The organism is Massilia sp. YIM B02443, assembly GCF_030411955.1.
GTDB lineage: Bacteria > Pseudomonadota > Gammaproteobacteria > Burkholderiales > Burkholderiaceae_D > Telluria.
Genome location: NZ_JASNRA010000005.1, coordinates 1 through 55,181, shown reverse-complemented (window position 1 = coordinate 55,181; position 55,181 = coordinate 1). Strand labels below are relative to the sequence as shown.

Below are 55,181 nucleotides of genomic sequence, written 5' to 3'. Positions count from 1 at the left end.
GCATTACGTTCTTTCTCGAGCAGCTGTGCACGCGTCATGGTCAGCTGGTCAATCTGGTCCTGCAGACTGCGCTGCTCATCGGCCACCTCTTGCATCGACTTGCTGGTTTCTTCCGCAGCTGGGTACACCTGGGCGAATGCTTCGGCGAGGCTCATCAACACGGTGAACTGCTTCGCGCCGGCCTCGGTGGTCCGGTCCATTCCCAGCACGACGTCCCTGAACTCATCGCGCGTGTCGACCGAGGCCAAGCCCATCGCAGCCAGCTGGCTGGTCACGTACTGCTGCACCGGCGCCAGGCGCTGAGCCTCGGTAAGAAAGTCCTTCGAGAAGGCGGAAGTCTGCTGTGCGAGCTCGCTGATACCGCCGGCCATGCCGATCAAGCGCTCGCGTGCTGCGAGGCTTTCCATGCCGGTGGCGCCAAAGGTAGTGCCGATTGACGCCATGATGGCGTCCAGGGTGGTGTAGTTGGTCGCCACGCGGGCCAGCGTCTCAAGGTAGCCCTCCCCCACTTTCTGGAACTGGTCCAGGCCGGCGACGCCGAACTTAGCCAGGTCGTCACCCACCTTGGAGAACACGCCCTCCAGCTCTTCCTGGATCTCGTCGTCGGACAGACCTTTCAGGCTGACCTTGCCGATATCGACCACGAAGCTGCTCAGCTGCGCGTTGAACGTGTCGGCGCCAAAGCCGAGCATCTGGCCGGCCTCGTACACCGTGTCGTACAGCGACGTTAGGACGCTGGAGATCTGGCGGTTGCCCTCCTCGCCCAGGCCCTGCGTGGCCGTGCTCTTCTTATCGCTGCTGAACCAGCCGCCGTCCTTCTTGATGTCGGCGTACTGCATGGCGTTCAGGCCGCCGGCGAAGATGCTGCGGAAGTCCGTCTTGTCGACGGAGAAGCCGGTGTCCTCGACGGTTTGCTTGCCGCCGAAGATGCTGCCCAGCGCTTTGCCGACGAAGGTCTTGCCGATGATCGCGCCCAGCGCGGCACCAAGTGCCATGCCGACCGGGCCGCCCAACATGGCGCCGATGTAGCTGGTGCCCATGCCGACGTACGCGCCGGCAGCTGCGCCAGCGATACCGCCGGCTGCAGCGCCGCCGATACCGATCGCCTTCGAGTCGAAGACGCTCTTCTCCATGTCCTTGCCGAAGTCGCCCGTCACGCCGGTGGTGCGCACCAGAAGCGAGGCGAACTGGCCGATCTCGGATTCGATGTTGCGCAGCGAGATCAGCATATCGTTGCTGACACCCAGGTTGTCCAGGGTCGACTGCTCAATCTGCTCCAGTGCGCGCGCGATCGAGCCGGACTTGGCATCCGAACCGAGGACCGTGCCGGTGCCCTGCTGCTTCTGGCGGGACTCGGACAGGCTCGGGCCGCTGCCGGACGTGCCGCCGATGGCGACACCCAGGCCGGCCACGAGCGCGCCCATCGCGGCCATGCGGCCGAACGCGGTGTATGGGTCGCCGTTGCCCTGGTTCAGGACGGCGGCGATACCCTTCGGCACCAGCTCGGCCATCGTCATCGCGAGCTCGGCCGCGTGGAATACCTTCGACACCGTCATCAGCGTCTGGTAGCCGCGGCTCTGCTCACCGAAGAAGCCCGCCGCTGCACCGGCCATGTCGCCATAGCCGGACAGCCGGCTCTTGGTTTCCATCTCGCTCAGGCGTGCGAGGTCCTGCATGTTCTGCATTTCCGTACGCTGCCCAGTGCTGTATGCAAGGGCGGCATTCGCACGCTGTTTGTCGATCTCCGCCTGGCGTTTTCCAAAGCCGTCGAGCGTCGCGGTCAGTGCAGAGAGCGCTGTGCCTGCGCCACCCAGCGATTCACGCAAGGCTTCACCAAACGACTGTGCCTTGGCCGGATCAAGAAACTCGGTCAAGCTTTCCGCAGCCTTCTTACCAGCGTCGAACTTGTCGACCGTGGCCAGTGCGGTTGCGCTACGCTTCTTGACGGCGATCAGCTTTTCCAGATTGGTGATCTCATCGAGCGTCAGTCCCTTGGACGAGCGCTGCGCGAGCTGCTCCTCCAGCCGGGCCAACTCGAACGCTTCGACAGCGCCCTTCGTTTTACCGTAGGTCAGTGCGAGCTGTTCGTTCTGGATCGCCTCGTTGGTTGCATCCTGGATGACCTTGGCGGCGTTGGTATCGTATTGTTCGCGGAGCTTGTTATACGATTCCAGCCCTTCTGCGGCACGCTTTTGGGACTCGATCACTTCGAGTAGCGTGACACTTTCCTGGATCATGTTTTCGACGTTCGCACGCTGGATCGGCGTCAGCTTGTCCTTGAGACCAGCCAGCTGTTCGGTCAGTCTGAGTTGCTCCTGCTGACTTGGCTCCAAAGCCACACCGCTACTCAGTTCGAGTTTAGAAGCGGTGATCTTTGCCTGGATAGCGGCGGTTAGATTCGCGTAGGCGTCAGCTGCTTTTTTTGTATCGTTAGCCTCGCCCCCAGACGGATAACGCAGCGTCCCCTTGCTGTCGCTAGCAGCTTCCTGAGGTGCGACATCCGCGATCCGATTGGAGATTCGCTTTAATACAGCCTGCTCAAATTGATTGGCAGGCTTATTCCACAGGTCATCATATTTTTGATTGGCCGCATCGAGAATGCGATTCCTCTCAGCTATCGCCTGCTGCAGCTCTTTTGTTGGGCTTCTACCCTGGCTCAGCATGCGGGCTGCATTAATTGGGTTTGCAACCTCAAGCATTTTCTGCATGACGCTGACGTCAGCGCCTACCGCTTCAAAGCTGCCCCCTATTGCCGAGAAGGCCCGTGGAACAAGCGCTGCTACATCGGCGACACGTGCGAATCCCACGGCAAGGCTGTCAGCCCACCCTCCAACCTTCTTGCTATCGACAAGCTTATCCTGTTCTTTAATCACATCGGAGAAGCCGTCTACAAGAGATGTGCAGGCTGGAAGCGCTGCGCTCACAATAGCGGTGAACACCTCTTCCGTCTGAACACCAAGTTTGCCGAACTTATCCTGAAGCGCAGACGCAGCCGCGACTGCATCGCCCGATGTTTCGGAAAAATCGTCGACTGTATCTGCAAGATCGTTAAAGAATGGTAAGAGGTCGGCGCCGGACTTACCGAAGAGATCGGTAACCACGGCCGCCTTACCAGCACCATCCTGATATTTCTGGAGGCTCTTCGCTACTTCAACCATGACTTTGCCAGGATCGCGCAAGTTCCCAGCACTATCTTTCGCAGAGACCCCGATTGCTGCAAGAGCTTTGGCAGTTTTACTGGACTTATCATCGACCGTTGTAAGGCCGCGCGCAAATTTGACCAACGCCGGATCCACGCTCCCAGCAAAATCGACGCCAAATGCTTTCGCAACTTTTTGGATTTTGGAAAGGCTTTCCACGCTGGTGCCCGTTTTTTGCGACAGATCATCCAACTCGCCCATCGAACCAAGGACGTCGCCTATCTTTGAGCCAAGCGTCGCGAGCGAGACGCCGGCAACCGCGAAGCCTGCGACGTTGCCGATAGTCGATTGGAGGTTGGAATAGCGATCAGTCAGATCGCTCATCTGGCCTGAGATACGCTGGAGCGACTCGTTGTTCATCCGACGCAAAGCGTCGCCGACCGTCTCGATCCGGCGGCGGCTTTCCGCAGCACCGTCAACCACCATTTCAATGAGCGCGCGTGGCGATGCCATGATCTCGGTTCCTTACTGTTTTCGTTTTTTTGCCCACTCTTCCAAGCAGGCGCGTTCCATCATCTGGATGAGTAAAAACATGTGCTGGCGGCGCTTCCTCTTCAAGCCGCGCATCCGCAAGCAAGTTTCGACTCCCGGGTAGTTCAGACCGGTCGCGCCGGCCATGCTCGCGTTCCACTGCGTCTGGAGCGCAAGCCACATTCCAAACGCCTCTTCGTTCTCCGGCCAGAGCCAGTATTCGTCGTGATCAATTACCAGCCCACCAGCGACATGCAGCCCGAAGGCGGCAAGCCCCTCGTCGAGGCTTTCAACTTCTTCGGGCTCGTCGTCGCCAAACTCGATATGGCCGCGCGCCAGCAGGCGCACGACCTCGGTCAGTTTTTTGCGGTGGCCGACACCTGTTCAAGGTACGCCTGCATGATCAACACCGGCATGCCCGCTTCGTTGAGTTGCTCGTCCAGGATCTCGGCAGAGAACGGCACCGGCGCTCCGACTTCATCGAGCACACCTTCCCAGCCTTGGGCCACTTCGCGGATGAAGCCCTTGACTTCGCTCTTGCGATCCTTCATAGCGCTGTCGATTTCATCCTGGGTCAGGCGCTTGCAGTGCAGTTTGAAATCGAATTTAACTGGCTTGCCGTCCTCATCGGACAGAGTGCCCTTTACAGTGACAGCGATCTTGTTACGTTTGACGAGCTTGAGTGCCATAGCAGATTGTCTTTCAGATATAGGAGGGTTTTATTACAGGCAGACGATGCGCCACTCGTCGTTTCCGTTGACCGGCACCAGGCGCAGGTCGAAGCCGATCAGGCGGTTGCCGTTGAGTTCCGACTTCCGCGGGTTGGTCAGCTGGACTGCCGGTGCGAAGATCAGGACCTTGTTGCCCGACGCGGTGCCAATGGTGAAACCGAGGCTTTGGGTTTCGTTCGCCTTGACCTTCATCATCAGCGCAGCTTCCTGCGCTGCGGTCAGTTCCACTTCCATGGTCGCCGTCGACTGGCGGTCGGCGATGTCGACCACCTCGGTACTGAGCATCGGCGTGAAGTTGACCGTATTGCCGAAGTTCAGCTCCAGGCCGGTGCTGTTGTAGATGGTGCCGTCGGTCAGGACGCCGGCGGCATACGTCGCGCCGAAGGTGATGTCGATCACGTTGGCCTTGGTCATCGCGACCGGTTTCTTCCAGGCGGTGAACGTGCCCGTCGGGTTCGGCGTCGCGACGATACCGCCGTCCAGGCCAGTCCATTCGAAGCGCAGCATCGGACGCTCGCCGACCTTGGCCGACAGCGTGCAGTTGCCCATCGAGGCCAGGAGCTTGTGCACCAGGCCGTCGTCGTAGTAATACTGGGTGAGGGTCTTCAGGCCGGACGAGATCGGGGTGTACTCGACACGCGCCGGCGTGGTCAGCAGGCCTTCGGCCACGGCGCAGCCCTGCAGCAGCGCGCCCCAGGCCGGGGGAGTGGCGGCCGCGCCCGAGCCGGCGAGCTCGACCGAGTAGGACAGCTTGACGCTGGCAGGGCCGACCAGCTGTTCGCTGCCGCCAAAGGAACCGCGAATCAGCGCGCGGTCGATCGACTGGGCGTCCAGCGGCGTGACCGTGGCGTCCGACACCAGTACGGCATTGGCCGCGCCAGTTGGTGCCGCGTCGGTGCCGACGGTCGTTTCGACCTTGGCGGTCACGATGGTGTTCTTGATACGACGGGGCATCGCTTACTCCTGGGGTTGTTTGTCAGCCGCTTCCGGCTTCGGGTTGTTGTCGATCCAGTCCCAGATGTCTTCGTCGAAGATCCAGGAGCCGCCGCCTGGCGGCGGGGGAATGTCGCGAGCTTCGGTCAGCTCGTCAGTTGTCTTTTCCATGTTCATGATCGTTCAGGTTATTGCCGTACGTGCGGTGGGAGGCGTCGTAGACGATTCGAACCCAGCCGGTCCGACCGCCGTCCACTGCGGTCTCGACCTGGATGCCGGCGACATTCAGGTCAAAGACAATGCCGCCAAGCGTTGCTTGCTCTGCCAGCCGCTCGTAGACACTGGCGAGCAGCGGATCCACCGCTTGGTCGCCGTTGTCGTTCGGGTCAGTACTGCGTGCATAGCACTCGACCGACAGCCGCGTCGACCAGTCGATCGGCGCGCCCTGCAGCGTCCCAGCGGCTGGCAGTGCTTGCTCCCACTGGACCACGATCGCTTGTTCGTCCTGGGCCGGGATCGCCGCCTGGCGCGCACGGTAGATCGCTTTGCAAACCGGCGGCTCGGCCGCCAATGCGGCGATGACCGCGCTGACCACTTTCGAAAACGAGGTTTTCATCACACCTTCTCCAGTGTCAGCACAGTCAGGCCGGTACCATCAGGATCGGCATCACCGATCACATACGTCGTAGTACCGATCTCGATCCGCTTACCGACCGGTTCGGCCATCACTGCGTTCGATGCAACGCTGACCGTTGGGCTCGTAGATGCTGCGCCGATACCCAGTGGCGTCTCCGCAGCAGGCTTGCGGAAGATCCCGGGCACAACTGCGCCGGCGATCACCACCTGGACATTGGCCAGGTGGTTCAGCACGTGGCTGTTGACCACCGCTTCGAGATTAGCAAAAGGCAGCACGGCGATCGCTTAGCGGATGACGCCGTCGAGCAGCACGGTAGCCGCGCTGTCGGTACCGCTCTTCGCCGCGGTCAGCGCGCCGACCAACGTGTTGTTGGTGGCGGTCTTGGTGATACGGCGGGCGGTGTTGTCCCAGTACGCCTTGTCGCCGATCGCGCCGGTGTCGGCAGCAACCGCGGACAGCGCGAAGACACCGGTACGGCAGATCTCGACCGGCGCGCCCTGCAGCGCATCGTTCGTGGCAACGCCGAACAGCGCGCCGACCAGTACGCCCTGGCCGCTGATCAGGTTCGCCGGGGCGATGACGGTCACGGTCTGACCGGGCTGGATGAAGTTCTTCATGCTCTTGTTCCCTGTGATGGATGGGGTGAGGGCGCGCGGCTTACTTGCCAACGCCCTGGTACAGGCCGCGGTGGTCGACCGCTTTGGCGGCGAAGTCCAGGCGGCATTTCCAGGTGACGCCGTCGGTTTCGAAGCCGGTCTCGCTTTCGATGACCGGACCTTCCGCGCCGTCCAGGTAGCAGTACTCGACGGTGTCGACCTGGCTGTTGTTGCTTGCCAGGTACCAGCTGGTGTCGCTCGCGCCGTCCAGGATTGGCTCGACGATCGGCTCGACCGCGGTGCGACCGCCTGCACGGAATTCGTTCACATCGCCCTGCTTGGCAGGCACGTAATTCGCGCTGGTCAGCTGGTAGGCGTCCTGTTCCAGCGATGCCGGCACGATCAGGAAGTTCGGCGCCAGGTTCAGCTCTTCGCCCTGCAGGCCTTTCTGCAGGCGCATCGCAGTGCGGCCGGCTTTCAAGGTGCCCAGCTGCAGCGCGGAAGCAGTGCCGGTAGCCATGTTCTTGTGGTCCGCGTGGAACAGCTCCTTGCCATCGCCCATCATCGGATTGCCGGTCAGCTGGCTGTACACCAGACGGTTTTCCAGGCGGCTGGAACTGGCGCCAAACGCGGTCACCAGGCGCTCGAAAGCGCGCAGGTCGTCGTTGATAATGGCTGCACGGGTCAGCGAGACCATGCGGCCGTAGGTGACCAAGGCATACGAGACACCCGCGTCGGTCATCTTGCCGTACTGGAATTCACCAGCTTCATTGGTCTTCAGCAGGTCTGGTGCGCCCGACAGCTGCACGATGCTGATGTTCTTGAAGTCCGGCGCGTTCGGCGCGCGGCGTGCCCACTGGGTATAGGTGCCGAGGTTTTCCTGGTACGCATCGCGCATGCGCTTGTTCGCGACGTTTGCGAACAGCGTCGCGAAGTCGCTGGTGCCGTGAGCGGCCGAGCGGAAGTGCAGGATCCGGGTGGCGAGCGTCATACGATCCATGCCGCGGGTCGACACGCCATGCGATTCCAGGAAGTCGCGGCCGAGTTCCATGATGCTCAGGCCGCGATACTGGCGGCCGTTGTCGGTCAGCTTGGTGCCGGCATGGACGCGGTGCATGATCGCCTCTTCGAGACCGGCCATGCGCACTGCGTGCTCGCTGCCGACCACTTGGATGCGGACGTTGTTATGGCCGCCCTGAGCGGCATCGTTGCGCGCCAGCTCGTCCAGCACGGCGCTGCGCGCCTGGTCGAGCGAGTTACCGCTGCGAATCAGGCCAGCTGCCAGGCCGCTGACATTGTGGCGCGCGCACATCTCGGTGATGTCGGCGGCGCGGATTGCCGCTTCCTGCGCAGCGCGCGTGGCGGCATCGTCAGCAGCGGGCGGCGTCGCTGGTGCTGCGGCCGGTGCAGGAGCTGGATCAGCTGCGCGAGTGGTGGCAACAGGCGCGGGGTTCTGGGCGCCCGTCTGGGTAGCGATGGTCATGTTGTCTTCCTGGTTGGATGGAGCGGATTGGGCGGGCGCCCGGGTGATGAAATCGCACGGCACGCCGTTGGCCGGCGCGCTGCGCGTGCTGGCGTCGGCATCGGCCGGCACGGTGACGAAACTGATTTCGAACGGCTGCCACCGCACAGCGCGGTAGAGGTCCATGTTCACGCCGTCGGTACGGTCGATAGCGCGGGTGATCTCGAAGGTCATGACGTTGTAGCCGAACGAGATCGAGCGGATGATGCCTGCCTTGATGTCGGCGACGATGCCCGCCATTTCCGGACGAGTCGAAAGCCGCAAGGTCGCGCGGCCTTCGCCGTTGGCGATGCTGCCACGGAGTGCGATGCCGATGATCGACTGGACGCCGCCATGAATTCGGTGGCTGTCGATGACCTGGACGGTGCCGGCCTCGAAGCGCGCCATGTCGACGGCTTCCGGCGTGACAGCCAGCTCTTCTTCGTATGGCTTATCGGTCCACCAGTCATAACGGCGGACGCGCGAGCCGGTAGTCCACACCACCTCGACGGTGTTGTCGGCTTCGTTGTAAGTGGTCGGCACCAGCTGCGCCTCACGCGAGAGCGAGGGCATGTTGCGCGGGTCACCGGCTGAACGGGTTTGCGGAATGGTGGGGGTCGTCATGCACCCCACTCTACGTATTGCACTGTCTCAATTCTCGGAAAACTGAGACAGATTTTGCTCAACCTATTTTTCTTTGGTTACCGCGTAGTAGCGGCCTGCTTTCAGCTCCATCTTCTTTACCTGCTCTTGCGGAGCCTGGTCTACTGCCACCGGGGTGACAGGCTCACTTTCATCAGCCACTGTCTTTTTTGGCAGGCGCGGCAATTGAGTTGCGTCGATCATTAGTTATCTACTTGAGTGAAGTGAATAGTCCGGTGGAAGACTTCACCGTTTGCACAGTCAAAGCGCAACCTGCAGTAATTCAAGGGATCGGCTGACGTGTCCATCCCTCCCAGTTTGATCAACGCCAGGCTTCCCTGCATCTGTGGCTTGATCAACTCCACGACCCCAACTGGCGACGCAGTTACGTCGGTGACGGTGGTCATGCTATCCGCCAGGTCGTTACCGACGTCAGCCACGTAAAAGCGCTTATCCTCGGGGTCTTTCTCCAGCACCCACTGCAGGTCGACCTTGCCGAACCAGACCGTGCGGTCAATCTGTTCGCCATTCGCGAGGGTCACCCGGAACGTGCAGAAGTTCAGCGCACCGCGCAGCTCGTCGAAGCCGCCCAGCTTCACCGGTATCCGCGATCCCTGGATGACCGGTTGCTCGAGCACCTTGACGCCGGCCACGAACGCTTCCACTTCCCTGGCCGTCGTGCCCATCTCAGCAAGATCAATGCTGATATCGGCGACATAGTAGCGCTCGTCCTCGGGGACCTTATCGACCCACCACTTCCCGTCGCGGTAGTAGGGGGCGTCCGGCACTATCGCGTTCGGCTTCGTGCCGAACGGGATGACCCGCGTGCCGCCAGGGAACACGACCTTGCGGCTGGCCGGGATCTTGCTGGCGTCTATGACTATTTCCACCGGCGGCTGGATGTCCAGCGTTTTGAAGCTGTCCGACAGCGGTGCCGAGCGGTTGCCGGCGGCGTCGTAAGCGCGCACACGCACCTGGTACGTCGTGCCGGCGGTCAGGCTCGAAACAGCGAACGACCGCGACAGCCCAGCATTCACGTAGCTCGCGCCAGCGTTGATGCTGTACTCGTAGCCCGCCACCCCGACGTCGTCCGTCGCCGCCTGGAAGGCCAGCGTCGCACCGCTCGTGGTGATGTTGGTGATGCTGATTGCACCGTTCATCACCGGCGCCGTAGTGTCTGGCGCGGCGGCGGCCTGCGTCACGACCATTTCGGTTTCCACCGTCATCGGCAGCGGCAGCGCGCCGTTGCTGTAAACAGCGTTGGTCACGCTCGGCGCCGACCCGGACAGATACTTCACGATCGGCTCGACCAGCGTCACGCCGCACTCGATCTCGATCAGGCTGGCGTTGACTCGGTGCGCGGAAATTCCGCTCAGGGTCACGTAGCTGTCGTCCGGTTGCTTGTTCTGGACGGTGAAGCCGCCAGGCGCAGCAGGATTGAAGCTTGTCCCGTCCCGCGTGGTAACCACGCAGCGCACCTTGGTGCCGGTGTACGTCATCGCCGCCAGCGCCGGGCCGCGCACCATCCTCGGATCTTCCCCGAGGTAGAAGGCGCGACCAGCCTGATGCATCGCCATCGTGCCGCAAGCGGCATAGCCGTCGAGGCTCGGCGCCAGATGCACATTGTCCGACGCCGGCGCGAACTGCAGAACCTGCACCTGCACCACGCCCGGATAGTTGCCGATCCTGCTTTCAGCCTGGCGCAGCCGATCGGCTTGCACAGGATTGAGCGAAGGCCGAGGCGGCGAGCCGACCCACACGACTTTGAGGTCTGGGTTACCGGTCTCCGTCCGCAGGTCTTCGATCAGCTTCTGCATGTCGGCTTCGTGCGCCTTGCTCGACGCGATCCAGCCTTGGTAGGCGTCGTTCGCCCCTACCGTGATGTACGCGCCGAAAATCTTCCCTTTAACGGCCGCGATGGCTCGCGCCAGATTCTTGCGGTGCGTGCTGTTCGGGTCCAGCCAAGTGCGCAGCGTGGTTCCGGCCACGCCGTAGTTGAGCCATGCGATTGGCTTGCCGGCCACGGCCGCCAGCTCGTCCGCCATGCGGGTTGCCGCACCGGTGCTGCTCATTGCCGACCAGGCAGGCGCGGTGCCGCTCATCACCGCGGTATCGGGCGCCACCGTGAAGCCGGTGCCGCTTTTGTCTGTGAACAGGTAATCCGAGCTCGACGATCCGCAGTTGATCCAGGCGTCGCCGACGAGGATCTTGGCAGTCGAATACTGGCTTTCCGCCAGCACCACGCTGCCACTCTTCGTACGAGCCTGGAAGCGGTACGGCCCACCGTCTGGCACTGCACGGGCGCCGCTGTATGCAGTCGCGCCGATAGTCGCCGACTGCAGCGCCACCCAGCTGCCAAGCGCGCCGTCTGGAGCGATCATGCGCACCTCGACCGAGGTGGCCTGCGTGCCGCTTAGCGCGCCGGTGAATGTCACCGTCGCGCCAGTGCCGGTAGACGGCACCACCTGCAGCGGCTCGGCATTGCTGACGGTAACCGCGTCGGTTACTGCCGGCGGCTCGCTGACGCCTGCCCTATAGGCAAACGTGGGCTCCGCGCTCGTAGTGGGGGTGCCGGCCAGCGTGAACGGGAGCGAATTCGGACCGCGGTCCGCGATGTCGTCGACGTCACTTGCGCGCACGTACACGACCGGCGTGTAGCCGAGGTCGAAGATTTCCTTGCCGGCCGCGAGCTGGGCGATCTCGAACTTCGTGATCGCCAGATTAGCGCGAAGCATCCTCGACACCGATTGATCGCTCTTGCGGTCGGTCGTATTGTCCACACGCGAGCCGAACATGAAGCCGCTGCCGTTCAGCTCTTTCAGAATCGCGGCGTTGGTCGTCGTCGCTTCCGTGATCACGGCGCTGTCGTCGATCGGCGTGGAGGCCAGGGTCGGGCAGGTGTACAGGGTCGCCTGGGGCGACTGAGCGCCGCCGCTACGTTGAATGACGACCAGATGGCGCCCGCCAGAGAACTGCGTCGTGCTCAGGAGCGCCGGCGCGTTGGCGTTGGACAGCGTGTCGGCATAGACGGCGATGCGACCGCGCAGCGTAGTGCCGGAAACGCCATCAGCGTAGAACACGACATTCAGCGAACCAGCCGCTGCAAAAGCACCAGACGAGAAAAGGTACTGCGTAATGTTCCCAGTAACAACACCGTCGAAACCGACGATGAAGGCCAGGATCCAGTCGCCATTCGGAAACACGAGCAGCACGTGGTCAGGCGTGCTGATGGACTGGTTGCCCGCCGAGCGGTCGAACTTTTGCATCAGGATTCCTTGCTTGAACCGGAACCCTCGGCGCTGCTGCCCGTAGGCATATTGCCGCGCTGCATGAACAACATCACGTCAAGTATGCCAAGCTCACGATACAGCTTGATGTCCTTAGCGAGTTCCTCGGCCACGACCTTCGGGTCATAGCCGCGTTGCCGCAGCTTTTCGCTGAAACTGGACAGGCCGCCGCTGATCTCGGCCAAGTCGGCTTTCACATCCTGCTCGGGATTCACGTAGTCCCATTTCGGCACACTGAACTCCACCTCCATGTCCAGAGTCTTGATCAGTCCCGCCAACCAGGCATGCTGGACAAATGCCTGGTAGAGCGGAATGAGCAGTTTCGGAATCAGCGTGACCCACTGCATCTGGCCGACCGCGCGGCGGAAGTCGAGGATCCGCACGCGCGCGCTGCTGTAGTTGACCGCGCTCATGTCACCGGTCAGCAAGTGGTATGGCACACCCATGCCTGCCGCTATCAGGTGCAAAGCGAATTTGACGTACTCGACGTAGCCAGGCGCCGCCTTCGGCTCGACGACGGTGAAGTTCATACCGTTCGGCATGCCGAAGATGTTGCCGCCCCCGAGTTCTCCCAGGTCGCGGACGCCGCCGCCCGGTGCTTCTCCGCCGCCGCCCATAGCCGCGGGATTTTCCATGGCATTCATGTCGCCGCTCGCCAGCACCGACAGGCGGCTTTCCAGGTTCTTGCGCGCGATCTCGGCATCTTCGTACAGCTGCAGGTCGCGCACGCGCGCGATCACCGGTGCCAAACGCGAGAAGCCCCGGCCCTGACCAGGGCGAGCGGGATTGAACAGGTGGATGATCTGATTGGCCGGCACGCGCTGGCTCTGCGACCGCCCCCGCGCAACGGCGATGTCGCCCGGGTGTTGATCCCACAGGTAGTAAGCGGCAACCGCACCGAGCATGTCGTACTCGATGCCGTTGACAATCTGGTTGCCGTTGAGCGTGCCCGAACGAGCACTGTCAAGCCAGTCGATCTCCAACAGCTGCAGCTGCAGCGGAACCGGCAGTCCGTCGGTAGCACGGCGGGTGCGCAAGCGTACCAGCACTTCGCCGTCTTGCTCCATCGCCCAGTACGCAGCTTTGGTCAACCCGAAGAAATCGTACCTGCCGTCGGCATCGCAGACTTTCATCCAGCGCTTAAGCAGCTTGCTGAGCTTGTCCTTTTCCGGCCCGGTCGGACGTGGGAGGATACCTTCGCCTACCGTAGCCGCGACCAGTCCATCCAGGCCCGCCCAGATATAGGGAACGTTCTGTACCAGTGCGCGCGCTTTGTTGCGCAGGGTCTTCGCGTCGGCCTGGTGGTCAGCGTTGGCACTTGCGCCGGCACGTCGAGGGCGCCATGGGTCACGTGGGCTTGCGGCCTCGTAGGCGCGCTGCAGCTGCTGACGTGCGAAATGCCGGGCGATGCCGGCATGCGGGTTGACGAATCCGATGATGCGGTCGATGAAGTTGCGCATCAATCGCCCCGGCTGGTGGTGAAGCCGAACCTGAAGAGACGCGGCCCGCGATTCTGCAGACTGCCGTTGAGCACTTGGAAAGTATGCTGTCGCGCCTCCATGAGGGCCGCTGTGCTCTGGTAGTTCACGGTGCGACCATCAAAGGTCACCGATGTCACGCCGGAAGCGATTGCCTGGTCGAGAGCGTCGAGGTCTGATTGGGAGATAGCCATCCGCTCACGGTAGCGGGCTGGCTGTCTCATTTCTCGGAAAACTGAGATTACTTCTTTCCGCCCGGGGTCTTGATGATTCGGTAGACCGATGCCCTGCTGATATTCAGTCGGCGCGCGACTTCCGTCGCGTTGCGCCCGTCGAACAGACGCATGACTTCCTGTACGATCCGATCGCGCTCGGCTCTTGGTCGGCGCGGGATGTAGGTCTCGATCCCAGCAAACTCTCGCCTCGCCATCTGCTTGAGTTCGCCCGCTCGCTCTTTTAGCTCTGGAAACTCGATTGCGATGAACGCGAAGATCGAATCGATCAGGTCGGGATCGTCTAGCAGCACCGTGGTCACCACGGTCTCCCGGCTGGCCGGCGCTGTTGGGGTGCTGGGTTCGATTGCGGTTTCGGTTTCCATGGTTCTTGTGGTTGTAGTGGTGCGATAGGTGTTACAGGTGCAATCGGATTGCTGGAGACGGCCGTGTCGTCGCCAGGCTGTTCTGCTGCAGGTGACTCGCTGAACAAGTCGGGAGTTACGGGGGCAACGATCTCGCGCACCAGCTGCCACTGGCTGGCGGTCTTCTTATGCAGACCCAGGTAGTGAGCAGCGGCCAAGTTGTAGACCATCAAGTCACCGGCCTCGTTGCGGTCGTTCTTCTTCTTCTCCCACACACGCACCTTGCGGCCCCGCTTCCAGACCGTGATGCTGTACTCGGCGGTCAACTGGTCGAAGTACTCGTCGGGAAGCCCTTCCGGGAAGTGGGTCGCACCGGGGCCGTCGACCAGGTGGTAGCGGCCAGCCAGGTAGTCCTTCGCCGTGTCGGTACCGATCAACCACATCTTGGCGCCGTTCGGCATGACCTTGCCCATCCAGTTCACGTCGACCAGCGTGGGCTTGACAGCAAGGATCGGCTTGTTCGAGGTCGATGCGCCCTTGATCGCATAAATGTGTCGGTGCTGGCGGGTGCGGGTAAAGTTGTACACCTCGTTGGTATGAGCACCACCGGAGTCGATGAAGGTTGCTGCGATGCCGATCTCACGACCACCCGCATGCCGGTACTTCCCTTTCAGCAGCAGGTCGAGCTTGTCCCACGTGGCCTGCTCGGTCGGCGATCCCTGCACGATCTGGAAGTCGACGATCCAATCTTCCATCCCCTCGCCCCACGCCACCACCTTCAACTCCAGGCGATCGATCTGGGTGTCGACTGCGCCAGTCAGCAGCAGTCCACCCATCGGCACTGTACCGAGCTTGTAGCCGCCTGCGCGTGCCTTCAGCTCGGACGCCTTGGTCTGCTCCTTCTTCCGTTCCCAGCAGCGCGCCAGGCGGGTGTTGTAGAACACGATCATCAGCTCGTCGCTGCCCTCGTCAAGCTTGGCCCGTGCCGCACGGTACTCCAGCAGCAGCGCCTTCCAGGGCAACCAGCCATACGGCGCGAACATCGCGCTGATCGTGAAGCTCTCGGTCTCGCCATCACCAGCTACGCCGGCCGACCACGCACCGCGTACGAACATGCGGTTCTTGTCGGTCTCGTACATCATCGCGCCGCAGTCGATGCACGGATAGCATGCGCGGCCCTCGTCGTCTTCCTGCAGGCGCTCGAACACCAGCGGCTGTGCGTGGTCGCAGTGCACGCAATCGGCCAGCGCCTCGCGCTGCGTCCCTTGCTTGAACAGGCCTTCGATGATCGAGCGCCCTACCGTGGTCGGCGAGCTTGGGAAGTAGCTCTTGCGGTTGCGCTCGAAGGTGGTCTGGCGCGACTTCGCCAGGGCTACGGGGTCACCCTCGCCATTAACGTTGTTGTCGGCGCGGTCGACCTCGTCGAACAGCACGCGGCGGGCCGGGATCTCGGACAGGTTGGCGGCAGCGCCGGCCGTCACGATGTGCAGCGAGCCGCCGATGTACTCCTTGGTGTCCAGGGTATTTACCGAGTCGCGCGCCCGCGGTGCGGCCACCCGCTCGCGTACCGGCGGCACCGCAGCAATGGTCTTGCTGACGCGGGCGCTGGTACGCTTCGCCAGCTTGCCGGTCGGCAGAATCCACAGGAAGTTCGCTGGCGACTGGTGCACCGAGCAGCAGAACCAGTTGAGCCCCACCTGAGTCTTCAACATCTGCGACGCGCCCTTCAACGCCACGATCTTGCACGGGTGATTGTCCGACAGTGCGAGCATCACCTCGCGTGCGTGCGGCGTGCGGTCCGTGCGGTACTTGCCCGATTCATTGGCGCCCGATTCCTTCGGGATGATCATGTGCTGGTCAGCCCACTGGTCGACCGTCATGTTTGGGTCGGGCAGCAGGCCGCGCGCGATCGCCGGCCGCACAACATCGCGGGATGGCGTCAAGCCGATCATCCTGCATGCTCCTCAAGCTGCACGTCGAGGCGCTCGCCGAACGTATGCGCCATGCTCTCCAGCAGCGCGCGCATCTCGCGCTCGATCACGTCCTCGCACTCCTCGGCGGTACGCAACGGCGCCACGTCAGCTGCGATGCGGCGGGCGCAGTTCATCAGCCCATCGCGTAGCGCGCGCGTCGCCTCGAACACGGCGGCGTCGACGTCGGCCTTGAGCAGGAACTGGCCGGACATCTCGGCCAGCTTGATCTCGGCAGCCGCGGCCTCCGCAGCCTCCCGGCGCGCACGGCTTGTATCGTAACCTGGCACCTTGGCCGGCTTGACCTCGGACTCCGCACCTCCCGCACCCGCCGGGGTGCTGGCGGGCGCCTCATTTGCCATGGGGGCAGGTCGTTGGCTGTTCGCGCGCGGCCGGGTGTGTTTCTGGTACAGGTGCGTCGCGTAGTCCGGGTCGAGCTTCCCGTCGGTCACCGGGATCCCGCACCTGGTCACCGCCTCGTACGCGGACTGGCGCGAGATGCCCACCAGCTTGGCCCACTCGGCAACGGTTGTCAGGTTTTGCGTCATATCGATTCGTTGTCAGGTCAATTGTCAGGAAATGTTTTTGGGTTCCGCTAGTGCGATAACGGGGCCTGAATTACCCTTGCTAGCCCCCTCCCAGGAAGGACCCAACCCCGGGGGGAGGGGTTGCCCCCGAGCATCAGCGCCCCGGGCCGGGCCGCGGGCGGTTGAACTCGGCCTCGAAGTGGACAGGGAAGCGCGCCTCCGCAGTAGCCTGGCCGACCTCATGGAAGGGCAGGCGCTTCTTGTACTCGACCGCCTGCACGAAGATCAGCACCGGACGGATCGCCGTGCCCAGGGCGAAGCGGCGCTTCGCGTACACGCCTGGCACCAGGCCCTTGTTCCCGTTCGGAAGCGCGAAGTACGTGACGCCCTGGCGCGCGATGGTGCGGTTCGAACGCTTGCTGCCCGTGGCGCGCGACTCGTAGCCGCTGCCTTGCTGCACCTTCAGCTGCGACAGCATCTGGCGGATCTGACCGCGTCGCATGTTGCCATTGGCGTCGATGTCGGCGCCCTCGCCCGGCACGGCATACCAGCCTTGCGGCATCAGGCCATTCGCCTGCAGCATCCGCTCCATGCCCTTCAGGCCGCGCTGCCCACCGAAAATCTGTGGCCCGAGGAAGCGATCCGCCGGCGTGCCCTTGCCGAATGGGTTGTCCTTCACCCAGACGCGCGCCACCAGGCTGTCTTTGGTCGCAGACTTGATGAAGGTACCGTTCAGGGTGTAATTCGTTGGGCGATCGAACACCGAACCCATCTCTTGCTTGATCGCGCCCTGGGCGTCCTTCACCGTGCGCGTCAGCGCGATTGCAGCGGCGATCGGGCCACGACGGCCCAGATCGACGGTGCGCTCTGCTGCTGCTGGAAAATCGGTTCTGAAGTTCAATCGCATCGCTTCACCTTTGAATTGCTGGCTTTTCAGCCTGTCTCTAAAACCCTGCAAGTCTGAAACCCGCATGGATACTACTTCTTGGCAGGGTATGCAGGCATGCAGGGTTGTTCTTCATATGGCTATAAAAAAAAAGAACACCACTTATCCCACATCACTTCGCGCCTACATGCGCAAAACCCCGCAAACCCTACCTACCCTGCTAGAACTCACTATTCATGCGGGTTTCCGGCTTGCAGGGTTTGATTGCTACTCTGCGTAACCCTGCAACGCGCGGTCCGCACGGACCTTACCCAAGTCCCGGAACTTGGCGATCTGCTCATCCAATGGGTGCGGGAAATCGGCGTTGTCGACCACGAACACCATCCGGGTCTTCTTGTGCTTGCTGTCGACGGCCACGCTCTTCTTGGCCTTGTGCTCGCGCCCGCCGATCAGGCCGGCGAACTTGCACAGCGTGAGCGGCTTCTCGCCCGCCTTGTCGCACCAGCGCTTGTAGATGATGTACAGGTCCTCCGACAGGCATGAGCAGTACGGCGCATCCAGGTAGCCATCCTTCCAGGCGCGGTGGAACGACATCCAGCCGGCCAGGCCGAACTCAATCACGCGCTCCTTCGCCAGCGTCATCGGCGGCTTGGTGTGCTCGTTGAAGTCGTCCAGCGGCAGGTTCAGCAGGAAGTGGTAGAACGCCTCGATGGCGCCAGCCGCGATCGCATCCTTGACCTGGTCGTAGAAGGCCGGGTCCTGCTTGCGTCGCGCCTCGATCACCATGAAGCGCCGGTCCTCCAGCTCGATCGGGATCGGCTGCGGCTCATTGGACAGGAACACCGAGTTCATGTGGTTGCGCTCGTCGCGCGCCGGCAGGTTCTTCTCGTTGATGTTCATCGTCTTGCCGGTGATCATGTATTTGAGCGTGCCGTTGTGGCTGTACTTGTCATCGCGCGAGAGCACCTCCTCGAACAGCACGAACAGCTTCTTGCTGCGCCAGGACGTGAAGGTCGAGTCCAGCTGGTGTTGACTGGCGACCGTGCCGTAGTCACCGAACATCGGCAGCATCACGCCTTCGAAGAACAGCGACTTGCCGGTACCTTGCTTCTCGCCGAACATCAGCAGCGCAGTCTGCATCTTGGCGCCCGGGTGCTGGAGCGGGTACGCCAGCCAGCGCAGGATCCACTCCATGTGTTCCTCGGGCCGGTCCTCGGCGTCGCACAGCGATGCAAGGAGCGCGAGGATCGGCTCGATCAGCTTCGGGTTGTGCTTCGGCTTGAGCGGCCAGCCCAGGAAGATGTTCACGCAGCTGACTGGGTCGGCCAGCTGCGTAGGGTCGAACACCAGGTTGCGCGCCTCGATCGTCTTTCGCTGGGCGTGCTCCTGCCATTTCCCAGTCAGCTCGGCCGTATAGTCGGCCCGCACGGCGCCGAGCGACATGACCTGCTGGCCGATGGCGTCCCATACCGTCTCGGTCCCGCGGAGGAGCGTGAGGTTGTCGAGCATCTCGCCCAGCTTGCCGCCGCTGCCGCTGCCCTCCACTGCCTTGCCACCAACGAGGGTAGGCAGGGAGTCGCGCAGGATGGTACGCCGCTTAGGATCCTTCTCCCAGCTGGCCGCCAATTCCTTCCCGACCCAAGCTGTGAACGCGGACTTCTTTAGGCGCTGCTTGCGCCGGCTGTCCCACACGTCCGTCGTCGGATAGATCAGCTGGAAGTGCGCCAGCAGAATTTCCAGCGTCGGCACGCGCATGCTGCCCTCGACATCCTGCGGCTCGTCCGTTGGAGGTCCATCCGGTATCGGCGCGTCGTCGAGGTATGCCGGCGGTTCGCCGGCGGCCTGTTCCTGGCTAACGGCCTCGGTAACCGTGAGGGCGCGGGAGCGCGCCGCCAACACCTGCTCGCGTACGACGTCGAGCGATTCGGCGAGGTACAGGTCATTGAAGTCCGATTCCTTGCTATCGTCGGCTCGGGCCGCGAACACCGGGATCACCACCGACGCATTACCCACCGCACGCGCGGCGGCACGCGACCGCGACACGCCTGCGTTTTCGAACTTGGTCAACTGGACGCGCCGGCCCGAGCGAATGTCGGCTTCGATGTAGGGCGTCCCGGTCTGGTCTTCACGCCAGGTGGCGCGCACGTGCACGACGTCACCACCGGCAGACGTCAGCTCGACGTCATTGCCGTCGACGACCGGCACCCACTCGGTGTCGAATTCGTTGAGCAGGAACTCGCCCAGGCGCGCGACGAGACGCATGTCGTCGTCGGCCAGCAGGAGCAGATGGGCATCCGGGAAGTCGGCGCGCAGCTGCTTCGCCACGTGCAGCAAATTGCCGGCGTTGAAGGCCACCATGACGGGCATGTCGAACTCGGTCGCCATGCGTACCGTCTCGCACGTGGCATAGCCCTCGCCGATCGCGATCAGCGTGGCGTCATTGGTGCGACCGAGCAGGCAAGCGCCTCCGACCATGTCGATGCCGCTGCTGAACCGCTTCTCTCCGTCTGGCTGGATGCGCTGCAGGCCTGCCAGATTGGCGGTTCCATTGGCGTACTTGTACACCGGGACCAGTAGCACGCCGTCGGCGTCGACACGCGTCTTCTCGCTACCGACCCGCTTGCGTGCCAGGTAGGCCGAGGGCTCATCACTATCTGCTGCCGCCGCCCAGGCTTGGCGCCCGCGGTTCGCCGCCATCTCGGCCTTGCGTTGCTTGCGCTCCGCCTCGGCGCGCTCGTATGCGGCTTGCTTGCGCTCTGCCTCGGCACGTTCCTCGGGTGAGACGCCGGCCCAATCCATCTTGACCGTGATCGAGTTCGGGTTCTGGCCTTGCCAGATGCCGAATGCCCCGGTGACCACTTCCCGTCCCGAGTCCAACTTCAATTCGCGGAGCAGGTACCATGCCTTCTTTTTCGGGCCGAAGCGGTGCGCTTTGCCGTCGAGGACTGGATGGCCCTGCGGCAGCGCCGGCAGACCAGCTGCCGCCATCTGCTCGATGACTTGTTCACGCGTCAGCATGCTTCACCTCCTGTGCTGCACGGATCTGGGCCAGCCCGATCTGCAGGCGCGCCAGGATCCGCGCTTTTTCCTCGCTGTTGCGTTCGACTGGCGATGGCTCGGCCTCGATCAGCGGCTGTTTGACCAGGGTCTTTTGCGTATCAGGATTCATCGGTCTTGCTTTGGGTGCCCGGCCCAGTGGTGGGCCGGCAGTAAATCTGAAACATCAAGGCCATAAGCTCTTGCATGGTCTTGTGCATTTCCTGAGCGATCTCCTCTAGGTCGGCTCGCTCACGGCGGTCGATCTCGCCGTCTTTGGTCGCTTCGGTATAGGTCGCGGACAGACGCCCGAGCTCGGTGTACAGCTCATGGAATTTGCCATGCAGCTGCTCACCGCTGACGCCCTCGCCTTCCGGCAACTGGATGAAGACGCCGCCCGACTGTGCCGCGACCGCCTGTGCGAAGTGCGTGGTGCCGGAGAGAGCTTGGATCAACAGCGCCGTCTCAACGCGCATGCCTTGGCCCTTGACCTCATACACCCGTGCCTCGAGACCGGTTCGGGTCAGGTTAATGGAAGCAGCTGTGCCGTTCCACCCGTGGACCTTGATCATTTCTTGATAAGCGGACAACAAATCCACAGTGTTTCCTTCCATTCCTTGGGTGTTGCAAAGTGCTCAACACAAGTAACCTTGTGCAACCTTGCCAACAAACTATTTCCTATGTGCAACTTAGAGACCGAACGAAAGTTTCACCACCCTGCCGGGGATGACACCTTGGCTATGGAATTGACCGTGTACGTGCAGAGCGGCCCACTCTTGAAGCTACGAGCAAATTTCACCCCAATAGGGGTAACGTGGACTTACGAGCTGGGCTCAGCGCTCGACTCCGAGGCTGGCTCAGTTGCCACCCCGTGAAGCTGTGCTAGCTGCTGTAAGCCGCTGACGACCGCGTAGGACGGGCGCTTAACTCCTGCCTTGCCCGCCTCCATGTCGCTGATCGACGTTTGCTTAAGGCCCACCGCGCTACCGATTTGCGCTTGGGTCAACCCGGCCTTACGAAGGCCCGAAATCGTATGAGGAATGTCCATGGAAGAGATTATAGGAAATCCGATTTATCAAGTCAATCGGAATTCCGAACCTTTGCCGCACGATAATATCGGTATGTCTATAGGTTCACGAATTAGGGAGGCTCGCCGCGCAGCGAAGCTGACCCAGAAGGCGCTGGCTCAAAAGGTAGGGATGGGTCAAGCATCACTATCCGAGCTGGAGACCGGCGAAAGCCAAGGTACGACCATGGTGGCCTCATTCGCTGCCGCGCTCGGCGTAAACGCTCTGTGGCTAGAAACAGGAAAAGGAACAATGCACGGCGAGCATCCGAGCCAAGTAGATGAAGCGCCGTTTATAGAGAACAATTCCTTGTTTCCAGGAGCGTTACGGGTTGTTGTAGGTGACGAGCCGGATACTGTCGCGGTGCCGCGCGTCCGACTACGTCTTCGTGCTGGCGTTGCACAGTTCGACACCGAACCGGACATGAATGGCGACGGGCATGAGCAAATGCCACGCACTGTTCTGACCGCTTTACGTTTAGATCCACGCAACCTGTTAGCAGTACGTGTCCGGGGAATGAGCATGGAACCGATGTTATTCGAAGACGACGTCGTCATTATCGACACATCAGACGTGAAGCCAATCAGCAGGGAGATCTACGCTGTGAATTTCAATGGCGAACCTTGCATCAAGCAACTTCTCTACCGGGGCGGGCAATGGTATCTTCACTCGATAAACCCAGACCATGAGCCTGTTAATGTGAGAAGTGGGCAGTGCAGCCTTGTTGGAAGGGTGGTCTATCAACCTGGTCGAGTAGTAACTGGAAGACTTTAACTATGCTTAAAAAAATCATATCAACATCCCTTCTACTTGCTTCTGCGGCACCAGGAATCGTAGCCGCAAGTTCTTGCGCGACACTTGACTATCAAGAAATGAAGGACATGTCTGCGGCCGAGCTACTTGCCGAGTCGTGCGAAATAGGTAATGCAGTTAGAAAAAATCTTGATGAAGGAATGGCGGCGCTTGGTCGTTCTACGCAACCGTCTTCAAACGCGACTAGACAAACCAACTTTGAAAACTGCATTGCTCAGTCACGGAGAGTTGATCGGGTACTAGAGTCAAAAGGGATCACTATGGACACTGCAAGAGCTTTATGTAGGCTTCCACCCGACCAGCGCAAGGAGGCAGTTTCGAAGTTGCCTCCTCCTACAGAATAACCCCTTCTCACCCCCACAGTCAGCCCCGCGATGCGGGGCTTTTTTTCATCCCGCAACAAATTTATAGGAAATCCGATTGACTTGGTGGATCGGAACTCCGATAATTGCCTCATCAACCTTGATGAGGCGCACATGAAAATCTACCGCGTAGTCGTCCGCACTGCTCACATCGACCACCCCATGGTCATCCCAGCGTTGTCTGCCGGCGAAGCTGCCGAGCGGGCTGCAACTCAGTTTGGCGACGTCCCTTGTGGCATCACCGTCAAGGGGGAGCTCTGGTTATGAGCACTGCTAGCGTCCCAACCGTATGGCCGAAATCCGGCAACGACCTGGTCGATCGACTCATGAAGAACGCATTCGACCGCCCTCGCGATCCGCGCAGCTATCCCTACAAGCTCGGTGTATTCAGCCTACTTGCCAGTCGCGTCGCCAGCACCACACTTTCTCGTCCCTATGCGCCCGGCACGGTGGACTGCGACGCCTTTTACGCCGGTGTGGATGAAGGCAAGGTCATTTGGTCACAACACCAGGCAGAGGCCGCGCAATGATGTCCGCAGCCGCCTTCCGCGACGCGATCAAGCGCTGCGCTACCAATGCCACCAAGGACGCTCCGGCCGACGAAGAGCGCCGCCTGGCGAACTTCGTTGCGCGCCTCTCGGCCTCGATGGAGTCCCTTGGCGACCACGAGCTCGACGCGATGCTGTGGGGCCTGCTGGACTGCCCAGCGCCGACCCGAATTGAGCCGGCATTCCCGCTGATGTCGATCCAGGCGGCGTGACATGGGCTTCCTCAGCCTCTACCGCTACTACCGATTCATCGGCAAGCCGCGCCTCCTTGCAATGCGCTTGGCGCGGCATCACCGGATGCACCGGAGCTGATCATGCACCGCATCTCGCCAGACCGCGCCGCCCTCGAAGTCGCGCACCGCGCGCTCCGCACCGACGCTGCCCTGGACGAGATGCTCACCCACCCCGCCCTCAAGATCATCTTGGAGGCCGTCGCCCGCCGGCACATGCAGCGCCGCGCGCGGATCGACGTGAAGAAGCTGCAGGCCAACGATCAGGATTGACCACAAGATGACAACCCCGAACAGCCTCACCCCGAAAGCCGATTTCGTATCGCTGAAAGTCGCGGCCGAGGACAAGAACAATCCAGCCGTGTCGAAGGTGACGTCGTTCGCGGTCGATCCGCGCGTACTGGAGGTTGAGGAAGGCTTCAACGCTCGCCCGCTGAACGCAGACCACGTAGCCGAGATGTCGCTCGCGTTGCGCAACGGCGCCACGTTCCCGGCGCTCGATGTCCGCGTTGACGCCGGCCGCATCCTGATCGTTGACGGACACCATCGCCATGCCGCCGCGCTGGATGCGATCGCCAAGGGCTTCGACATCAAGTCGCTGGATGTCCGCCACTTCCGTGGCAACGATGCCGATCGCGTCGCACACATGATTTCCAGCGCCGGTGGCCTGGCGCTGACGCCGCTGCAACTCGGCGTCCAGTACCGCAAGCTGATCGGCTTCGGCTGGACTGAAACGCAGATCGCGAACCGCGGCGGCAAGAGCGTTCAGCACGTCAAGGACATGATCCTGCTCGGCGAGGCCAACAGCGACGTGCACCAGCTGGTCAACGCGGGGAAGATTTCCGGCACGGCGGCGCTCAAGGCCGTCAAGCAGCACGGTAGCAAGGCCGGTGCGGTCATCCAAGAAGGGCTCGAGCAAGCCCAGACCGAGGGCAAGGAGAAGGTCACGCCAAAGGCGCTGGCACGAGCTGGCCGCGCACGCAGGCCGGACGACAAGTTCTTGGCGGCGTGGCTCATTGCAAACGCACACCTGGACGGTATTCCATTCCCTGGAGAGACACACCGAATCTACACGATGACCTTCCGGGTACCGAAGGAGATTGCCCATAGCGACGACCTTCGCACGCTGCTCACGGACGCAGCTAACTACAACACAAACTGAAAGGATGATCATGGATCAGACCACCATCAGCACCGGCTCGCGCGTCAAGTTCGACAGCGAAGCCGGCCCCCAAACCGGCACCGTCCAGGACATCAAGACTGACCTCGGCAATGGCGCCAAGGTTGCGTTCGTACGCGTCGCTGGAACGCTCGACGGCGCGCCATGGCGCGTCCCTGTCAACGAGCTGCAGCACGTGGAGGCCGCGTGATGTGGTTCCGAAATCTTCAGATATACCGCCTGCCTGCGCCTTGGCATTTCACGCCGCAGCAGTTGGAAGAAGCGCTCAAGCCGCAAAGCTTCGTGCCTTCCGAAAGCAACGAACTGTTGCGCCAAGGCTGGGATGCGCCGCGTCCGAACGGCGGCCTGGTGCACACCGTGAACAAGCAGATGCTGATCATGCTCGGCACCGAAAAGAAACTGCTGCCGGCATCGGTCATCAACCAGGTGGCCAAGGCCAAGGCGGCCGAACTGGAAGAGCAGCAAGGCTTCCCGCCAGGCAAGAAGGCAATGAAAGACCTGAAGGAGCGCGTGGCCGACGAACTGCTGCCGCGCGCCTTCACCCTGCGCAGCAACGTCTGGACCTGGATCGATCCGGTCAACGGCTGGCTGGTGGTCGATGCCACCAGCCCGACCAAGGCCGATGACGTCGTCAAGCTCCTGCTCAAGGCCGTGGACAAGATGCCGCTGGAGTCGCTGCGTGTGCAGAAGTCGCCGGTGACCGTGATGACCGGCTGGCTGGAAGCGGACGAAGCCCCGTACGGCTTCACAATCGACCAGGACACCGAACTGCGCGCCACCGGCGAGAGCCGCGCCGCGGTCCGCTACGTCAAGCACACGCTGGAGCCAGACGACGTTGGGCGCCACATTGCCGCCGGCAAGCAGTGCACGCGTCTGGCCATGACCTGGAACGATCGCATCAGTTTCGTTCTGACCGAAGACCTTGCGATCAAGGGCGTCAAGCCGCTGGACGTGATCAAGGAAGGCGGTAACCCAACCCACAACGATGAGGAGCGATTCGACAACGACGTCATGCTGATGACGGGTGAGATGGCGAAGATGTTGGGCGACCTTGTAGGGGCACTTGGAGGCGAAGCCAAAGCATGAATACTGCAGCTATCCTCACCGCCACAGCCCGCCTCGACCAAGCCCATCTCGACGCGGTAGAGACGGCGTGCCACCCTTCGAGCAAACCGCATCGAGAAGCAAAGAGACTGTTCAAAAAACATCTCGCCGAAATTAACACAGCCGCCGAACAGTTGGGCCAAGAGCGCGAGAAGTCGTGGACGGCTGTAGAGGACAGGCTGCCAGATGACTCCTTGCTCGTACTGCTCGCACTGAATGACGATGACGTCTGGCCTGGCTACCGCGACGGCGACATCTGGCGCTACGTCGACGCGATGCCGATTACCGGTGAGCGCGTTACGGATTGGATGCCTATGCCACTGCCCCCAGTCAGGAGCGCAGCATGAGTAGCTGGGGAACTCCAAGCCGGGTCAGCACCGACCTGTACCGCGAGCGCACGGTGGCCGAGCCGCCGGTCTCGCTTCGCCGCAAGAGGTGCGCATGCGGCAAGGTGGTGACGGCGAAACAGTTGGTGCAGTACGGCGCATGCGTAGCCTGCGTGCGTATCGCTGCCAAGCAGGTGAAGGAAGCAGCATGACAGGCCCTGTAGTGATCGAACACGACCGGCCGCTCGACGAGCAAGGCTACCGGCATCACTTGCTGCTGCTTAAGTCCATGCACTGCGCACGCCCGGTCCTCTACCAAGGCCTCAACCAGTTCATCAGCTGCCTGAGCATGAACCGTGACGGCGGCGGCATCTCGATGACGGTCTACCTAGCCGGCAAGAGAGATGGCATCGACAGTAGCGAAGTTCAGATTAAACACGCAACACATGAAAGGACAACGGCATGACCACTATGACCCTGGAGGCGCTACGCAGTCTGGTCGCGGATGATGTATTCGCGAGCACTTTTCAATCGGTGAGCCAGTACCGCGGCGCGCTACTTCGTCAGTTCGACAACCTGGTCGAGATAACCCCCATCAGCGCCGCCGAGGACCCCGTCGCAAGCAACACCGCCAGCGTTCTGAAACTGCAGGTCAAAGATTCCGGCGCCTGGCGCAATGTTCTTAGCTTCGCGTCACGGCACATACGCGATGTCAAGTGGACGAGTGCAGCGCTTCTTAAGGCCGCCGGAAGCGAGAAGACCGCGCTCCGAATCTGTGAGGGTGACCAGGTGCTGGCCTACTGCGAACAGCCAGCGTGCGAATGGAGGGTGCGATGAACCAGGTATCGACCAATCCTCTCGCGGCGCGCGGGTTGCGACCTGTGGCCGAGCTGGCCGCTGGGCGCGGCCACGGCGATCGGCTGCGCTACATGAGCGGCTGCCGCTGCTTCGCCTGCCGTCGCGCCAATACTGCATATGAGGCGAAACGCAAAGTAGCTCGCGCCGCTGGCGAAGGAAACGGCATCGTGCCAGCTACCAAGGCACGCGCTCACTTAAAGGCGCTGTCGGCTCTGGGTGTGGGGCGGCGTTCCGTCGCCGCAGCGAGCGATGTGGGTAACACTGTGCTGTCCGACATCATTTCCGGACGCAAGACCAACATACGCGCGGCTACGGAGCGGGCTGTCTTAGCGGTGACTGCTGATGCAACTGGCGATCGCGCGCTGGTGTCAGCCAAGCAGACCTGGAAGATGCTCGACGAACTGATCGACGACGGCTACACACGACGGGATCTGGCTGTTCGCCTCGGCAGCAAAAGCAGGACCCCGGCGCTACAGCTCGACCGTGACCTTGTGACCGCCCGCAATGCCTACTTGGTTGAGCGCCTGTACGGCAAACTGAAGTTCGAATGTGCGAAGCCGACCATCAAGCTCCTCAAAAAACTCCGTGAAGAAGGCTATACCCATCACCAGGTGGAGCAGAAGCTGACTGAGCTCGCAGCGAAGATCGGTGACGTGCCGCCGGTGATCACGCCAAACAAGAGGGGGAGGATCAGCACTAAGGCTGCTGACCTCATGGAGCAGATCTTTCAAGAATTGACCGCCTGATGAAAGACGAAACACACATGACTACTACACCAACCGCCCCCAATACCGTCAGCAATGCCTTGATGCGCCGCATAGGCAAGATCAAAGCATTGGCTGAGCGTGGTGTGGATGGCGAACAGGCTGCTGCGCAGGCGATGCTGGAGAACATCCTGGCCCGGCACAACCTCACGATGGCCGACATCGAGGACGAAGCACCAGTTCGCAACTGGGTCGAGGTGCACTACTCCGGCCAGCACGAACGGATACTGATGTTCCAAATCATCCGCAAGGTTGCGCAGCTTTCCGGCAGCGTTTCGTACCGACAGCGTAAGCGAGTGCGGACCAGTCTTTCAGTTCAACTCTCGGCCACCGAGCACGTCGAGGTTGAATTCCTGTTCGCACTGATGAGCAAGGCGCTCGCCGACGAATTTGACAAGGTCGTAAGCGCTTTCATCGTTCGAAACCGCCTGTTTGGCCCGAGAGCCGAGAGCGACGACGACGAGCCAGAGCATGAGCGAACACCCGAAGAACGCGCCCGTTTGCGCCAGATCGCAGCTATGGCCGACATGATAAACCCCGTCAACGTAAGGAAGGCCATCACAGCATGAACACTGCAGCCAACGCAGGAGGCCCGACAATGTACAACGACAGCGACTTCATCGCCCGGATGGCCGCCGAGCTGGCAAAACAGCTGCGGCCCTCGCTGCCAATCGAAATCGACTTATGGGATATCGCCACCATCGCAACGTACCTAAAGCGCAGTGAGTCAGTTGTGCGCGAGCGCATGGCTTGCCTGCCAGACTTCCCTAAAGCAATCCGCTTACCGTCAACCCGGTCGGGACGGGGGCATGCGCTTTACCGTGCTAAGGAAGTAATTCAATGGGCATCCAGGTATCAAGATAAAAACTAAACTGAGAATAACCTCATAAAAAAAGCCACTAAATAGTGGCTTTTTTTTACGACTTCTTTTAACTGGCCTGCCGATAAGAATACTGCTCTACAAAATCCTTCGCCAACATCTTGTTTGCTACAATGGCAATTGCAAGACGGCACAACGAGCTACAAAGACCTTTGAACTCAATAGCTTTACCAAAGATTGAGTACCCTGCTTTACGGATCATAGACCAGGCACTCATCACCAAAGCTACTGGAAGCATCATAATTGCCAGCAATAAAAGAGGGCCTGAGCTTACGATCATATAGCTCATCATGGCACTCACTGCTTCACGTCTGAATTCGGCAATAAAGGCTTTTTGCTCATCATTGTCGGCCGCGAACTTAGACGCTACTCTAGCAGTGAGAGCAGCTTGCAAAGCAGGCGTCTCTTTTACTTTGATTTCCATGAAAACAAATTCACCAAATGAATATGATTCAGTAAATCGAAGATAACCATTTATCAAATTTCTTAGATGACGATATAAAGGCGACTCCAATGACCATCCGCGAGTTACAAACGTTTCACGGAGATGATCACGCAGGTCAAACAATCGATCGCGATATGTATCCAAAATACTGCGCCGCAAAATAAAACGCCAAACCAGTATAAGTAACAGACCGTTAAAGCCGATTAGAAACAAATTCATTTAAGGACCCTCCGTGGTCGACGGCGTGTCGCCAGACTCTGTTAAACCACTTGACTCGTGGTAAGCGTCTCCAGCTTCTCGCGTTGCACGCCTGTTTGCATAATCCACAAGCAAACGCTTCTTCCCCTTGCGCTCAAGCATCCATCCCCCGGCACATCCAGCAGCTACCACATAGCCAAGGATACTACCAATTTCAAGATTCTTCACGACCTCAGCAATCGCGCTGATGCCCTCTGGGTTAGCGTTTGCCATCAGAACCAAGGCATCAAAGATGAGGTATATACAGCCAAGTATGGTACCTAAGGTGGCGAGTGCTTTAAAAAAATTCAAGACTTTGCCAAATTTTTCAGCACCCAACCGAAGCTTCGCGAACTCAAGTTCGTTCTTGTTCAAGCTGCTCTCTCCCTACATGAGGATAGTATTCTGATGAGCCAGCCATGATAGCATGAGCTCCCTGCGAGGTTTGGCTAGTTAGTTGAGGGAACTGGTCTCTTTGCAACACGATTACTCAAAAATTACGCAAATAACTCCTAAGCTATTGATTATTATAAGTATTTGATTCCGGCCGGAGGCACCACCCATTAGCACCAACATCAACCCGCATGCTGTTCGGCATCGCGGGTTTTTTGTTGTCCTGGCGCTCAAGCAAATCCATCTCGCGCCGATATATCCTCTATTAAATCAGTAAAAACGAAATGCGAAAGCCGCGCTAGCGCCGAGTCGTCCGCTCGTCCTCTTGCACCGGACATGACCGCATCACGTGGCCTTGTTCACTATGAAAACCCCAAGTATCTTCTAGCGAGCTACCGCAAATTCTTGCGTTTGAGACGACAAAACAACACTCTTCACGACCTGATTCTCAAGAACAACACCACTTTCAATTCGGAAAATGCGATACTCGCTATCCGTCTCGCTTTTTGGTGCCTCACGTCAACTTTGTTAACCCATGCTGCCGATCTTTAACGTTCCCACCGACCCTTCCATGCTCAGCTATGGAATCTACGAACCGCGCCTGGTCGTGCTGTCGGTGCTGGTGGCGATTTTCGCCTCCTGGATGGGACTACAGATCACCGGTCGCGCCAGCAGCAATCCGGCGCACCGTGCGATCGTGCTCGGCACCGGCAGCCTGGCGCTCGGCGCCGGCGTCTGGGCCATGCACTTCATCGGCATGCTGGCGTTCAACCTGTGCACGCCGGTGCACTACGACCACTGGACCACGATCCTGTCGGGCCTGCCGAGCATCGGCGCCTCGTTCGTGGCGCTGCACCTGATCTCGCGTCCACACATCGGCAAGACCGAACTGCTGATCGGCGGCGTGCTGGTCGGCGCTGGCATCGGCGCCATGCACTACGCCGGCATGCACGGCATGCGCATGGCGCTGTCGCTGCATTACGATCCCTTGATGTTCGCGCTGTCGATCGTGGTCGCGGTGGTGCTGGCCACGCTGGCGCTGTGGGCGCGCGCCGGCATGGCGCACTTCAAGTCGATGACCGAACCGCGCCGCCTGCTGGTCGCTGCCGTGGTGATGGGCTGCGCCATCGCCGGCATGCACTACACCGGCATGGCCGCCGCGCGCTTCGTCGGCGACGTCGAGCCGCTCGACGCCGCCGGCGGCAACAGCGACTTCCTGGCGCTAGCCCTGAGCGTGATCATCGTGATGCTGTGCCTGAGCGTGGTGGCGGTCAACGGCCTGCTGCGCTACCGCCAGCTGTACCTCGACCTGGCGCGCAGCGAAGCCTGGATGCGCGCCCTCCTGACCACCACCGTCGACGGCGTGATCACGGTCGGACGCGACGGCATCGTCACCGAATTCAACGCCTCGGCCGAGCGCATCTTCGGCTGGCGCCGCGACGAGATCGTCGGCCAGAGCATCGCCCTGCTGCTCAACGAGACCGACCGCAACAAGAAGAAAGGCCTGCTGCACGTGCTGGCCAGCGGTACGCTGGAAGGCTTCCGCACCACCACCGACACCCTCGGCCTGCGCAAGGACGGCTCGCTGGTGCCGGTGCGCGGCGCGATGGGCCACGCCTGCTTCGGCGAACGCGACCTGTTCGTCTGCTTCGTCACCGACATCACCGAACAGCGCGCGATGGAGACGGCGCTGCGCGCCAGCGAGCAGCAGTTCCGCTCGCTGATCGGCAACATCCCCGGCATCTCCTACCGCAGCCTGCTGGGCGCCGAGTGGCCGATGGTGTTCATGAGCGACGCGGTCGAACGCGTCACCGGCTATCCGGCCGGGGACTTCCTGGGCCAGCCGCCGCGACGCGTGTTCGGCGCCCTGATCCACGCCGAAGACCGTCTGCGCGTGGCCAAGGAGGCCGGCGCCGCGTTGCGCGAACACCGCCCCTACCTGGTCGAATACCGCGTGCTGCACGCCGACGGCGGCGTGCGCTGGTTGTGGGAAAACGGCGCGCCGGTGCGCGACGAGTCGGGCGAGGTCAAGTGGCTCGACGGCGTGATCTTCGACATCACCGAGCGGCGCCAGATGGAAGAAGCGCTGCGCAGCGCCAAGGAATCGGCCGAGCAGGCCGCGGCCGCGCGCGCCACCTTCGTCGCCAATATGAGCCACGAGATCCGCACCCCGATGAACTCGATCCTGGGCTTCACCGACGTGCTGCTCGACGGCAAGCTGGACAGCGAGCAGCGGCGTCACCTGGACACCGTGCGCAACGCCGGCCGCGCCCTGCTGCGCCTGCTCAACGAGATCCTCGACACCGCCAAGCTCGAAAAAGGCGCGGTCGAGCTGGAGCAGAACGACTACAACCTGCTGTCGCTGATCGACGAACTGTCGTCGACGCTCGCGGCCAATGCGCGCGCCAAGGGCCTGCACCTGGACATCCAGTACGACCCGGCGCTGCCGACCGGCCTGCGCGGCGACGAGCTGCGCATGCGCCAGGTGCTGACCAACCTGCTCGACAACGCGATCAAGTTCACCGCCAGCGGTGGCGTGACCCTGAAGGTCGGCGCGGAAGGCGACCAGCTGTGCATCGCGGTGACCGATACCGGCATCGGCATCGCGCCCGAGCGCCTGGCCGCGATCTTCGATCCGTTCACCCAGGCCGACGCCTCGATGACGCGCCGCTTCGGCGGCACGGGTCTCGGCACCACGATCAGCAAGCAGCTGGTCGAGCTGATGGGCGGCCGCATCTGGGCCGAGAGCGAGCTGGGACGCGGCGCCACCTTCCACGTGCGGGTGCCGCTGGTGCTGGCGCGCTTCGCGACCCAGGCGCCGCGCGTGCGCAGCGCCGCCGTGCTGCCGCCGCTCAACGTGCTGGTGGCCGACGACGTGCCGCAGAACCTGGAACTGATGCAGCTCCTGATGCAGCGCCGTGGCCACACCATGACCGCGGTGCGCGACGGCGCCGCGGTGGTGGAACTGGCCATCAGCGGCGACTTCGACATCGTGCTGATGGACTTCCAGATGCCGACCATGGACGGCCTGGACGCGACCCGCGCGATCCGCGCGCACGAGGCGCGCAATGGACGCCCGCGCCTGCCGGTGATCGCCATGACCGCCAGCGTGCTGGCCGCGCACCGCGAAGCCAGCGTCGAGGCCGGGATGGACGGTTTCGCCAGCAAGCCGGTCGACTGGTTCGCGCTGTCGCACGAGATCGCGCGCGTGCTCGGCCTGCCCACCGGCAGCGCCGCCACCGCGCCGGTGGTCCCGCCCGGCCCGCGCGAAGTGCTGAACCGGCGCGCCGGCCTGCACCGCTGGAGCGGACGCGAAGACACCTATGCCGAGGCGCTGGCGCATTTCGGCCGCCAGTACGCGGAGCTGGGCAGCGCCATGCTGCTGCACGCGGCCGGCGGCGAACACCAGCAGCTGCGCATGCTGGCGCACAAGGTGCGCGGCGCCGCCGCCAACATCGGCCTCGAAGTGCTGTCCGACGCGCTGGCCGCGCTCGAACAGGTCGCCGACGCGATGCCGGCCGACGGCCGCAAGACCGCCGCCGCCCTGGTGGTGGCCAGCAACGCGCTCGACGCCGCCCTGGCCGCGGTGCAGGGCGACGCCCCGCCGGCGCCGTCCGACGCCGGCGGCGCGGCCGCCACGGTCGACCTGGCGCGGGCGCGCCGCGCCGGCGGCGTGCTGCTGCAGGCGCTGCGGCGCGGCGCCCTCGACGACGGCGCGATGGCCAGCCTGGCCGTGGCGCTGGCGGCGCACGCCAGCGCGGCGCGCGTGGCGCAGGTGCAGAGCGCCATCGCCGACTTCGACTTCGACCTCGCCATCGAGCACCTCGAGACCGTGCTGGCCGCGCTGGGCGAGCTTGACGACGCCTCCGAACCACTGCAAGACGACTTCCACCAAGCCACCGCATGAACCAACCGACTACCCGTCCGCTGATCCTGGCGGTCGACGATGAAGCCAGCAACCTGCAGCTGCTGCGCCAGATCCTGCAGGACCACTACCGCCTGCTGTTCGCCAAGGACGGCGCGCGCGCGCTCGAACTGGTGCGCCAGGAACGGCCCGACCTGGTGCTGCTGGACGTGATGATGCCGGGGATGTCCGGCTTCGAAGTGTGCGCCGCGCTCAAGGCCAATCCGGCCACTGCCTCGGTGCCGGTGATTTTTGTTACCGCACTGACCGAGACCGACGACGAGCTCGAAGGTTTCGAGGCCGGCGCGGTCGACTACATCACCAAGCCGGTCAGCCCGCCGATCGTGCGCGCGCGCGTGCGCACCCACCTGTCGCTGGTGCGCATGGAAGAACTGCGCGCCAGCCGCCTCGAGATCGTGCAGCGCCTGGGCCTGGCGGCCGAGTACAAGGACAACGAGACCGGCCTGCACGTGATCCGCATGAGCCACTTCTCGCGCATCCTCGGCATCGCCGCCGGCATGACCGAGCTCGAAGCCGACGACCTGCTGCATGCGGCGCCGATGCACGACGTCGGCAAGATCGGCATCCCCGACCGCATCCTGCAAAAACCCGGCCCGCTCGACGCCGACGAATGGAAGATCATGCAGAGCCACGTGACGATCGGCGCCGAGATCATCGGCGAGCACGCCGGCGGCATGCTGGCGCTGGCGCGCAGCATCGCGCTGACGCACCATGAGAAATACGACGGCAGCGGCTATCCGCATGGCCTGAAGGGCGAGCAGATTCCGCTGGTGGGACGGATCACGGCGATCGCCGACGTGTTCGATGCGCTGACGTCGGAGCGGCCGTACAAGAAGGCGTGGAGCGAGGGCGAAGCGCTGGCGTTCCTGCATGAGCAGAAGGGGCGGCATTTCGATCCGCAGCTGGTGGATCTGTTTGCCGGGCAGATGCCGGCGATTCGGGAGATTCGGTTGCGCTGGGCGGAGACGGCGCAGGCGGTGGCGGCGCACCCGCCTGCACAAGCTGCGCAGGCAGCGTAAGCACTGCCCTACGCCATCACAACTGCACCGGCGCCTCGGCCCCCACCGTCAGCGGCGCCTTGCGCGCCACCAGTTCCCGATACAGGTCGGTGTAATTGCGCGCCATCGCCTCGGCCGTGAACAGCTCTTCGAAACGCTCCTCGGCGCGCCGTCCCATGGCGCGCGCCAGCTCGGGGTTGTCCCACAGCGTGCGCAGCGCCGCGCGCAGCGCCACCGGGTCGGACGGCGGCACCACCAGGCCGGTCTTGCCGTCGACGTTGACGTAGGTGGTGCCGGTGCCGATCTCGCTCGAGATCATCGGTTTGCCGTACATCGCCCCTTCCAGCAGCGACATGCCGAACGCTTCCGAGCGCAGGTGCGAAGGGAACGACACCGCGTAGCACAGCGTCAGCAGCGCGGCCTTGTCCTGCTCGTCGAGCGCGCCGACGAACATCACGTTCTTCAGGCCCAGGCGCGCGGCCTGTTCCTTCAGTTCCTGCTCGGTCGGGCCCGCGCCGACGATCACGATCGGATAGTCGGTGCCCGCCGCCGCCTCGAGCAGGATGTGCAGGCCCTTGTAGTAGCGCAGCACGCCCACGAACAGGAAGAACCTGGGGCCGATGCGCGCGCGCCAGTGCGCCAGGCGCTCCGGCTCGGGCTTGGCGTAGGTGGCCTTGTCCAGGCCATACGGGATGATGCGGGTCTTGTCGCGGTAGCGCCCGAGCACCGGCGACGAGGCCATGTAGTTGGGCGAACTGGCGACGATCGAGTCGACGCTGCCCAGGAAGCGGTGCTTGAGCGGCTGGTACAGGCGCAGCAGGTGGCGCTGGCGCACGATGTCGGAGTGGTAGGTGACCACGCTGGGCTTACGGATGCGCGCCATGAAGTGCGCCACGTCCATGAACGGCCACGGAAAGTGGTAGTGCACCACGTCGGCCTCGCGCGCCAGGCGCGCCAGCGCGCCGAAGGCCTGCACCGAGACCGCGTTGGAAGCGATCTCGAAATTCAGCGGCACGCGGTGCACCATGTGGCCCTCGAACTCGAGCGGCGCCAGGTTCTGCTGGCGCGACAGCGCCAGCACGCTGTTGGTCACGCCCAGGCGCCCGGTGCCGACGCACAGCTGGCGGATCACCTGCTCGATGCCGCCGAACGAGTCGGGATGATACGTCTTGGAGAAATGAAGGACACGCATATTCAGCTAGCTTGTTGCAAAAGGACGCTACCGGCCGCGGCAAGGCCAAGGCGGACGGTGGCGTCCTGGATCATGTGGTCGGCGCGCACGCGGCCGCCGTCGCGCCCGGGGGCCGGCATCGAAGCGGCCGCCGGAATGCGGCCGGCGTCCAGGCCCGGCTCGATCATGGTCGGTCCGGGCCTGACGCTGAGAGCGCCGCCATTCACGCCCCGTACATCCAGCGCAAGGTGTCGAACAACGGCGTCGGCGCCAGGTCGCCGATCACGGCGCTCAGCTTGTCGTTGCTGCCGGTGAGCTGCAGCACGTCGTTGGCGCGCACGAAAGCGGGATTGACCTGCACCTCGATGCGGTAGCCGGCGATTTCTCCCATCATGTCGATCAGGTTGGCCAGCGAATGCGAGCGCCCCGAGCAGACGTTGAAGGCTTCGCCGGCGGGCGCCGCCGCCAACAGGCGGCGGTAGCTGCGCGCGACCATGCGCACGTCGGAAAAATCGCGCGCGATGGCCAGGTTGCCCAACTCGATGCGCGCTTCGTTGCGGCGGAAGTGCGACACGATCTTGGGCAGCAAAAAGTTCTCGGTCTGGCCCACACCGGTGTAGTTGAACGGACGCACGATGGTGATCGGCAACCGGTCCATCCACAGGCGCGCCATGTACTCCATCGCCAGCTTGCTGACGGCATAGTCGTTGGCCGGCGCCGCCGGCACGTTCTCGTCGATGACGGCCACGCTGGCATTGCCGTAGATATTCGCCGACGACGCCAGCAGCACGCTGGTGGGACGGTGATTGCCGGCGGCGAGCGCCTCGAGCAGGTTGCGGGTGCCGGCCACGTTGACGCGGTAGATCGCCTCGACGTTGGCGTGCCCCACGAAGGCGATGCCGGCCAGGTGCGCCACCACGTCCGGCTTGACCTCGTCGACCACCGCGGCCACGGCCTCGCGGTCGCACAGGTCCATCGCGAACATGTCGGGCCCCAGTTCGTCGCCCGGCATCGCGGTGCCGAACACGCGGTAGCCGGCGGCGCTGAGCTCTTGCGCCAGGTAGTGGCCGGTGAAGCCGCGCAGGCCGGTGATCAGAGCGCGCCGGCCCTCGCCTTCCCGTCCTTCAAGCGAGACGGGGATCTGGTCCGTGGCCATGCGCGTCATGTCAGAACGAGAAACCCAGTTCGTTGCGACGCAGGTCGGCGTCGACCATCATCTGGCACAGCTCTTCGAGCGTGGTCTTCGGTTCCCAGCCCAGCTCGCGCCTGGCCTTTTCGGGGTCGCCGATCAGCAGGTCGACCTCGGCCGGACGGTAGAACTTGGGCGAGATGCGCACCAGCTGCTTGCCGGTGCGGGCGCAGTGGCCGACTTCGTTCTCGCCGCTGCCGCTCCACTCGACCGCCAGGTTGGCGGCCTTGAAGGCCATGGTGACGAAGTCGCGCACGGTCTCGGTGCGGTTGGTGGCCAGCACGAAGGTGTCGGGATTGGCCGCCTGCAGGATACGCCACATGCCTTCGACGTATTCCTTGGCATAGCCCCAGTCGCGCTTGGCGTCCAGGTTGCCCAGCTCCAGCACGTCCAGTTGATTGAGCACGATCTTGGCCACCGAATCGGTGATCTTGCGGGTGACGAACTCGCGGCCGCGCAGCGGCGACTCGTGGTTGAACAGGATGCCCGAGGAACCGAAGATGTCGTACGATTCGCGGTAGTTGATCGTCATCCAGTGCGCGTACAGCTTGGCCACGCCGTACGGGCTGCGCGGATAGAACGGGGTGTCTTCTTTCTGCGGAACGGCCTGCACCTTGCCGAACATTTCCGAGGTCGACGCCTGATAGAAACGGATTTTCGGGTTGACGATGCGGATCGCTTCGAGCAGGTTGACGGCGCCCAGGCCGGTGATCGAGGCAGTGGCCAGCGGCTGGTCGAACGAGACGCCGACGAAGCTTTGCGCCGCCAGGTTGTAGACTTCATCCGGACGCGCGCTCTCGATCAGGCGCAGGCTCGATGCCAGGTCGGTCAGGTCATATTCGACCAGCGCCAGGTTCGGGTGTGCGGTGATGCCGAGTTCTTCGATGCGCCAGAAATTGACCGAGCTCGAACGGCGGTAAGTGCCGGTGACATGGTAGCCTTTTTCCAGGAGCAACTGCGCCAGATAGGCGCCATCCTGTCCGGTGATACCGGTAATGAGGGCTCTTTTTGTATGCATGTTCTTGGATCGTTGAAGGTGGTCTTGCAGGCGCCACGCAATAGAAAGACAAGGTGAAGGACTGGCCGGGATTGTAACAGACGGGACTGACACGGCCTTTGCACGCTAGAAATTTCGTGCAATAAGAGCAACAACTATCTGATCATTATGACGTCAAAGTGACGCCATGCGGCGTCCGCTTACGGTTTGTTACCAGTGTCCTTGCGCGGTGACAAATAGCGACCACTGATGACAAATATGCCTGATACAGCGCAAGTACGCCACATCAGGCATATCGGAGTCAGCTTAAAGGAACGGACCGGCTCATGGCCCGTTCTTTACCGAAAATTACCGTCAAGCACTACTGCTACGCTTAACGCTGCGACACCGCGTCGACCACCGCCAGCGCTGTCATATTCACGATGCGGCGCACCGTCGCCGACGGCGTCAGGATGTGCACCGGACGCGCGCAGCCGAGCAGCACCGGGCCGATCGCGATGCCGTTGCCGGCAGCGGTCTTGAGCAGGTTGTACGAGATGTTGGCGGCGTCGATGTTCGGCAGCACCAGCAGGTTGGCGTCGCCCTGCAGCGTCGATTCCGGCATGATCTTGGCGCGGTTTTTCGCGTCCAGCGCGGCGTCGCCGTGCATCTCGCCGTCGATTTCCAGGTCCGGCTTCTTCTGCTGCACCAGGGCCAGGGCGGCGCGCATCTTCTTGGCCGACTCGCTGTTCGAGGTGCCGAAGTTGGAGTGCGACAGCAGCGCCGCGCGCGGCACGATGCCGAAGCGCTCCATCTCTTCGGCGGCCATGATCGTAATCTCGGCCAATTGCTCGGCGGTCGGATTTTCGTTGACGTGGGTGTCGACCATCGCCAGCTGGCGTTCCGGGGTGATGATGAAGTTCATCGCCGCGTAGACATTGCTGCCGGCGCGCTTGCCCAGCACCTGCTCGATGTACTCGAGGTGGACCTGGGTGGTGCCGTAGGTGCCGCAGATCATGCCGTCGGCTTCGCCCTTGTGGATCATCATGGCGCCGATCAGGGTGTGGCGGCGGCGCATGGCCAGCTTGGCCAGGTCCTGGGTGATGCCCTTGCGCATCACCATGCGGTGGTAGCTCTGCCAGTAATCGCGGTAGCGCTCGTCGAAATCCGGATTGATCACGTCGAAGTGCTTGCCCAGTTTCAGGCGCAGGCCGAACTTCTCGATGCGCTGCTCCAGCACCGCCGGGCGGCCGACCAGGATCGGACGCGCCAGGTTTTCGTCGACCACCACCTGCACCGCGCGCAGCACGCGCTCTTCTTCGCCTTCGGCGTAGACGATGCGCTTGAGCTCGGCCGGGGCGCTCTTGGCCACCGTGAACAGCGGCTTCATGAAGGTGCCGCTGCGGTACACGAACTGCTGCAGGCTTTCGGCGTAGGCGGCCAGGTCCTCGATCGGACGGGTGGCGACGCCGCCGTCCATCGCCGCCTTGGCCACGGCCGGCGCGATGTGGGTCAGCAGGCGCGGATCGAACGGCATCGGGATCAGGTATTCCGGGCCGAACGACAGGTTCGAGATGCCGTAGGCCGAGGCCACGATGTCCGACTGCTCGGCGTGGGCCAGGTCGGCGATCGCGTGCACCACGGCGATTTCCATTTCGCGCGTGATGGTGGTCGCGCCGCAGTCCAGGGCGCCGCGGAACATGTACGGGAAGCACAGCACGTTGTTGACCTGGTTCGGATAGTCCGAACGGCCGGTGGCGATGATGGCGTCGGCGCGCACCGCTTTCGCATCTTCCGGCAGGATTTCCGGGGTCGGGTTGGCCAGCGCCAGGATCAGCGGATTAGGCGCCATCCTGGCGACCATGTCCTGCTTCAGGACGCCGCCGGCCGACAGGCCGAGGAAGATGTCGGCGCCCGGAATGACCTCGGCCAGCGAACGGTGCGGCGTGTCCTGGGCGAAGCGTTCCTTGTCCGGGTCCATCAGTTCGACGCGACCCTTGTAGACCACGCCGGCCAGGTCGGTGACGAAGATGTTTTCGAGCGGGAAGCCGAGGTCGACGATCAGGTCGAGGCAGGCCAGCGCGGCCGCGCCGGCGCCGGAGACCACCAGTTTGCATTCCTTGATGCTTTTATTGACGACTTTCAGGCCGTTCAGGATGGCGGCGCCGACGATGATCGCCGTGCCGTGCTGGTCGTCGTGGAAGACCGGGATCTTCATCCGTTCGCGCAGCTTGCGCTCGATGTAGAAGCACTCCGGCGCCTTGATGTCTTCCAGGTTGACGCCGCCGAAGGTCGGCTCCAGGGAAGCGATGATGTCGACCAGCTTGTCCGGATCGGTTTCGTTGATCTCGATGTCGAACACGTCGATGGCGGCGAACTTCTTGAACAGCACGCCCTTGCCTTCCATCACTGGTTTGGAAGCCAGTGGGCCGATATTGCCCAGGCCCAGCACGGCGGTGCCGTTGGAGATCACGGCCACCAGGTTGCCGCGCGCGGTGTACTTGTACGAATTGGCCGGGTCCTTGACGATCTCTTCGCAAGGGGCGGCCACGCCCGGCGAGTAGGCCAGCGCCAGGTCGCGCTGGTTCAGCAGGCCCTTGGTCGGCGTGACGGAGATCTTGCCGGGCCGGGGGAACTGGTGATATTCGAGCGCTGCTTGACGCAGTTGCTGACGCAGTTCTTCTTTTTTGTCAGATGACGAATCCATGCTGGGCAGCCTTCCTGTTGCAAACGGGTCTACGATTCTATCAGACAGGAAGTTGTCAAAGCCTACGTATTTTTACGATACTTATGTGCACTTGCAGCAATTATTTGACTGTCAATTCCTGCCGCGAGCCGGCTTGCGCGGCGCGGTACAATCGCCGCCTATGCTCTCCGAATTCGACCTCATCAAGCGCTATTTTCACCGTGACCGTCCCGGCCAGGCCGTGCTGGGCATCGGCGACGACTGCGCCCTGCTGCAGCCCGCGCCCGGGCGCCAGCTCGCGATCTCGTCCGACATGCTGGTCGAGGGCCGCCACTTCTTCGCCGGCGCCGACCCGCGCATGCTGGGGCACAAGGCGCTGGCGGTGAACCTGTCCGACCTGGCGGCGATGGGCGCGCGCCCTGTTGCGTTTACGCTGTCGCTGGCGCTGCCGCAGGCCGATCCGGCGTGGCTGGAAGACTTTTCGCAGGGGCTGTTCGCGCTGGCCGATGAATACGGGTGCGAACTGGTCGGGGGCGACACCACCAAGGGGCCGCTGAACATCTGCATCACCGTGTTCGGCGAGCTGCAACCGGGCCACGCGCTGCGGCGCGACGCGGCGCGCGCCGGCGACGACATCTGGATCTCCGGGACGCTGGGCGACGCGCGCCTGGCGCTGGCGGCCTACCTGGACGAAATCGCGCTGGACCCTGGTGCGCTCGACCAGGCCGGCCTGCGCATGCACATGCCGGCGCCGCGCGTGGCCCTGGGACTGGCGTTGGCGGCGGCGCCGCTCGCCCATGCCGCGCTCGACATTTCGGACGGGCTGGTGGGCGACCTCGGGCACATCCTGGCCGCGTCGAACGTCGGGGCGACGCTGGATGTCGATGCGCTCCCAGCGGGGCCGGTGCTGGCGCGCCAATCGGCCGCGCTGCGGCGCCGCTTCACGGCGGCGGGTGGCGATGATTACGAGTTGTGCTTCACGGCGCCGCGGGATGCGCGCGATGCGGTGCTGGCGGCGGGGCGAGAAACCGGGACGGCGGTGACGCGGGTCGGGACCATCGACGCCGCGCCGGGACTGCGGCTGGTCGATGCGGCCGGCCAGCTGCTCGATCTGCGCCTGGCGGGGTGGGATCACTTCGCGGCCGGCTGAGCGGCGGGCGCGCGCTAAGCCACCTGCGCCTCATCCCCTTCGCGCGGCACCTTGCGGTCGTCATACGGCCCGTGCTCCATCCAGTACTGCCTGAACGCCAGCCGCACGTTGTCCCGTAGCTGCTGGTCGTTCCACGGCTTGGTATAGAAGCGGTAGATCGCCCCGCGGTTGACCGAATCGAGCACCGCGTCGAGCGCGGTGTCGCCCGACAGGATGATGCGGATCGTCTCCGGATACATCTCCTTGACCTTGCTGAGGAACTCGGTCCCGCTCATCACCGGCATGCGCTGGTCGCACAGGATCACCTGCACCTTGTACTGCGCCAGGTAGTCGAAGGCGGCGTCGGTCGACTGCGCCGTCAGCACGCGGTAGCCTTCGCGCCGGAACAGGCGGTGCAGCGCCGCCAGCACGCCGGAATCGTCGTCCACGATCAGCAAGGTCTGCACGCGGTCGTCGATCTCGGGCGCCTGGTGCGGCTGGGCGCGATTGGCCAGCACCATCTCGGCCAGCTGCTCGGCCGGCAGCGCGCGCGAGAAGTAGAAGCCCTGGATCTCGTCGCAGCGGTGGCGCCGCAGATACGCCATCTGGGCGCGCGACTCCACGCCCTCGGCCACCACCTGCATGTGCAGGCTGTGCGCCATGCTGATGATGGCCAGCGCGATCGCGGCGTCGTCCGGATTGGTGACGATGTCGCGGACAAAAGCGATGTCGATCTTGAGCTTGTCGATCGGGAAGCGCTTCAGATACGCCAGGCTCGAATAGCCGGTGCCGAAGTCGTCGATGCCGACCCGCAGGCCGAGCGCCTTCAGGCGCGTCAGCACCTCGGTGGTGTGCTCGGCGTTGGACATCAGCGCGCTCTCGGTCAGCTCTAGTTCCAGCAGGCCCGGCTCGACCGCATGGCGCTCCAGCGCAGCGCGCACCACGCCTTCCAGGTCGCCTTCGACGAACTGGCGGCTCGAGACGTTCACCGCCACCCGCATGTCGCGCACGCCGGCCGCGCTCCAGGCCGCGATCTGGCGGCAGGCCTCGTCGATGATCCATTCGCCGACCCGCACCACCAGCCCGGTTTCTTCCATCACCGGCACGAATTCGGCCGGATACACCAGGCCGTAGCCGGGTCGGTGCCAGCGCAGCAGCGCCTCGGCGCCGGCGATGCGGCCGGTGTTCAGTTCCAGTTTCGGCTGGTAATGCAGCACGAATTGGTTGTCTTCCAGTGCGCTCCGCAAGGCCAGCTCGAGGTCGAGGCGCGCCAGCACCTGCACGTTCATGCCGGCGGTGAAGAATCGGTAGCCATCGCGCCCCGCTTCCTTAGCGCGCACCATGGCGGTGTCGGCGTATTTCACCAGCGTGCCCGGATCGGTCGTGTCGTCCGGATACATGGCGATGCCGATGCTGGCGGTCAGCGCGGCCTGCTGGCCGTGCAGGTCGAACGGCAGGCGCAGCGCGTCGCGCACGTCGTTGGCGCGATTCACTGCTTCCTGCTGGTCGCGCGGCATGGTCTGGATCAGCGCGAATTCGTCGCCGCCCAGCCGTCCGACCGCGTCGCGCGAGCCGGCGCAGCGCGCCAGGCGCGTGCTGAATTCGGCCAGCAGCTCGTCGCCGAGCGCGGTGCCGAGCGAATCGTTGATCACCTTGAAGCGGTCGAGCGTGATGCACAGCACCGCCACGCGCCAGTTCTTGTCCTGGGCCAGTTCGATGGTGTCGCGCAGGTGTTCGAAGAACAGGCTGCGGTTGGGCAGGCCGGTCAGGGCGTCGTAGCTGGCCGCGTGGCGCAGCCGTTCCTGGGCCTGGATCCGTTCGCTGGTGTCGCGCGCCACCGCGATCAGCATGCGGTGCATGCTGCCGTCCAGGTCCTGCTCCTGCAGCTTCCAGCTGATCTCGACCGGCACCGAGCCTTCGCCGCCGGCGCGCATCAATTCGGTTTCGACGATGTCGGCTTCCGGCTCCTCGCCCGCTTTTTCGGCCTCGGCCGCCTCGCCCAGGTGGCGTTCCAGTTGCGAACGGGTGGCCAGGCCCAGCGCCACCGGATCGATGCGCAGCAGCGCGTCACGCGAGAAGCCCAACATGCGGCAGGCGCCTTCCGAGACGTCGACCATGGCCATGCTGGCGGTGTCGATCAGGAACAGCGCATCGGGCGTGGCGTCCATCGCCGCGCGGAAGCGTTCCAGTTCGGCGGTGCGCTCGCGCACCTCGTGCTCGAGCTGGTTGCCGCGGTCGCGCGACTCGCGATGCAGCAGGCGCACTTCCAACAGGTTGCGGATGCGCGTCATCACTTCCACCGTGTCGAACGGCTTTCCGATGAAGTCGCGCGCGCCCGCCTCCAGCGCGGCCAGTTTCTTGTCCGGTTCGGCCGTCACCACCAGCACCGGCAGCCACGAGTCGCTCTCCAGGGGCTTGAGCGCCTCCATCACGTCGAAGCCGTCCATGCCCGGCATGTGCAGGTCGAGGATGATCAGGTCGAAGCGGTGCTTCAGGTGCAGTGCCACCACCTGGCGCGGGTCGTAGGTGCTCAGGACGTTTTCGTAACCGGTGGTCTTGAGCAGGTATTCGAGCAGTTGCACGTTGACCGGCTCGTCGTCGACGACCAGGATCTTCGCGCGCCGGATCTCTTGCAGGGTGATCATGAAGCCTTCCTCTCGCCTGGCGCGGCCAATGCGTCCGGACCGCCGCGGCGCGCCAGCGTACTGTTGATCGCTTCGGTGAACTTGTCGATGTCGATCGGCTTGGTCAGGTAGCGGTAAAAGCCCGCCGCCAGGCCGCGCTCGACGTCGCGCGGCATCGCATTCGCGGTCAGGGCGATCACCGGAATCGCGGCGGTCTCGGGATCGGTGCGCAGCTGCTTGAGCACCTCGAAGCCGCTCATGCCGGGCAGGTTCAGGTCCATCAGGATCGCTTGCGGGCGGTGCGCGCGCGCCAGCTGCAGGCCCAGGTGGCCGTCGGGCGCCGCCAGCAGGCGCAGGTCGCGCCGGAACGCCACGATCTCTTCCACCAGGCGCAGGTTGGCCGGGTTGTCCTCGACGTACAGCAGCAGGTGCGGCTCGGCCGCATCCGGTGCGGCCTCGGGCGCGCCCACCGGCGCCGCCGCGCCGGCTCCGAGCGCGGCATTCATGGCCGGGCTGATCGCCGACTTCAGCGGGGCGGTGCTGGCCAGCTCGATCCAGAACACGCTGCCCACGCCCGGGCTGCTGGTGACGCCGATCTCGCCGCCCATCAGTTCCACCAGGCGCTTGGTCACCACCAGGCCGATGCCGGTGCCTTCCTGGGCGCCGCCTTCCTGGCCCAGGCGGTTGAACGGCTGGAACAGCCCGGCCAGCTGTTCCTGGCTCAGGCCATGGCCGGTATCCTGTACCGACAGGCGCAGGCGATCGGGGCGCGGCTGCTCGCAGCCGACCACCACCACGCCGTCTTCGCGGTTGTACTTGACGGCGTTCGACAGCAGGTTGAGCATGACTTGCTTGAGGCGCGTGCGGTCGGCCATCACCACCGCCCCGTCGACGTCCGGGAACAGTACCCGCACCCGGCGCGTGGCGGCGATCGGCTCGATCATGGTGCGGCATTCGAACAGGGCGTCGCTCAGGGTCACCGGTTCCATCGACAGCGTGATGGTGCCCGACTCCACCTTGGCCAGGTCGAGGATTTCGTTGATCAGGGTGAGCAGGTGGCGCCCCGACTTCAGGATGTGGTTGGCGAATTCCTTCTTCTGCTCCAGCGTCGAAGGCAGCACGTCGGAGGTCAGGATCTGGGCGAAGCCCAGGATCGCGTTGAGCGGCGTGCGCAGCTCGTGGCTCATCGACGACAGGAAGGCCGACTTGGCCTGGTTGGCGCTGCGCGCCTCTTCGTTGGCGTTGGCCAGTTCGGCGTTGGCCAGCGCCAGCTGCAGCGTGCGCTCGTCGACGCGCTGCTCGAGCTGCTCGTTCAGCCGCATCACTTCCTGCTGGGCGCGCGAGCGTTCCTGGGCTTCGCGCACCGTGGTGCTGTGCGACTCTTCCAGCTCGCGGGTGCGGCCTTCGATCTCGGTCAGCATGGCGTTGAACGAATCGGCCAGTTCGGCCGCCTCGTCGTCGCCGATGCGCGGCGCGCGGCGCGAATAGTCGCGCGTGTCCACCACTTCGCGCGCGATCTCGGTGATCGCCACGATCGGGGTCGTCAATACGCTACCGAAGCGGCGCGTGAGCAGCCAGGCCACGGTCATCGCCAGCGCGGTGACGGCGGCTGCGATGACCAGATAGTCGAGGGTGCGCTCGAGCAGGCGGCTGTGGGCGCGCAGCACCACGGTGCCGACGCTGTCGCCGTTCTCGACCACCGCCTGGCGCACCAGCAGTTCGCCGCCGGCCTTTTCGGCCAGCGCGTCGTCCAGGTTCAATGCCAGCGGGCGGGCGGCGCTGGCGTCGTCGGCGTCGGACGACGGCGCCGCCGCATACGAGGCGAAGCGGCGGCCGCGCGCGTCGTAGATGGCGGCGGCGCGCACCAGGGGGCTGGTGCGCAGCAGCGCCAGGTTTTCGTTGGCCAGGCGCGGGTCGTCGAAGCTGAGCGCGGCCGAGGTCATGTGGCCGACCAGTTCGGCCTGGGTCGCCAGGTCGTTGACCAGCGCGCGGTGGTAGCTGCGCAGGTCGTAGGCGACCACGATCGCGATCGAGACCATCAGCGAAACGAAGGTGGTGGTCATCACCACTCTGACCAGCTTGGTGCGGATCGAACGCTGGCCGCTCATGGCGCCTCCAGACGCAGGATGGCCGGGCACGGCGGCGCGCCGTGCCGTTCGGGGAGTGCTGGATAGCCGGCTGCCGCAGTCAAGGCCATGTTTGCCGTATCCGTTTGCGCGCGATTGGTTGGTGCCGCATCTCGGTTCAAGGATCAGTAAATGAAGGCCTGCCCGGGCGCGCCCGGCGGGCGTCCCAGCATAGCAGTACGCTCGTGCGGCATGTCGCACGGAACATTTTTTTGCCAGTGGCAGGCGGCTCGCACTGTAAACGTTCTCCCGGTGTTTGAATAGCCGATTTTGAAACTGTTACACGCCGCGTAAACACGCCTGTGGATGCCATGCCCGCGGATGCGATTATCCTTGCGTGCGGCGCTGCGCAGCGCGCCGATCACGCGCTAGAATGGGCCATGCGCGGACAAGCCCGCCCGGAACGGAATGCAGGATGACAACAGGAGACTTCACGTGACCAACGACATCATCGAACTTGTTAGCAAAGTGGGCGAAACCATGGAAGCCAAGCGCTGGATGCTGGCCACCGCCGAGTCGTGCACCGGCGGCGCCATCGCCTACTCGATCACCGAAGTCCCGGGCTCGGGCGACTGGTTCGACTGCGGCTTCGTCACCTATACCAACACCGCCAAGGCCGACATGCTGGACGTGCCGAGCGCCGTGATCGCCCAGTTCGGCGCGGTGAGCGAGGAAGTGGCGGCCGCCATGGCCTCGGGCGCGGTGGCCAACAGCAGCGCCGACGTCGCCGTCTCGACCACCGGCATCGCCGGCCCCACCGGCGCCGTGCCGGGCAAGCCGCTCGGCACCGTGTGCTTCGGCTGGGCGCGGCGCGACCATGTGTATACAGAACGGCTGGTGTTCCAGGGCGACCGCCACGCGGTGCGCGAACAGGCGACCGCCCATGCGCTCAAGGGATTGTTGCGCTTCTGCGAATAAAGGGCATCCCTGCGAGGGCATCCCTGCGAGGGCATCCTGCGAGGGCGTCCCTGCGATCGGCGTCGGCAGGGGCGACGCCACCTGTTTCTTGCGTATCCGGATAATAAAGGGGCGCCGTGCGCTTCGACGGCGTGCTGCGCCCTGAATTATTTGGAGCAGAACTCTGGTAACAAAGTTGGTGTCTGAATCCACGTGGACCGGGCTAGAGAGACATCATGGAAAACATGCACAAGACTGGCGCTGCAACACGCCGCCCTGGTGTGACGCTAAAACCACTGCAGCGTTGGGACCAGTGTGGCACCTTCTCGCCCATGGCGCGTAGGCCGACCGGACTGCGTCCTTATGGCGATCCGCAGAGCGCATCGGCATGCAATGCCGGCCGGCGCCGGATCGGATGATTGCTTATTGCAGGGTATCGAGCGCCGCACAAAAGCCCGGCCTGTGCAAGCAGCGACGAATTCTGGAAGAATTCTGCACCATACATGCACTGGCGAATGTGGATGACATCGAGAAATCGGTGCGGGTCTCAATGTCAAACGTCGGCATTACTGGCGCTGACCGACGCGGTTAGGCGAGGCGAGGTTCGCATTCTGGTGCTGGCGCATCGGGATCGCCTGACGCGATTCGGGTACGCGTGGTTCGAGCACATAGCACATCAACGTGGTTGTGAAATGTTGGTATTGAACTAGGAACGCCTCGCGCCAGAACAGGAAATGGTGCAAGACATGATGACGATCGTGCATGGCTTCTCGAGTCGCCTGGTTCGGTTAAGAAACGACCGCCGCCAACTGGATGCTGCGCTGAACGAGGACATCGAGCATGTTGCTATCGCACCGCATCCGGCTTGAAGCCACAGCCGCGCAGGTCGACTACTTCGCGCGTGCGGCGGGAACGGCGCGCAAGGTCTGGAACTGGGCCTTGGCCGAGTGATTGCGCCAGGAGGCGTCGGGTCAACGGCCGAACGCCATGGCGCTGAAAAAACAGTTCAACGCCATCAAGTATGACCATCCCGACTGGCTCGATGCGGCAGGCACGCCTTGGCTGCATACGATCCACCGCGACGCGCATGCGCAGCCGTTCGCCCATCTGGCGCGGGCCTGGCGTCGCTATGCCGAGCAGCGTCGGAGTAACAAACCTGTTGGCCGGCCCACCTTCAAGAAGAAGGGCCGCTGCCGGGATACGTTCTATATTGCCAATGACAGGTTCCGGCTGGAAGACAAGAGCATCGTGCTGCCAAAGATTGGACGGGTTGTGCTGGCCGAGATGCTCCGATTCCCGGGCAAGATCATGGGCGCGAATGTGTCGCGTGAAGCGGATCATTGGTATGTCGCCGTGCAGGAGCAAGCAGTGTTCATGCTGTGGAGCACGCAACGCCACATTGACATTGGCAGAGCGCACCTGGACCTGCATCTGCGGCGCCCATCATGATCGCGATGTGAACGCGGCCATCAACCTTCAACGGCTCGCCACCGGCGCCCTCGCGGCGCAAACGGCGCTACCCGAGGCGAGCCAGGCGGTAACGCGTGGCACTGCGGCTGGAACAGTTCCGGCTGCAGGCGGGAAAGTCACGCCTGTCAGGCACGAGTACGGTCACCAGGACGGCTCGGGGCAGGAAGAGATTGGTGTACACTTTCATACACCTTTTCGATAGCAGAAACATTGAAGATCCCTACCCTGATGGTCCCGCTGATGCTGGCCGGTGCGCCAGCCGACGCGCCGGCCCAGAATGTCCCACCGACGCCGGCCCCAGCTACCTCTGCCGTGCCGGCCATCGCCTTCGACAAGTTCGTGCTGCCCAACGGCCTGCAGGTGATCCTGGTCGAGGACAAGCGGCTGCCGATCGCCGCCGTCAACCTGTGGTATCACGTCGGCCCGGCCAACGAGGCCCCGGGGCTGACCGGCTTCGCCCACCTGTTCGAGCACATGATGTTCGCGCAGACGCGCCACATCCCGCGCGGCATGGCCGACCGCCTGCTGGAAGGCGCGGGCGCCACCGACAGCAACGGCGGCACCGGCTACGACAGCACCAGCTACTACGACACCGTGCCCTCCAACCAGCTCGAGCTGGCGCTGTGGGTGCACGCCGACCGCATGGGCTACCTGCTCGACGTGCTCGACCAGCAGGCATTGACGGTCCAGCAGGACGTGGTGCGCAACGAGCGGCGCCAGACCGTCGAGGGCGAGCCGTACGGCATCGTCGAGGAAGCGCTGGCGCAGACCCTGTTCCCCAAGGGCCATCCCTACCACGCCTCGATCATCGGCTCGCACGCCGACATCCAGGGCGCGAAATTGAGCGACGTGCGCGACTTCTTCGTCCGCTACTATGGCCCGAATAATGCCAGCCTGGTGATTGCCGGCGACATCGACAAGCGCAAGACGCGGGAGCTGGTGACGCGCTACTTCGGTACCCTGAAGCGCGGTCCCGACGTGGCGCGCCCGAACGTGAGCACGCCGCCGATCACGGCCGAACGCCGGGTGACGGTGCGCGATCGGGTCGAGCTGCCGCGCGTATTCATGGGCTGGCTGACGCCGCCCGCCTACCAGAACGGCGACGCCGAGCTGCTGGTGGCGGCCCACATCCTGGGCGGCGGCAAGGCCGGCCGGCTGTATAAATCGCTGGTCTACGAGCGCCAGATCGCGCAGGACGTCGACGCCGGCCAGACCTCGCTCGGCCTGGCCTCGACCTTCGTGATCGACGCCACCGCGCGCGCCGGCCACACGCCGCAGGAACTGGAAGCCGCGATCGACGCCGAACTGGCGCAGCTGGCCGAACACGGCCCGACGCCGCGCGAAGTCGAGCGCGCCCGCAACAGCCTCGAGACCGCGCTGCTGGCGTCACTCGAAAAGCTGGGCGGCGACGGTCTGGCCGAGCAGCTCAACCATTACAACATGTACACGGGGGATCCTGGCTACCTGCCGAAAGACCTGGCGCGCCTGCGCCGGGTCGACGCCGCCGCGGTCCAGCGCGCGGTGCGCACCTGGCTGTCGAAGAACACACGCGCGGTGGTTACCGGCGTGCCCGGCAAGCCGAAGTTCGACGATCCGGCGCTGCCCAAAAAACGTGGCGCGAAGGCGGACAAAGCGGTCGCCGCCGACGCCCCCTTGAACCAGGCCGAAGCCTGGCGCGCCACGCCGCCCAAGGCCGGTCCCGCGCCGCGCTTCAAGGCGCCGCGCGGCGAATCGTTCGTGCTCGCCAACGGCCTGCGCGTGATCCACCACCACAATCCGGCCCTGCCGCTGGTGTCGAGCCAGCTGGTGGTGCGCAGCGGCGGCGCCGCCAATCCCGAGCGCCTGCCCGGCCTGGCCGGCTTCACGGCGCAGATGCTGGAAGAAGGCACGGCCACGCGCAGCGCGCCGCAAATCGCCGACGAGATCGCGCAACTGGGCGCTTTCCTGGACACCGGCAGCAGCGACGACGTCTCCACCGTCTCGCTGCTGGCGCTGCGCGTCACCTTCGAGCGCGCACTGGACGTGATGGCCGACATCGTGCAGCGCCCGGCCTTCCCGAACGCCGAGATCGAGCGCCAGCGCGCCGACCGCATCGGCGCACTGATGCAGCAGCGCGACGATCCCGAGACGGTGGCGGCGCTGGCGGCGGCCAGTGCGCTGTTCGGGCCGAAGCATCCGAAGGGCTACGGCCAGCTGGGACTGGAGCCGGCGATCCGCGGCACCACGCGCGACGACATCGCGGCTTTCTGGAAGCGCCACTACGTGCCGTCGAATGCGGCGCTGGTGGTCACGGGCGACATCACGCGCGCCGAACTCGAAACGCTGGCGAACCGGTATTTCGGCGCCTGGCCGGCCGCCGAGGCGCCGGACGACGCCTCGGACGCGCCGCGCCCGACGCCGGCGCGCCTGGTGCTGGTCGACCAGCCCGACAGCGGCCAGACCGCGCTGCAGGTGGCGTCCATGGGCCCGGCGCGCGACACCCCGGACTTCCCGGCGCTGCAGGTCATGAACGGCGTGCTGGGCGGGATGTTCTCGAGCCGCCTGAACAACAACCTGCGCGAGACCCGCGGTTATACCTACGGCATCTACTCGCACTTCGACTACGACCGCACGCCGGCGCCGTTCTCGATCGAGGCCAGCGTGCAGCAGGACGCTACCGGCGCTTCAGTGCGCGAGATCTTCCGCGAGATCGCGGCGCTGCGCGCGCAGCCGCTGTCGGACGACGAGCTGAAGGCGGCGCGCGACGCCCAGTTGCTGTCGCTGCCGGGCCAGTTCGAGACCAATGCCGACATCGGCGCCAGCCTGACCGAGCTGTTCGTGTACGGCTTGCCGCCGGACTACTACGACACGCTGGCAAAGCGTCTGGCCGAAGTCGACGCCGCGGCCGTGCAACAGGCGGCGCGCCAGTGGCTCGATCCAGACAAGATGATCGTGGTGGCGGTCGGCGAGCGCCGACGCATCCTGCCACAGCTGCAATCGCTCGAGCGCGACCTGAAACTCGGCCCGCCCGAAATCCGCGACGACGACGGTCAGGCGCAAGACAAGAGCGCCCGTTGACCCGTAGGGTTGGCGGCTATGCCGCCGACGCGGTGATTGTTATCGGCTCCGACAACGCGCCGGATGATTTCACGGCCAACCATCACCGCGTCGGCGGCGGAGCCGCCAACCCTACGGTTGGGTCGCCTGCCGGATCGGCGTGTACTGCGCCGACACCAGCTTCCACGCCCCACCCTGCCTGGCCGCCACGAACACTGAGCGCAGCGAGAAGGTGCGGTTCTGGCCACCCGCGTTCATCGAATAGAACACCCTGCCGATGGTCACCGCGCTGTCGCCCAGCACCCGCGTCGACATTTCATCGACACCGATCTCCGGCCGCGGCTTGTCGTCCTTCTTCACATAAAACGACAGCATCTTCTCGCGCGGATCGACCTCGCCCAGCGGCGAAATCTCGATGTAGTTGTCGGCGGTGAGCGTCTTCAGCGTGGAAGCATCGAAACCGCTCTGGGCGGCGGTGAAGCGCTGCACCAGCGTCTTCACCTCGTCTTCCGCAGGCGCGGCCTGCACCGCAGCCATGGAAAATCCTGCCAGCAAGATCGCGGCGCGCACGATCGTCGCGAACGGTGTGTGCATCATGTCGCCCCCCTGAAAGTTGGTCGCTTGCCGCCGCTGCGACAAGGTTGCGAAAACGAGCATAGCAACCGTTGTTGTTGTTGCCCACAAAAAACGAATGCATACGTGTTGCGGCCTTTTGACGTTTCATCTAACATGTGAACATCTATTCACATGTTAGATATGAGCCACGACCACATTCATCCGGCGCAGCCGATCGCTACGCCACCCGAGGAAGCAATCGGCCAGCTGGCCGACCTGTTCCACCTGCTGGGCGACGCCACCCGCCTGCGCATCGTGCTGGCCTGCCTGGCGCAGCCGACCGCGGTGGGCGACATCGCCGCCACCCTTTCGCTGTCCAGTTCGCTGGTCAGCCACCACCTGCGCCTGCTGCGCGCCGCCCGCATCGTCAAGGCCGAGCGCCAGGGCAAGCAGGTGTTCTATTCCGCTGCCGACGCCCACATCAGCAGCCTGCTCTCCACCATGTTCGAGCACATCGCCGAACCCGCCAACGGGATGGACGCATGAATCACCACCATACGCATGACCACAAGCACGACCACGGCCACGGCCATGGCCATGACCACGATCACGGCCACAGCCACGGTTTCGGCCACCACCACCATCACATGCCCTCGCCCGACGGCAACGGCCGCGCCTTCGCGCTGGCGATCGGCCTCAACCTGGCCTTCGTCATCATCGAGTTCACCTACGGCTTCATCGCCCACTCCACCGCGCTGATGGCCGACGCCGGCCACAACCTGTCCGACGTGCTGGGCCTGGTGCTGGCCTGGGGCGCCGCCATGCTGGCGAAAAGCGCGCCGCGCGGGCGCTACACCTACGGCCTGCGCGGCTCGTCGATCCTGGCGGCGCTGGGCAACGGCCTGCTCTTGATGGTGGCCTGCGGCGCGATCGCCTGGGAAGCGGTGCAGCGCTTTTCCGAACCGGCGCCGGTGATGGGCGCCACGGTCTCGATCGTGGCCGGCATCGGCGTGCTGGTCAACGGCTTCTCGGCCTGGCTGTTCCTGGCCGGCAGCAAGGGCGACCTGAACATCCGCGGCGCCTACCTGCACATGGCGGCCGACGCCGCGCTGTCGCTGGGCGTGGTGATCTCGGGACTGGTGATCATGGCCACCGGCTGGAGCTGGATCGACCCGGCGGTGAGCCTGCTGATCGTGGTGGTGATCGTGCTCGGCACCTGGTCGCTGCTGCGCGAGTCGGTGCAGCTGTCGATGGCGGCGGTGCCGCCCGGCGTGGATGCGGCCGCGGTGCGCGCCTTTTTGTGCGGCCAGCCGGGCGTGCGCGAGGTGCACGATTTGCACATCTGGGCGATGAGCACCACCGAGAACGCGCTGACGGCGCACGTGGTGATGCCGGACGGATATCCGGGCGATGCCGCGCTCGATGCGATGGCCGCCGCGCTACGTGAAGATTTCTCGATTCATCACTGCACGCTGCAGGTGGAACAGGGAACGACCCACCATCACTGCACCTTGCAGGGACACGAGCACGAACACGCGCATTGAAAGCGAGGCAAGGGTCTGCATGCCCTTGCGCTTTCAGCACTCCCCCGCCAACCCCGCATACAAGGCCGTGCTCAGATAGCGCTCCCCGAACGACGGAATGATCGTCACGATCAGCTTGCCAGCATTCTCGGGCCGGCGCGCCACCTGCAGCGCGGCCCACAGCGCCGCTCCCGACGAAATCCCCACCAGCAGCCCTTCCTCGCGCGCCGCGGCGCGCGCGGTCTCGAAGGCGTCCTCGTTCTTCACCGCGATCACTTCGTCGTAGGCCGCCGTATCGAGCACCCGCGGCACGAAGCCGGCGCCGATGCCCTGGATCGGGTGCGGGCCTTTGGTCCCCTTCGACAGCATGGGCGAGGCTTCCGGCTCCACCGCGATCGCCTGAAAGCCCGGCCGGCGCGGTCGGATCACGTCGCTGACGCCGGTGATGGTGCCGCCGGTGCCCACGCCCGCCACCAGGATGTCGATCTTGCCGTCGGTGTCGCGCCAGATTTCCTCGGCGGTGGTGCGGCGGTGCACCTCGGGGTTGGCGGGATTGTTGAATTGCTGCGGCATGAAGGAACCCGGGTCGGCCGCGACGATCTCTTCGGCGCGCCGGATCGCGCCCAGCATGCCTTCGGCGCCGGGAGTCAGCACCAGCTCGGCGCCGTAGGCGCGCAGCAGCATGCGCCGCTCGTTGCTCATGGTCTCGGGCATCACCAGCTTGCAGCGGTAGCCGCGCGCCGCGCACACCATCGCCAGCGCGATACCGGTGTTGCCGCTGGTGGGTTCGACGATGGTAGTGTCCGGCTTGACCAGGCCGGCCGCCTCGGCGGCCTCGATCATGGCCAGGCCGATGCGGTCCTTGACGCTGTGCGCCGGGTTGTAAAACTCGAGCTTGCCGACCACGTCGGCCCCAGGGTTGATTCCCTGAGCCGCCGCCAGCTTGCGGATGCGCACCAGCGGGGTATTGCCAATCAGTTCAGTGACATCGTTTGCGATACGCACAGCGTCCTCCGTTCCTCCAAACTTATGCAAATCTAACCGGAATTAGCTTTGCGGTTGGATTCCTGCTTCGCCGGAGCCGGTTTCACCTTGCATTGCTGCAAAGCCAGAGCCTTCTCCTCCACAGGCCGACACGGTCGGACTGACCGTGTGAAACTCACCGCCATGTTTCTCAGGTTGATCGCTGCGTTGACG

58 protein-coding genes (1 of these 58 running past the window's edge) are annotated in these 55,181 nt (G+C 63.7%); 25 read left to right on the top strand and 33 right to left on the bottom strand.

The genetic code is table 11. The features are described from left to right. The 21 genes from QPK27_RS07145 to QPK27_RS25440 all read right to left on the bottom strand — a co-directional run. A protein-coding gene (locus QPK27_RS07145) for a DUF4214 domain-containing protein (RefSeq protein WP_290417524.1) crosses the window boundary here: on the bottom strand, nt 1-3,653 show its 5' portion. 1,360 nt of this gene lie to the left of the window's left edge; the window shows 3,653 of its 5,013 coding nt (coding positions 1-3,653); it begins with the start codon at nt 3,651-3,653; its stop codon lies off the left edge, out of view. A 12-nt stretch (nt 3,654-3,665) separates the two neighbouring features. Then, complete coding sequence (locus QPK27_RS07140) at nt 3,666-4,019, bottom strand: DUF1799 domain-containing protein (protein WP_290417523.1); 354 nt, start codon at nt 4,017-4,019, stop codon at nt 3,666-3,668. A gap of 8 nt (nt 4,020-4,027) precedes the next feature. Then, on the bottom strand, nt 4,028-4,360 hold the full coding sequence (locus QPK27_RS07135; RefSeq protein ID WP_290417522.1) for a hypothetical protein: 333 nt from the start codon (nt 4,358-4,360) through the stop codon (nt 4,028-4,030). A gap of 33 nt (nt 4,361-4,393) precedes the next feature. Next, nucleotides 4,394-5,356 carry a phage tail tube protein gene (locus QPK27_RS07130; protein WP_290417521.1) on the bottom strand — a complete coding sequence of 321 codons (963 nt, stop codon included), beginning with the start codon at nt 5,354-5,356 and terminating at the stop codon, nt 4,394-4,396. Nucleotides 5,357-5,359: 3 nt separating this feature from the next. Continuing rightward, entirely contained in the window at nt 5,360-5,506 is a 147-nt protein-coding gene (locus tag QPK27_RS07125; RefSeq protein WP_290417520.1) for a hypothetical protein, read from the bottom strand. Then, a complete protein-coding gene (locus QPK27_RS07120) occupies nt 5,490-5,951 on the bottom strand; it encodes a hypothetical protein (RefSeq protein ID WP_290417519.1) in 462 nt (153 codons plus the stop codon). Before QPK27_RS07120 ends, QPK27_RS07125 begins: the two co-directional genes overlap by 17 nt. Beyond that, nucleotides 5,951-6,247 (bottom strand): hypothetical protein, encoded by a 297-nt coding sequence (locus QPK27_RS07115; protein ID WP_290417518.1) that lies wholly within the window; start codon nt 6,245-6,247, stop codon nt 5,951-5,953. Before QPK27_RS07115 ends, QPK27_RS07120 begins: the two co-directional genes overlap by 1 nt. A 9-nt stretch (nt 6,248-6,256) precedes the next feature. Beyond that, nucleotides 6,257-6,589, bottom strand: coding sequence for a DUF2190 family protein (locus QPK27_RS07110; RefSeq protein ID WP_290417517.1), 333 nt, complete (start codon nt 6,587-6,589; stop codon nt 6,257-6,259). A 40-nt stretch (nt 6,590-6,629) separates the two neighbouring features. Further along, nucleotides 6,630-8,693 (bottom strand): prohead protease/major capsid protein fusion protein, encoded by a 2,064-nt coding sequence (locus tag QPK27_RS07105; protein WP_290417516.1) that lies wholly within the window; start codon nt 8,691-8,693, stop codon nt 6,630-6,632. A 63-nt stretch (nt 8,694-8,756) separates the two neighbouring features. Continuing rightward, nucleotides 8,757-8,915: a hypothetical protein gene (locus tag QPK27_RS07100; RefSeq protein WP_290417515.1), complete on the bottom strand. Its 159-nt coding sequence runs from the start codon at nt 8,913-8,915 to the stop codon at nt 8,757-8,759. Beyond that, the gene (locus tag QPK27_RS07095) at nt 8,915-11,977 is read right to left on the bottom strand and encodes a sialate O-acetylesterase (protein WP_290417514.1); all 3,063 of its coding nucleotides are present in this window, start codon (nt 11,975-11,977) and stop codon (nt 8,915-8,917) included. Before QPK27_RS07095 ends, QPK27_RS07100 begins: the two co-directional genes overlap by 1 nt. After that, complete coding sequence (locus QPK27_RS07090; RefSeq protein WP_290417513.1) at nt 11,977-13,458, bottom strand: phage portal protein; 1,482 nt, start codon at nt 13,456-13,458, stop codon at nt 11,977-11,979. Before QPK27_RS07090 ends, QPK27_RS07095 begins: the two co-directional genes overlap by 1 nt. Next, nucleotides 13,458-13,670, bottom strand: coding sequence for a phage head-tail joining protein (locus tag QPK27_RS07085; protein ID WP_290417512.1), 213 nt, complete (start codon nt 13,668-13,670; stop codon nt 13,458-13,460). The genes QPK27_RS07090 and QPK27_RS07085 overlap by 1 nt, the downstream gene beginning before the upstream one ends. A 47-nt stretch (nt 13,671-13,717) precedes the next feature. Beyond that, nucleotides 13,718-14,011: a Mor transcription activator family protein gene (locus QPK27_RS07080; protein WP_290417511.1), complete on the bottom strand. Its 294-nt coding sequence runs from the start codon at nt 14,009-14,011 to the stop codon at nt 13,718-13,720. Next, nucleotides 14,008-16,005 (bottom strand): phage terminase large subunit family protein, encoded by a 1,998-nt coding sequence (locus QPK27_RS07075; RefSeq protein ID WP_290417510.1) that lies wholly within the window; start codon nt 16,003-16,005, stop codon nt 14,008-14,010. The genes QPK27_RS07080 and QPK27_RS07075 overlap by 4 nt, the downstream gene beginning before the upstream one ends. Further along, nucleotides 16,002-16,571 carry a hypothetical protein gene (locus QPK27_RS07070; RefSeq protein WP_290417509.1) on the bottom strand — a complete coding sequence of 190 codons (570 nt, stop codon included), beginning with the start codon at nt 16,569-16,571 and terminating at the stop codon, nt 16,002-16,004. The genes QPK27_RS07075 and QPK27_RS07070 overlap by 4 nt, the downstream gene beginning before the upstream one ends. A 133-nt stretch (nt 16,572-16,704) precedes the next feature. Further along, nucleotides 16,705-17,457, bottom strand: coding sequence for a hypothetical protein (locus QPK27_RS07065; RefSeq protein ID WP_290417508.1), 753 nt, complete (start codon nt 17,455-17,457; stop codon nt 16,705-16,707). 246 nt (nt 17,458-17,703) lie between these two features. Further along, nucleotides 17,704-20,454, bottom strand: coding sequence for a DUF5906 domain-containing protein (locus tag QPK27_RS07060; protein ID WP_290417507.1), 2,751 nt, complete (start codon nt 20,452-20,454; stop codon nt 17,704-17,706). Further along, nucleotides 20,441-20,605, bottom strand: a complete 165-nt coding sequence (locus tag QPK27_RS07055; RefSeq protein ID WP_290417506.1) for a hypothetical protein — start codon at nt 20,603-20,605, stop codon at nt 20,441-20,443. Before QPK27_RS07055 ends, QPK27_RS07060 begins: the two co-directional genes overlap by 14 nt. After that, complete coding sequence (locus QPK27_RS07050; protein WP_290417505.1) at nt 20,595-21,071, bottom strand: YmfL family putative regulatory protein; 477 nt, start codon at nt 21,069-21,071, stop codon at nt 20,595-20,597. Before QPK27_RS07050 ends, QPK27_RS07055 begins: the two co-directional genes overlap by 11 nt. 221 nt (nt 21,072-21,292) lie before the next feature. Further along, the gene (locus QPK27_RS25440) at nt 21,293-21,520 is read right to left on the bottom strand and encodes a helix-turn-helix domain-containing protein (protein ID WP_374047023.1); all 228 of its coding nucleotides are present in this window, start codon (nt 21,518-21,520) and stop codon (nt 21,293-21,295) included. Here QPK27_RS25440 and QPK27_RS07045 point away from each other — a divergent pair. The 15 genes from QPK27_RS07045 (at nt 21,519) to QPK27_RS06975 (ending at nt 28,595) form a co-directional block, all read left to right on the top strand. Further along, nucleotides 21,519-22,313 carry an XRE family transcriptional regulator gene (locus QPK27_RS07045; protein ID WP_290417504.1) on the top strand — a complete coding sequence of 265 codons (795 nt, stop codon included), beginning with the start codon at nt 21,519-21,521 and terminating at the stop codon, nt 22,311-22,313. The genes QPK27_RS25440 and QPK27_RS07045 overlap by 2 nt on opposite strands. Before the next feature lie 515 nt (nt 22,314-22,828). Then, nucleotides 22,829-22,981, top strand: coding sequence for a hypothetical protein (locus tag QPK27_RS07040; RefSeq protein ID WP_290417503.1), 153 nt, complete (start codon nt 22,829-22,831; stop codon nt 22,979-22,981). Between the two features lie 59 nt (nt 22,982-23,040). After that, on the top strand, nt 23,041-23,244 hold the full coding sequence (locus QPK27_RS07035) for a hypothetical protein (RefSeq protein WP_290417502.1): 204 nt from the start codon (nt 23,041-23,043) through the stop codon (nt 23,242-23,244). After that, a complete protein-coding gene (locus QPK27_RS07030) occupies nt 23,241-23,474 on the top strand; it encodes a hypothetical protein (RefSeq protein WP_290417501.1) in 234 nt (77 codons plus the stop codon). The genes QPK27_RS07035 and QPK27_RS07030 overlap by 4 nt, the downstream gene beginning before the upstream one ends. Before the next feature lie 102 nt (nt 23,475-23,576). Then, nucleotides 23,577-23,765 carry a hypothetical protein gene (locus tag QPK27_RS07025; RefSeq protein ID WP_290417500.1) on the top strand — a complete coding sequence of 63 codons (189 nt, stop codon included), beginning with the start codon at nt 23,577-23,579 and terminating at the stop codon, nt 23,763-23,765. 7 nt (nt 23,766-23,772) lie between these two features. Further along, complete coding sequence (locus QPK27_RS07020) at nt 23,773-24,654, top strand: ParB N-terminal domain-containing protein (RefSeq protein WP_290417499.1); 882 nt, start codon at nt 23,773-23,775, stop codon at nt 24,652-24,654. A gap of 10 nt (nt 24,655-24,664) precedes the next feature. Beyond that, nucleotides 24,665-24,862 (top strand): hypothetical protein, encoded by a 198-nt coding sequence (locus QPK27_RS07015; RefSeq protein ID WP_290417498.1) that lies wholly within the window; start codon nt 24,665-24,667, stop codon nt 24,860-24,862. Next, nucleotides 24,862-25,758, top strand: a complete 897-nt coding sequence (locus tag QPK27_RS07010; protein ID WP_290417693.1) for a recombination-associated protein RdgC — start codon at nt 24,862-24,864, stop codon at nt 25,756-25,758. Before QPK27_RS07015 ends, QPK27_RS07010 begins: the two co-directional genes overlap by 1 nt. After that, nucleotides 25,755-26,123, top strand: coding sequence for a DUF551 domain-containing protein (locus QPK27_RS07005; protein ID WP_290417497.1), 369 nt, complete (start codon nt 25,755-25,757; stop codon nt 26,121-26,123). Before QPK27_RS07010 ends, QPK27_RS07005 begins: the two co-directional genes overlap by 4 nt. After that, complete coding sequence (locus QPK27_RS07000) at nt 26,120-26,314, top strand: hypothetical protein (protein ID WP_290417496.1); 195 nt, start codon at nt 26,120-26,122, stop codon at nt 26,312-26,314. The genes QPK27_RS07005 and QPK27_RS07000 overlap by 4 nt, the downstream gene beginning before the upstream one ends. Next, on the top strand, nt 26,311-26,568 hold the full coding sequence (locus QPK27_RS06995) for a hypothetical protein (RefSeq protein ID WP_290417495.1): 258 nt from the start codon (nt 26,311-26,313) through the stop codon (nt 26,566-26,568). Before QPK27_RS07000 ends, QPK27_RS06995 begins: the two co-directional genes overlap by 4 nt. After that, on the top strand, nt 26,565-26,939 hold the full coding sequence (locus tag QPK27_RS06990) for a hypothetical protein (RefSeq protein WP_290417494.1): 375 nt from the start codon (nt 26,565-26,567) through the stop codon (nt 26,937-26,939). Before QPK27_RS06995 ends, QPK27_RS06990 begins: the two co-directional genes overlap by 4 nt. Continuing rightward, a complete protein-coding gene (locus QPK27_RS06985) occupies nt 26,936-27,706 on the top strand; it encodes a hypothetical protein (RefSeq protein ID WP_290417493.1) in 771 nt (256 codons plus the stop codon). The genes QPK27_RS06990 and QPK27_RS06985 overlap by 4 nt, the downstream gene beginning before the upstream one ends. After that, nucleotides 27,706-28,293: a hypothetical protein gene (locus tag QPK27_RS06980; RefSeq protein WP_290417492.1), complete on the top strand. Its 588-nt coding sequence runs from the start codon at nt 27,706-27,708 to the stop codon at nt 28,291-28,293. Before QPK27_RS06985 ends, QPK27_RS06980 begins: the two co-directional genes overlap by 1 nt. A gap of 29 nt (nt 28,294-28,322) precedes the next feature. Then, nucleotides 28,323-28,595 carry a hypothetical protein gene (locus QPK27_RS06975; RefSeq protein ID WP_290417491.1) on the top strand — a complete coding sequence of 91 codons (273 nt, stop codon included), beginning with the start codon at nt 28,323-28,325 and terminating at the stop codon, nt 28,593-28,595. 58 nt (nt 28,596-28,653) lie between these two features. Here the strand turns inward: QPK27_RS06975 and QPK27_RS06970 are convergent, their stop codons facing one another. After that, on the bottom strand, nt 28,654-29,268 hold the full coding sequence (locus QPK27_RS06970; protein ID WP_290417490.1) for a hypothetical protein: 615 nt from the start codon (nt 29,266-29,268) through the stop codon (nt 28,654-28,656). Beyond that, the gene (locus QPK27_RS06965) at nt 29,269-29,661 is read right to left on the bottom strand and encodes a hypothetical protein (RefSeq protein ID WP_290417489.1); all 393 of its coding nucleotides are present in this window, start codon (nt 29,659-29,661) and stop codon (nt 29,269-29,271) included. It lies immediately after the preceding gene. Between the two features lie 589 nt (nt 29,662-30,250). Here QPK27_RS06965 and QPK27_RS06960 point away from each other — a divergent pair. Both QPK27_RS06960 and QPK27_RS06955 read left to right on the top strand, forming a co-directional pair. Then, the gene (locus QPK27_RS06960; protein WP_290417488.1) at nt 30,251-33,586 is read left to right on the top strand and encodes an MHYT domain-containing protein; all 3,336 of its coding nucleotides are present in this window, start codon (nt 30,251-30,253) and stop codon (nt 33,584-33,586) included. After that, nucleotides 33,583-34,623 carry a two-component system response regulator gene (locus tag QPK27_RS06955; RefSeq protein WP_290417487.1) on the top strand — a complete coding sequence of 347 codons (1,041 nt, stop codon included), beginning with the start codon at nt 33,583-33,585 and terminating at the stop codon, nt 34,621-34,623. Before QPK27_RS06960 ends, QPK27_RS06955 begins: the two co-directional genes overlap by 4 nt. A gap of 16 nt (nt 34,624-34,639) precedes the next feature. On the opposite strand, the gene QPK27_RS06950 is transcribed toward QPK27_RS06955, so the two are convergent. The 5 genes from QPK27_RS06950 to QPK27_RS06930 all read right to left on the bottom strand — a co-directional run bounded on the left by QPK27_RS06950 (nt 34,640) and on the right by QPK27_RS06930 (nt 40,645). Beyond that, complete coding sequence (locus QPK27_RS06950) at nt 34,640-35,794, bottom strand: glycosyltransferase family 4 protein (RefSeq protein ID WP_290417486.1); 1,155 nt, start codon at nt 35,792-35,794, stop codon at nt 34,640-34,642. Nucleotides 35,795-35,796: 2 nt separating this feature from the next. Continuing rightward, nucleotides 35,797-35,961, bottom strand: a complete 165-nt coding sequence (locus tag QPK27_RS06945; RefSeq protein WP_290417485.1) for a hypothetical protein — start codon at nt 35,959-35,961, stop codon at nt 35,797-35,799. A 35-nt stretch (nt 35,962-35,996) separates the two neighbouring features. After that, nucleotides 35,997-36,929, bottom strand: coding sequence for a GDP-mannose 4,6-dehydratase (locus QPK27_RS06940; RefSeq protein WP_290417484.1), 933 nt, complete (start codon nt 36,927-36,929; stop codon nt 35,997-35,999). Between the two features lie 10 nt (nt 36,930-36,939). Beyond that, nucleotides 36,940-37,980, bottom strand: coding sequence for a GDP-mannose 4,6-dehydratase (gmd, locus tag QPK27_RS06935; RefSeq protein ID WP_290417483.1), 1,041 nt, complete (start codon nt 37,978-37,980; stop codon nt 36,940-36,942). 352 nt (nt 37,981-38,332) lie between these two features. Beyond that, nucleotides 38,333-40,645 (bottom strand): NADP-dependent malic enzyme, encoded by a 2,313-nt coding sequence (locus QPK27_RS06930; protein WP_290417482.1) that lies wholly within the window; start codon nt 40,643-40,645, stop codon nt 38,333-38,335. A gap of 160 nt (nt 40,646-40,805) precedes the next feature. On the opposite strand from QPK27_RS06930, the gene thiL reads away from it, so the two are divergent. Further along, nucleotides 40,806-41,774, top strand: coding sequence for a thiamine-phosphate kinase (gene thiL, locus QPK27_RS06925; RefSeq protein ID WP_290417481.1), 969 nt, complete (start codon nt 40,806-40,808; stop codon nt 41,772-41,774). 14 nt (nt 41,775-41,788) lie between these two features. On the opposite strand, the gene QPK27_RS06920 is transcribed toward thiL, so the two are convergent. Then, complete coding sequence (locus tag QPK27_RS06920; protein WP_290417480.1) at nt 41,789-44,398, bottom strand: EAL domain-containing protein; 2,610 nt, start codon at nt 44,396-44,398, stop codon at nt 41,789-41,791. Then, nucleotides 44,395-46,485, bottom strand: a complete 2,091-nt coding sequence (locus QPK27_RS06915) for an ATP-binding protein (protein ID WP_290417479.1) — start codon at nt 46,483-46,485, stop codon at nt 44,395-44,397. Before QPK27_RS06915 ends, QPK27_RS06920 begins: the two co-directional genes overlap by 4 nt. A 426-nt stretch (nt 46,486-46,911) precedes the next feature. Between QPK27_RS06915 and QPK27_RS06910 the strand changes: the two genes are divergently transcribed. Beyond that, nucleotides 46,912-47,421 carry a CinA family protein gene (locus tag QPK27_RS06910; RefSeq protein ID WP_290417478.1) on the top strand — a complete coding sequence of 170 codons (510 nt, stop codon included), beginning with the start codon at nt 46,912-46,914 and terminating at the stop codon, nt 47,419-47,421. A 545-nt stretch (nt 47,422-47,966) separates the two neighbouring features. On the opposite strand, the gene QPK27_RS06905 is transcribed toward QPK27_RS06910, so the two are convergent. After that, nucleotides 47,967-48,164: a hypothetical protein gene (locus tag QPK27_RS06905; RefSeq protein ID WP_290417477.1), complete on the bottom strand. Its 198-nt coding sequence runs from the start codon at nt 48,162-48,164 to the stop codon at nt 47,967-47,969. Between the two features lie 76 nt (nt 48,165-48,240). Here QPK27_RS06905 and QPK27_RS06900 point away from each other — a divergent pair, with 76 nt between their 5' ends. The 4 genes from QPK27_RS06900 to QPK27_RS06885 are packed head-to-tail and all read left to right on the top strand — an operon-like array spanning nt 48,241 to nt 51,927. Next, on the top strand, nt 48,241-48,351 hold the full coding sequence (locus tag QPK27_RS06900) for a helix-turn-helix domain-containing protein (protein ID WP_290417476.1): 111 nt from the start codon (nt 48,241-48,243) through the stop codon (nt 48,349-48,351). Between the two features lie 36 nt (nt 48,352-48,387). Continuing rightward, nucleotides 48,388-48,849, top strand: a complete 462-nt coding sequence (locus tag QPK27_RS06895; protein WP_290417475.1) for a hypothetical protein — start codon at nt 48,388-48,390, stop codon at nt 48,847-48,849. After that, nucleotides 48,746-49,072, top strand: a complete 327-nt coding sequence (locus QPK27_RS06890; protein WP_290417474.1) for a zinc ribbon domain-containing protein — start codon at nt 48,746-48,748, stop codon at nt 49,070-49,072. Before QPK27_RS06895 ends, QPK27_RS06890 begins: the two co-directional genes overlap by 104 nt. A gap of 8 nt (nt 49,073-49,080) precedes the next feature. Next, complete coding sequence (locus QPK27_RS06885) at nt 49,081-51,927, top strand: pitrilysin family protein (RefSeq protein ID WP_290417473.1); 2,847 nt, start codon at nt 49,081-49,083, stop codon at nt 51,925-51,927. Nucleotides 51,928-52,038: 111 nt separating this feature from the next. Here the strand turns inward: QPK27_RS06885 and QPK27_RS06880 are convergent, their stop codons facing one another. Next, on the bottom strand, nt 52,039-52,503 hold the full coding sequence (locus QPK27_RS06880; RefSeq protein ID WP_290417472.1) for a nuclear transport factor 2 family protein: 465 nt from the start codon (nt 52,501-52,503) through the stop codon (nt 52,039-52,041). A 159-nt stretch (nt 52,504-52,662) separates the two neighbouring features. Here QPK27_RS06880 and QPK27_RS06875 point away from each other — a divergent pair, with 159 nt between their 5' ends. Both QPK27_RS06875 and QPK27_RS06870 read left to right on the top strand, forming a co-directional pair. After that, entirely contained in the window at nt 52,663-53,007 is a 345-nt protein-coding gene (locus QPK27_RS06875) for a helix-turn-helix transcriptional regulator (protein ID WP_290417471.1), read from the top strand. Then, nucleotides 53,004-54,005 (top strand): cation diffusion facilitator family transporter, encoded by a 1,002-nt coding sequence (locus QPK27_RS06870; protein WP_290417470.1) that lies wholly within the window; start codon nt 53,004-53,006, stop codon nt 54,003-54,005. The genes QPK27_RS06875 and QPK27_RS06870 overlap by 4 nt, the downstream gene beginning before the upstream one ends. 33 nt (nt 54,006-54,038) lie before the next feature. On the opposite strand, the gene cysK is transcribed toward QPK27_RS06870, so the two are convergent. Beyond that, nucleotides 54,039-54,989, bottom strand: a complete 951-nt coding sequence (cysK, locus tag QPK27_RS06865; RefSeq protein ID WP_290417469.1) for a cysteine synthase A — start codon at nt 54,987-54,989, stop codon at nt 54,039-54,041. Nucleotides 54,990-55,181 lie beyond the last annotated feature (192 nt).

What these genes read in the sequence shown, in the direction of transcription:
- QPK27_RS06990 (WP_290417494.1), top strand. Translation starts at nt 26,565, where the DNA reads ATGACCACTATGACCCTGGAGGCGCTACGCAGTCTGGTCGCGGATGAT.
- QPK27_RS06920 (WP_290417480.1), bottom strand. Translation starts at nt 44,398, where the DNA reads ATGATCACCCTGCAAGAGATCCGGCGCGCGAAGATCCTGGTCGTCGAC.
- QPK27_RS06895 (WP_290417475.1), top strand. Translation starts at nt 48,388, where the DNA reads ATGGCGCTGAAAAAACAGTTCAACGCCATCAAGTATGACCATCCCGAC.
- QPK27_RS07025 (WP_290417500.1), top strand. Translation starts at nt 23,577, where the DNA reads ATGCACCGCATCTCGCCAGACCGCGCCGCCCTCGAAGTCGCGCACCGC.
- QPK27_RS06900 (WP_290417476.1), top strand. Translation starts at nt 48,241, where the DNA reads ATGTTGCTATCGCACCGCATCCGGCTTGAAGCCACAGCCGCGCAGGTC.
- QPK27_RS06875 (WP_290417471.1), top strand. Translation starts at nt 52,663, where the DNA reads ATGAGCCACGACCACATTCATCCGGCGCAGCCGATCGCTACGCCACCC.
- QPK27_RS06880 (WP_290417472.1), bottom strand. Translation starts at nt 52,503, where the DNA reads ATGATGCACACACCGTTCGCGACGATCGTGCGCGCCGCGATCTTGCTG.
- QPK27_RS06915 (WP_290417479.1), bottom strand. Translation starts at nt 46,485, where the DNA reads ATGAGCGGCCAGCGTTCGATCCGCACCAAGCTGGTCAGAGTGGTGATG.
- QPK27_RS07085 (WP_290417512.1), bottom strand. Translation starts at nt 13,670, where the DNA reads ATGGCTATCTCCCAATCAGACCTCGACGCTCTCGACCAGGCAATCGCT.
- QPK27_RS06955 (WP_290417487.1), top strand. Translation starts at nt 33,583, where the DNA reads ATGAACCAACCGACTACCCGTCCGCTGATCCTGGCGGTCGACGATGAA.
- thiL (WP_290417481.1), top strand. Translation starts at nt 40,806, where the DNA reads ATGCTCTCCGAATTCGACCTCATCAAGCGCTATTTTCACCGTGACCGT.
- QPK27_RS07055 (WP_290417506.1), bottom strand. Translation starts at nt 20,605, where the DNA reads ATGAATCCTGATACGCAAAAGACCCTGGTCAAACAGCCGCTGATCGAG.
- QPK27_RS06905 (WP_290417477.1), bottom strand. Translation starts at nt 48,164, where the DNA reads ATGCACGATCGTCATCATGTCTTGCACCATTTCCTGTTCTGGCGCGAG.
- QPK27_RS06910 (WP_290417478.1), top strand. Translation starts at nt 46,912, where the DNA reads ATGCAGGATGACAACAGGAGACTTCACGTGACCAACGACATCATCGAA.
- QPK27_RS06970 (WP_290417490.1), bottom strand. Translation starts at nt 29,268, where the DNA reads ATGAATTTGTTTCTAATCGGCTTTAACGGTCTGTTACTTATACTGGTT.
- QPK27_RS07035 (WP_290417502.1), top strand. Translation starts at nt 23,041, where the DNA reads ATGAAGAACGCATTCGACCGCCCTCGCGATCCGCGCAGCTATCCCTAC.
- QPK27_RS07000 (WP_290417496.1), top strand. Translation starts at nt 26,120, where the DNA reads ATGAGTAGCTGGGGAACTCCAAGCCGGGTCAGCACCGACCTGTACCGC.
- QPK27_RS06940 (WP_290417484.1), bottom strand. Translation starts at nt 36,929, where the DNA reads ATGGCCACGGACCAGATCCCCGTCTCGCTTGAAGGACGGGAAGGCGAG.
- QPK27_RS07135 (WP_290417522.1), bottom strand. Translation starts at nt 4,360, where the DNA reads ATGGCACTCAAGCTCGTCAAACGTAACAAGATCGCTGTCACTGTAAAG.
- QPK27_RS07070 (WP_290417509.1), bottom strand. Translation starts at nt 16,571, where the DNA reads ATGACGCAAAACCTGACAACCGTTGCCGAGTGGGCCAAGCTGGTGGGC.
- QPK27_RS07060 (WP_290417507.1), bottom strand. Translation starts at nt 20,454, where the DNA reads ATGCTGACGCGTGAACAAGTCATCGAGCAGATGGCGGCAGCTGGTCTG.
- QPK27_RS07010 (WP_290417693.1), top strand. Translation starts at nt 24,862, where the DNA reads ATGTGGTTCCGAAATCTTCAGATATACCGCCTGCCTGCGCCTTGGCAT.
- QPK27_RS07100 (WP_290417515.1), bottom strand. Translation starts at nt 8,915, where the DNA reads ATGATCGACGCAACTCAATTGCCGCGCCTGCCAAAAAAGACAGTGGCT.
- QPK27_RS07130 (WP_290417521.1), bottom strand. Translation starts at nt 5,356, where the DNA reads ATGCCCCGTCGTATCAAGAACACCATCGTGACCGCCAAGGTCGAAACG.
- QPK27_RS06995 (WP_290417495.1), top strand. Translation starts at nt 26,311, where the DNA reads ATGACAGGCCCTGTAGTGATCGAACACGACCGGCCGCTCGACGAGCAA.
- QPK27_RS06890 (WP_290417474.1), top strand. Translation starts at nt 48,746, where the DNA reads ATGTCGCCGTGCAGGAGCAAGCAGTGTTCATGCTGTGGAGCACGCAAC.
- QPK27_RS25440 (WP_374047023.1), bottom strand. Translation starts at nt 21,520, where the DNA reads ATGGACATTCCTCATACGATTTCGGGCCTTCGTAAGGCCGGGTTGACC.
- QPK27_RS07090 (WP_290417513.1), bottom strand. Translation starts at nt 13,458, where the DNA reads ATGCGCAACTTCATCGACCGCATCATCGGATTCGTCAACCCGCATGCC.
- QPK27_RS06985 (WP_290417493.1), top strand. Translation starts at nt 26,936, where the DNA reads ATGAACCAGGTATCGACCAATCCTCTCGCGGCGCGCGGGTTGCGACCT.
- QPK27_RS07045 (WP_290417504.1), top strand. Translation starts at nt 21,519, where the DNA reads ATGGAAGAGATTATAGGAAATCCGATTTATCAAGTCAATCGGAATTCC.
- QPK27_RS06930 (WP_290417482.1), bottom strand. Translation starts at nt 40,645, where the DNA reads ATGGATTCGTCATCTGACAAAAAAGAAGAACTGCGTCAGCAACTGCGT.
- QPK27_RS07040 (WP_290417503.1), top strand. Translation starts at nt 22,829, where the DNA reads ATGAAAATCTACCGCGTAGTCGTCCGCACTGCTCACATCGACCACCCC.
- QPK27_RS07030 (WP_290417501.1), top strand. Translation starts at nt 23,241, where the DNA reads ATGATGTCCGCAGCCGCCTTCCGCGACGCGATCAAGCGCTGCGCTACC.
- QPK27_RS07110 (WP_290417517.1), bottom strand. Translation starts at nt 6,589, where the DNA reads ATGAAGAACTTCATCCAGCCCGGTCAGACCGTGACCGTCATCGCCCCG.
- QPK27_RS07015 (WP_290417498.1), top strand. Translation starts at nt 24,665, where the DNA reads ATGGATCAGACCACCATCAGCACCGGCTCGCGCGTCAAGTTCGACAGC.
- QPK27_RS07020 (WP_290417499.1), top strand. Translation starts at nt 23,773, where the DNA reads ATGACAACCCCGAACAGCCTCACCCCGAAAGCCGATTTCGTATCGCTG.
- QPK27_RS07075 (WP_290417510.1), bottom strand. Translation starts at nt 16,005, where the DNA reads ATGATCGGCTTGACGCCATCCCGCGATGTTGTGCGGCCGGCGATCGCG.
- QPK27_RS07095 (WP_290417514.1), bottom strand. Translation starts at nt 11,977, where the DNA reads ATGCAAAAGTTCGACCGCTCGGCGGGCAACCAGTCCATCAGCACGCCT.
- QPK27_RS06950 (WP_290417486.1), bottom strand. Translation starts at nt 35,794, where the DNA reads ATGCGTGTCCTTCATTTCTCCAAGACGTATCATCCCGACTCGTTCGGC.
- QPK27_RS06945 (WP_290417485.1), bottom strand. Translation starts at nt 35,961, where the DNA reads ATGATCGAGCCGGGCCTGGACGCCGGCCGCATTCCGGCGGCCGCTTCG.
- QPK27_RS07065 (WP_290417508.1), bottom strand. Translation starts at nt 17,457, where the DNA reads ATGCGATTGAACTTCAGAACCGATTTTCCAGCAGCAGCAGAGCGCACC.
- QPK27_RS07120 (WP_290417519.1), bottom strand. Translation starts at nt 5,951, where the DNA reads ATGAAAACCTCGTTTTCGAAAGTGGTCAGCGCGGTCATCGCCGCATTG.
- QPK27_RS07105 (WP_290417516.1), bottom strand. Translation starts at nt 8,693, where the DNA reads ATGACGACCCCCACCATTCCGCAAACCCGTTCAGCCGGTGACCCGCGC.
- QPK27_RS07125 (WP_290417520.1), bottom strand. Translation starts at nt 5,506, where the DNA reads ATGGAAAAGACAACTGACGAGCTGACCGAAGCTCGCGACATTCCCCCG.
- QPK27_RS06960 (WP_290417488.1), top strand. Translation starts at nt 30,251, where the DNA reads ATGCTCAGCTATGGAATCTACGAACCGCGCCTGGTCGTGCTGTCGGTG.
- QPK27_RS06975 (WP_290417491.1), top strand. Translation starts at nt 28,323, where the DNA reads ATGTACAACGACAGCGACTTCATCGCCCGGATGGCCGCCGAGCTGGCA.
- gmd (WP_290417483.1), bottom strand. Translation starts at nt 37,980, where the DNA reads ATGCATACAAAAAGAGCCCTCATTACCGGTATCACCGGACAGGATGGC.
- QPK27_RS07005 (WP_290417497.1), top strand. Translation starts at nt 25,755, where the DNA reads ATGAATACTGCAGCTATCCTCACCGCCACAGCCCGCCTCGACCAAGCC.
- QPK27_RS06870 (WP_290417470.1), top strand. Translation starts at nt 53,004, where the DNA reads ATGAATCACCACCATACGCATGACCACAAGCACGACCACGGCCACGGC.
- QPK27_RS06980 (WP_290417492.1), top strand. Translation starts at nt 27,706, where the DNA reads ATGAAAGACGAAACACACATGACTACTACACCAACCGCCCCCAATACC.